55 protein-coding genes, 1 other RNA gene and 1 pseudogene (1 of these 57 cut by a window edge) are annotated in these 55,987 nt (G+C 63.7%); 33 read left to right on the top strand and 24 right to left on the bottom strand.

Annotated elements, in window-relative coordinates; all coding sequences use genetic code 11:
• Positions 1 to 1,295: pseudogene (locus tag GPA25_RS15040) on the top strand (hypothetical protein); the annotation flags it as partial.
• Between the two features lie 142 nt (positions 1,296 to 1,437).
• Positions 1,438 to 2,235, top strand: coding sequence for a symmetrical bis(5'-nucleosyl)-tetraphosphatase (locus tag GPA25_RS15045; protein ID WP_169261234.1), 798 nt, complete (start codon positions 1,438 to 1,440; stop codon positions 2,233 to 2,235).
• 53 nt (positions 2,236 to 2,288) lie between these two features.
• Here the strand turns inward: GPA25_RS15045 and GPA25_RS15050 are convergent, their stop codons facing one another.
• Both GPA25_RS15050 and GPA25_RS15055 read right to left on the bottom strand, forming a co-directional pair.
• Positions 2,289 to 3,005 (bottom strand): lysophospholipid acyltransferase family protein, encoded by a 717-nt coding sequence (locus GPA25_RS15050; protein ID WP_169261235.1) that lies wholly within the window; start codon positions 3,003 to 3,005, stop codon positions 2,289 to 2,291.
• A 95-nt stretch (positions 3,006 to 3,100) separates the two neighbouring features.
• Positions 3,101 to 3,859: a GNAT family N-acetyltransferase gene (locus GPA25_RS15055; RefSeq protein WP_169261236.1), complete on the bottom strand. Its 759-nt coding sequence runs from the start codon at positions 3,857 to 3,859 to the stop codon at positions 3,101 to 3,103.
• A gap of 124 nt (positions 3,860 to 3,983) precedes the next feature.
• Between GPA25_RS15055 and GPA25_RS15060 the strand changes: the two genes are divergently transcribed.
• Together GPA25_RS15060 and GPA25_RS15065 are read left to right on the top strand one after the other, a co-directional pair.
• Positions 3,984 to 4,394, top strand: a complete 411-nt coding sequence (locus GPA25_RS15060; RefSeq protein WP_169261237.1) for an HIT family protein — start codon at positions 3,984 to 3,986, stop codon at positions 4,392 to 4,394.
• A gap of 146 nt (positions 4,395 to 4,540) precedes the next feature.
• The gene (locus GPA25_RS15065; RefSeq protein WP_169261238.1) at positions 4,541 to 5,476 is read left to right on the top strand and encodes a carbohydrate kinase family protein; all 936 of its coding nucleotides are present in this window, start codon (positions 4,541 to 4,543) and stop codon (positions 5,474 to 5,476) included.
• Positions 5,477 to 5,616: 140 nt separating this feature from the next.
• Here the strand turns inward: GPA25_RS15065 and GPA25_RS15070 are convergent, their stop codons facing one another.
• Genes GPA25_RS15070 through GPA25_RS15105 form a run of 8 tightly spaced genes read right to left on the bottom strand, consistent with a single transcriptional unit; the run spans position 5,617 to position 11,742 of the window.
• Positions 5,617 to 6,009 carry a diacylglycerol kinase gene (locus tag GPA25_RS15070; RefSeq protein ID WP_169261239.1) on the bottom strand — a complete coding sequence of 131 codons (393 nt, stop codon included), beginning with the start codon at positions 6,007 to 6,009 and terminating at the stop codon, positions 5,617 to 5,619.
• Between the two features lie 23 nt (positions 6,010 to 6,032).
• A complete protein-coding gene (locus tag GPA25_RS15075) occupies positions 6,033 to 7,280 on the bottom strand; it encodes a DUF3426 domain-containing protein (protein WP_169261287.1) in 1,248 nt (415 codons plus the stop codon).
• Entirely contained in the window at positions 7,280 to 8,188 is a 909-nt protein-coding gene (gene prmA, locus GPA25_RS15080) for a 50S ribosomal protein L11 methyltransferase (RefSeq protein ID WP_169261240.1), read from the bottom strand. Before prmA ends, GPA25_RS15075 begins: the two co-directional genes overlap by 1 nt.
• Before the next feature lie 23 nt (positions 8,189 to 8,211).
• On the bottom strand, positions 8,212 to 9,573 hold the full coding sequence (gene accC / locus GPA25_RS15085) for an acetyl-CoA carboxylase biotin carboxylase subunit (protein WP_169261241.1): 1,362 nt from the start codon (positions 9,571 to 9,573) through the stop codon (positions 8,212 to 8,214).
• An 8-nt stretch (positions 9,574 to 9,581) separates the two neighbouring features.
• The gene (accB, locus tag GPA25_RS15090) at positions 9,582 to 10,022 is read right to left on the bottom strand and encodes an acetyl-CoA carboxylase biotin carboxyl carrier protein (protein ID WP_169261242.1); all 441 of its coding nucleotides are present in this window, start codon (positions 10,020 to 10,022) and stop codon (positions 9,582 to 9,584) included.
• Positions 10,023 to 10,075: 53 nt separating this feature from the next.
• Entirely contained in the window at positions 10,076 to 10,567 is a 492-nt protein-coding gene (gene aroQ, locus GPA25_RS15095; RefSeq protein ID WP_169261243.1) for a type II 3-dehydroquinate dehydratase, read from the bottom strand.
• Between the two features lie 57 nt (positions 10,568 to 10,624).
• Entirely contained in the window at positions 10,625 to 11,200 is a 576-nt protein-coding gene (locus GPA25_RS15100; protein ID WP_343034949.1) for a TlpA family protein disulfide reductase, read from the bottom strand.
• Positions 11,197 to 11,742 carry a hypothetical protein gene (locus tag GPA25_RS15105; protein ID WP_211163143.1) on the bottom strand — a complete coding sequence of 182 codons (546 nt, stop codon included), beginning with the start codon at positions 11,740 to 11,742 and terminating at the stop codon, positions 11,197 to 11,199. Before GPA25_RS15105 ends, GPA25_RS15100 begins: the two co-directional genes overlap by 4 nt.
• 165 nt (positions 11,743 to 11,907) lie before the next feature.
• Between GPA25_RS15105 and mpl the strand changes: the two genes are divergently transcribed.
• A complete protein-coding gene (gene mpl / locus GPA25_RS15110; protein ID WP_169261245.1) occupies positions 11,908 to 13,263 on the top strand; it encodes a UDP-N-acetylmuramate:L-alanyl-gamma-D-glutamyl-meso-diaminopimelate ligase in 1,356 nt (451 codons plus the stop codon).
• Between the two features lie 62 nt (positions 13,264 to 13,325).
• Here mpl and GPA25_RS15115 read toward each other — a convergent pair whose 3' ends face one another.
• From GPA25_RS15115 to GPA25_RS15125, 3 genes are all read right to left on the bottom strand, one after another.
• Positions 13,326 to 13,952: a BON domain-containing protein gene (locus GPA25_RS15115; protein WP_169261246.1), complete on the bottom strand. Its 627-nt coding sequence runs from the start codon at positions 13,950 to 13,952 to the stop codon at positions 13,326 to 13,328.
• A complete protein-coding gene (locus GPA25_RS15120; RefSeq protein ID WP_169261247.1) occupies positions 13,949 to 14,545 on the bottom strand; it encodes a phosphoheptose isomerase in 597 nt (198 codons plus the stop codon). The genes GPA25_RS15115 and GPA25_RS15120 overlap by 4 nt, the downstream gene beginning before the upstream one ends.
• Positions 14,546 to 14,704: 159 nt before the next feature.
• A complete protein-coding gene (locus tag GPA25_RS15125; protein WP_169261289.1) occupies positions 14,705 to 15,118 on the bottom strand; it encodes a YraN family protein in 414 nt (137 codons plus the stop codon).
• Between the two features lie 28 nt (positions 15,119 to 15,146).
• Between GPA25_RS15125 and rsmI the strand changes: the two genes are divergently transcribed.
• From rsmI to GPA25_RS15230, 21 genes are all read left to right on the top strand, one after another.
• A complete protein-coding gene (rsmI, locus tag GPA25_RS15130) occupies positions 15,147 to 15,977 on the top strand; it encodes a 16S rRNA (cytidine(1402)-2'-O)-methyltransferase (protein ID WP_246265737.1) in 831 nt (276 codons plus the stop codon).
• 42 nt (positions 15,978 to 16,019) lie between these two features.
• Complete coding sequence (gene pyrC, locus GPA25_RS15135; protein WP_169261249.1) at positions 16,020 to 17,054, top strand: dihydroorotase; 1,035 nt, start codon at positions 16,020 to 16,022, stop codon at positions 17,052 to 17,054.
• Positions 17,055 to 17,067: 13 nt separating this feature from the next.
• Positions 17,068 to 17,490: a hypothetical protein gene (locus GPA25_RS15140; protein WP_169261250.1), complete on the top strand. Its 423-nt coding sequence runs from the start codon at positions 17,068 to 17,070 to the stop codon at positions 17,488 to 17,490.
• Between the two features lie 24 nt (positions 17,491 to 17,514).
• Positions 17,515 to 17,946: RNase P RNA component class A (rnpB, locus tag GPA25_RS15145), an RNA gene on the top strand.
• Positions 17,947 to 18,242: 296 nt separating this feature from the next.
• Positions 18,243 to 18,686 (top strand): division/cell wall cluster transcriptional repressor MraZ, encoded by a 444-nt coding sequence (mraZ, locus tag GPA25_RS15150; protein WP_169261251.1) that lies wholly within the window; start codon positions 18,243 to 18,245, stop codon positions 18,684 to 18,686.
• Positions 18,683 to 19,621, top strand: a complete 939-nt coding sequence (gene rsmH, locus GPA25_RS15155) for a 16S rRNA (cytosine(1402)-N(4))-methyltransferase RsmH (protein ID WP_169261252.1) — start codon at positions 18,683 to 18,685, stop codon at positions 19,619 to 19,621. Before mraZ ends, rsmH begins: the two co-directional genes overlap by 4 nt.
• Positions 19,618 to 19,884 (top strand): cell division protein FtsL, encoded by a 267-nt coding sequence (ftsL, locus tag GPA25_RS15160; protein WP_169261253.1) that lies wholly within the window; start codon positions 19,618 to 19,620, stop codon positions 19,882 to 19,884. Before rsmH ends, ftsL begins: the two co-directional genes overlap by 4 nt.
• Positions 19,881 to 21,638 (top strand): penicillin-binding transpeptidase domain-containing protein, encoded by a 1,758-nt coding sequence (locus GPA25_RS15165; RefSeq protein ID WP_169261254.1) that lies wholly within the window; start codon positions 19,881 to 19,883, stop codon positions 21,636 to 21,638. Before ftsL ends, GPA25_RS15165 begins: the two co-directional genes overlap by 4 nt.
• 8 nt (positions 21,639 to 21,646) lie before the next feature.
• A complete protein-coding gene (locus tag GPA25_RS15170) occupies positions 21,647 to 23,146 on the top strand; it encodes a UDP-N-acetylmuramoyl-L-alanyl-D-glutamate--2,6-diaminopimelate ligase (protein ID WP_211163145.1) in 1,500 nt (499 codons plus the stop codon).
• Positions 23,140 to 24,540 (top strand): UDP-N-acetylmuramoyl-tripeptide--D-alanyl-D-alanine ligase, encoded by a 1,401-nt coding sequence (locus GPA25_RS15175; RefSeq protein WP_169261256.1) that lies wholly within the window; start codon positions 23,140 to 23,142, stop codon positions 24,538 to 24,540. The genes GPA25_RS15170 and GPA25_RS15175 overlap by 7 nt, the downstream gene beginning before the upstream one ends.
• 3 nt (positions 24,541 to 24,543) lie before the next feature.
• Positions 24,544 to 25,632 (top strand): phospho-N-acetylmuramoyl-pentapeptide-transferase, encoded by a 1,089-nt coding sequence (gene mraY, locus GPA25_RS15180; RefSeq protein ID WP_169261257.1) that lies wholly within the window; start codon positions 24,544 to 24,546, stop codon positions 25,630 to 25,632.
• Positions 25,629 to 27,029 carry a UDP-N-acetylmuramoyl-L-alanine--D-glutamate ligase gene (gene murD, locus GPA25_RS15185; protein WP_169261258.1) on the top strand — a complete coding sequence of 467 codons (1,401 nt, stop codon included), beginning with the start codon at positions 25,629 to 25,631 and terminating at the stop codon, positions 27,027 to 27,029. Before mraY ends, murD begins: the two co-directional genes overlap by 4 nt.
• Positions 27,026 to 28,252 carry a putative lipid II flippase FtsW gene (ftsW, locus tag GPA25_RS15190; RefSeq protein WP_169261259.1) on the top strand — a complete coding sequence of 409 codons (1,227 nt, stop codon included), beginning with the start codon at positions 27,026 to 27,028 and terminating at the stop codon, positions 28,250 to 28,252. The genes murD and ftsW overlap by 4 nt, the downstream gene beginning before the upstream one ends.
• A complete protein-coding gene (gene murG, locus GPA25_RS15195) occupies positions 28,249 to 29,319 on the top strand; it encodes an undecaprenyldiphospho-muramoylpentapeptide beta-N-acetylglucosaminyltransferase (RefSeq protein WP_169261260.1) in 1,071 nt (356 codons plus the stop codon). The genes ftsW and murG overlap by 4 nt, the downstream gene beginning before the upstream one ends.
• Positions 29,316 to 30,731: a UDP-N-acetylmuramate--L-alanine ligase gene (murC, locus tag GPA25_RS15200; RefSeq protein ID WP_169261261.1), complete on the top strand. Its 1,416-nt coding sequence runs from the start codon at positions 29,316 to 29,318 to the stop codon at positions 30,729 to 30,731. The genes murG and murC overlap by 4 nt, the downstream gene beginning before the upstream one ends.
• On the top strand, positions 30,728 to 31,675 hold the full coding sequence (locus GPA25_RS15205; protein WP_343034950.1) for a D-alanine--D-alanine ligase: 948 nt from the start codon (positions 30,728 to 30,730) through the stop codon (positions 31,673 to 31,675). Before murC ends, GPA25_RS15205 begins: the two co-directional genes overlap by 4 nt.
• Positions 31,668 to 32,504: a cell division protein FtsQ/DivIB gene (locus tag GPA25_RS15210; protein ID WP_246265739.1), complete on the top strand. Its 837-nt coding sequence runs from the start codon at positions 31,668 to 31,670 to the stop codon at positions 32,502 to 32,504. Before GPA25_RS15205 ends, GPA25_RS15210 begins: the two co-directional genes overlap by 8 nt.
• On the top strand, positions 32,501 to 33,730 hold the full coding sequence (gene ftsA / locus GPA25_RS15215; RefSeq protein WP_169261262.1) for a cell division protein FtsA: 1,230 nt from the start codon (positions 32,501 to 32,503) through the stop codon (positions 33,728 to 33,730). The genes GPA25_RS15210 and ftsA overlap by 4 nt, the downstream gene beginning before the upstream one ends.
• A 144-nt stretch (positions 33,731 to 33,874) precedes the next feature.
• Positions 33,875 to 35,011, top strand: a complete 1,137-nt coding sequence (gene ftsZ / locus GPA25_RS15220; protein ID WP_169261263.1) for a cell division protein FtsZ — start codon at positions 33,875 to 33,877, stop codon at positions 35,009 to 35,011.
• Between the two features lie 234 nt (positions 35,012 to 35,245).
• On the top strand, positions 35,246 to 36,166 hold the full coding sequence (gene lpxC, locus GPA25_RS15225) for a UDP-3-O-acyl-N-acetylglucosamine deacetylase (RefSeq protein ID WP_169261264.1): 921 nt from the start codon (positions 35,246 to 35,248) through the stop codon (positions 36,164 to 36,166).
• 12 nt (positions 36,167 to 36,178) lie between these two features.
• On the top strand, positions 36,179 to 36,367 hold the full coding sequence (locus GPA25_RS15230; RefSeq protein WP_169261265.1) for a hypothetical protein: 189 nt from the start codon (positions 36,179 to 36,181) through the stop codon (positions 36,365 to 36,367).
• Between the two features lie 5 nt (positions 36,368 to 36,372).
• On the opposite strand, the gene GPA25_RS15235 is transcribed toward GPA25_RS15230, so the two are convergent.
• The gene (locus GPA25_RS15235) at positions 36,373 to 36,903 is read right to left on the bottom strand and encodes a DciA family protein (protein ID WP_343034951.1); all 531 of its coding nucleotides are present in this window, start codon (positions 36,901 to 36,903) and stop codon (positions 36,373 to 36,375) included.
• Positions 36,904 to 36,996: 93 nt separating this feature from the next.
• Between GPA25_RS15235 and secA the strand changes: the two genes are divergently transcribed.
• The 3 genes from secA to argJ all read left to right on the top strand — a co-directional run bounded on the left by secA (position 36,997) and on the right by argJ (position 42,700).
• On the top strand, positions 36,997 to 39,726 hold the full coding sequence (secA, locus tag GPA25_RS15240) for a preprotein translocase subunit SecA (protein ID WP_169261266.1): 2,730 nt from the start codon (positions 36,997 to 36,999) through the stop codon (positions 39,724 to 39,726).
• A gap of 88 nt (positions 39,727 to 39,814) precedes the next feature.
• Entirely contained in the window at positions 39,815 to 41,368 is a 1,554-nt protein-coding gene (locus GPA25_RS15245; protein ID WP_169261267.1) for an HDOD domain-containing protein, read from the top strand.
• 93 nt (positions 41,369 to 41,461) lie between these two features.
• Entirely contained in the window at positions 41,462 to 42,700 is a 1,239-nt protein-coding gene (gene argJ, locus GPA25_RS15250) for a bifunctional glutamate N-acetyltransferase/amino-acid acetyltransferase ArgJ (protein ID WP_169261268.1), read from the top strand.
• Between the two features lie 99 nt (positions 42,701 to 42,799).
• Here the strand turns inward: argJ and GPA25_RS15255 are convergent, their stop codons facing one another.
• The 3 genes from GPA25_RS15255 to GPA25_RS15265 form a co-directional block, all read right to left on the bottom strand.
• Complete coding sequence (locus GPA25_RS15255) at positions 42,800 to 43,552, bottom strand: amino acid ABC transporter ATP-binding protein (protein WP_169261293.1); 753 nt, start codon at positions 43,550 to 43,552, stop codon at positions 42,800 to 42,802.
• 4 nt (positions 43,553 to 43,556) lie between these two features.
• Positions 43,557 to 44,210: an amino acid ABC transporter permease gene (locus tag GPA25_RS15260; protein WP_169261269.1), complete on the bottom strand. Its 654-nt coding sequence runs from the start codon at positions 44,208 to 44,210 to the stop codon at positions 43,557 to 43,559.
• 111 nt (positions 44,211 to 44,321) lie between these two features.
• The gene (locus tag GPA25_RS15265; protein ID WP_343034952.1) at positions 44,322 to 45,011 is read right to left on the bottom strand and encodes an amino acid ABC transporter substrate-binding protein; all 690 of its coding nucleotides are present in this window, start codon (positions 45,009 to 45,011) and stop codon (positions 44,322 to 44,324) included.
• Positions 45,012 to 45,321: 310 nt separating this feature from the next.
• Here GPA25_RS15265 and GPA25_RS15270 point away from each other — a divergent pair, with 310 nt between their 5' ends.
• Complete coding sequence (locus GPA25_RS15270) at positions 45,322 to 46,170, top strand: SIR2 family NAD-dependent protein deacylase (protein WP_425486397.1); 849 nt, start codon at positions 45,322 to 45,324, stop codon at positions 46,168 to 46,170.
• 143 nt (positions 46,171 to 46,313) lie between these two features.
• Here GPA25_RS15270 and GPA25_RS15275 read toward each other — a convergent pair whose 3' ends face one another.
• Positions 46,314 to 46,931: a response regulator transcription factor gene (locus tag GPA25_RS15275; RefSeq protein WP_169261271.1), complete on the bottom strand. Its 618-nt coding sequence runs from the start codon at positions 46,929 to 46,931 to the stop codon at positions 46,314 to 46,316.
• Between the two features lie 171 nt (positions 46,932 to 47,102).
• Here GPA25_RS15275 and GPA25_RS15280 point away from each other — a divergent pair, with 171 nt between their 5' ends.
• Entirely contained in the window at positions 47,103 to 48,698 is a 1,596-nt protein-coding gene (locus GPA25_RS15280) for a PAS domain-containing sensor histidine kinase (protein ID WP_169261272.1), read from the top strand.
• A gap of 31 nt (positions 48,699 to 48,729) precedes the next feature.
• Here the strand turns inward: GPA25_RS15280 and apaG are convergent, their stop codons facing one another.
• Positions 48,730 to 49,113 carry a Co2+/Mg2+ efflux protein ApaG gene (gene apaG, locus GPA25_RS15285; RefSeq protein ID WP_169261273.1) on the bottom strand — a complete coding sequence of 128 codons (384 nt, stop codon included), beginning with the start codon at positions 49,111 to 49,113 and terminating at the stop codon, positions 48,730 to 48,732.
• A gap of 137 nt (positions 49,114 to 49,250) precedes the next feature.
• Here apaG and purB point away from each other — a divergent pair, with 137 nt between their 5' ends.
• Positions 49,251 to 50,618: an adenylosuccinate lyase gene (purB, locus tag GPA25_RS15290; protein ID WP_169261274.1), complete on the top strand. Its 1,368-nt coding sequence runs from the start codon at positions 49,251 to 49,253 to the stop codon at positions 50,616 to 50,618.
• A gap of 91 nt (positions 50,619 to 50,709) precedes the next feature.
• Positions 50,710 to 51,027, top strand: coding sequence for a DUF2322 family protein (locus GPA25_RS15295; RefSeq protein ID WP_169261275.1), 318 nt, complete (start codon positions 50,710 to 50,712; stop codon positions 51,025 to 51,027).
• A 131-nt stretch (positions 51,028 to 51,158) separates the two neighbouring features.
• On the opposite strand, the gene GPA25_RS15300 is transcribed toward GPA25_RS15295, so the two are convergent.
• From GPA25_RS15300 to tgt, 5 genes are all read right to left on the bottom strand, one after another.
• Positions 51,159 to 51,779 (bottom strand): MarC family protein, encoded by a 621-nt coding sequence (locus GPA25_RS15300; RefSeq protein ID WP_169261276.1) that lies wholly within the window; start codon positions 51,777 to 51,779, stop codon positions 51,159 to 51,161.
• Between the two features lie 13 nt (positions 51,780 to 51,792).
• The gene (gene secF, locus GPA25_RS15305; protein WP_169261277.1) at positions 51,793 to 52,725 is read right to left on the bottom strand and encodes a protein translocase subunit SecF; all 933 of its coding nucleotides are present in this window, start codon (positions 52,723 to 52,725) and stop codon (positions 51,793 to 51,795) included.
• A gap of 67 nt (positions 52,726 to 52,792) precedes the next feature.
• Entirely contained in the window at positions 52,793 to 54,652 is a 1,860-nt protein-coding gene (gene secD / locus GPA25_RS15310; protein ID WP_169261278.1) for a protein translocase subunit SecD, read from the bottom strand.
• An 85-nt stretch (positions 54,653 to 54,737) separates the two neighbouring features.
• Complete coding sequence (yajC, locus tag GPA25_RS15315) at positions 54,738 to 55,064, bottom strand: preprotein translocase subunit YajC (RefSeq protein ID WP_169261279.1); 327 nt, start codon at positions 55,062 to 55,064, stop codon at positions 54,738 to 54,740.
• Between the two features lie 80 nt (positions 55,065 to 55,144).
• A protein-coding gene (tgt, locus tag GPA25_RS15320) for a tRNA guanosine(34) transglycosylase Tgt (protein WP_169261280.1) crosses the window boundary here: on the bottom strand, positions 55,145 to 55,987 show its 3' portion. Its footprint extends 282 nt past the window's final position; only the last 843 of its 1,125 coding nucleotides appear in the window; the start codon falls outside the window, past its right edge — the gene reads right to left on this strand; the stop codon is at positions 55,145 to 55,147.

Here is a 55,987-nt window from a genome sequence, read left to right on the forward strand (position 1 = left end):
AGATCACGGCGGGTTCGGATTTTGATCGCTCGAGTCTGACGGGGCTGGGTCTGAGCGGCACGGGCGACACCCTCTTCCTCAAACTGGGCGATCCGTCCAATCAATTGACGCTCAAGGGCGTGTGGCAACTCCGCGGAGGACTATCGACAGAGGCGGGAAGCTACTTCGCCTTTGAAAGCGAAGGGAGCGTTTTGCTGTTTCAGGGGGCCGCCAACAGGGTGAAGCTGGCCAATGGGAGTGCGTCATTCACCGGCGTCGGGACGGATGACACCGTGACCCTGACTGCACCGACGCTCAATGATCTGGCGGGGGTGGTGGCAGACGGTGGTGCGGGGTCGGATGTACTGACGTTTGATGGTTCGAATGCGTACACGACGGAGCAGCTTCGATTGTCCGGGGGCGAGGGGGCGGACACGATTCTGGCGGCGACGCGGGATGGTCAGTACGCCGGGGCATTGCGGGTCGAGGGTGGGGGCGGCGACGACCTGATCGAGGTGGGGCATGTCGAGGGTTCGCGCAGCGCGGATTCGGGGCTGTTCGGCGGGGATGGCTCGGACCGGATCGTGGTTCGGGCGACGCTGGCGGATGTGGGGGTCTTCGGCAACGGCGCGTTCGGGATTGATGGTGGGGTGGGAGACGACATCATCGAGTTGGCGGGGCGGCAGTTCAATCTGCGTGGTGATGCGATCAATACGGTCGATGGGGGATCGGGTTTCGACACGCTCGTGTGGAATGCGCGCTATGACTTGAATCGTTCGACGAACCAGACGGGGGTTGATGCGACGAATCCGGCGTATGCGCAGGAAATCGGCGTGCGCAGCATCGAGATGCTCGACGTGGCGGCCAGCGGGGTGGTTGGGCGCACGATTGCCTTATCCGCGAGTGATGTTCGGGAGATCACGGCGGGTTCGGATTTTGATCGCTCGAGTCTGACGGGGCTGGGTCTGAGCGGCACGGGCGACACCCTCTTCCTCAAACTGGGCGATCCGTCCAATCAATTGACGCTCAAGGGCGTGTGGCAGTATCTAGGTTCGATCGAGACTTTCGATGAAAGCTACTTGGCGTACATTCAGGATGGAGAAGTGTTGCTGGTGGAAGGAGGGAGCTTGGCCTGGAATGCAAGCGGGAGCGATAGTTCGACTCCGCTAGCCATGACTGATATTACTGAAACTGCAGATCAATCTGGGTCAGACGCACTTCTGTTCGAAAATGATTCAGAAACGACACTCCTGAGTCTCTCATCGCAGCCGCCCGATCTATACGTATCGGACTCGTTGCGTCTTGCAGATATGTGAGATCGGATAGACGATTCATAATCCGCCGATCCAAGATAGTTGTCGCACCCAGCGGGGGCATCCTAGGCGACAAAAATTATCTATTTCCGATTTTCTTTCGCATCGACGTGCATATTGGCGGCGATGCGCTACGTAGTGACTAATGGCGATATACGCGATAGGTGACATCCAGGGCTGTTACTCCGTGCTGCTGCGGCTGCTGGAGCGGATTGCGTTCGACCCGGCGGTCGACCGGCTGTGGGCGGTCGGCGACTTGGTGAATCGCGGGCCGGAGTCGGTGCAGACGCTGCGGTTTCTGCGTGATCTGGGTGATGCTGCGACGGTGGTGCTCGGCAATCACGATCTTTACCTATTGATGGTTGCGGCGGGGCATAAGCGTCTGGATGATGACGACACGCTGTTCCAGGTGCTCGAGGCGCCGGACCGTGATGTCTTGCTCGCCTGGGTGGCCAGTCGTCCGCTGATGCATGTCGAAGGGGATTACGCGATGCTGCATGCGGGTCTGCTGCCTCGCTGGACGATTGGCAAGGCGCAGGAACTGGCGAACGAAGTGAGCGCGGCGCTGAACGGCCCGGACTCGAAAAAGCTGCTGCTGCATCTCGGTGGCAATCAACCCGAGAGCTGGTCGGAAAACCTGACTGGCTGGGATCGGTATCGAGTTGTCGTCAATGCATTGACCCGCATGCGGTTCTGCACCGCCGATGGCCGCATGGCGCTGCGAGCCAAGGGACCGCCGGCGCAGGCCCCGGCGGATACGATGCCGTGGTTCATGGTGCCGGACCGTTTCAACCGTACCCACACGATTGTTTGCGGCCACTGGTCCGCGCTGGGCTTCTATCGCATGCCGGGCTTGATCGCGCTTGACTCGGGTTGCGTGTGGGGCGGAAAGCTCACCGCGGTGCGGCTGGAGGATGGCGAGGTGTTCCAGGTTCAGGCCTAGGCCGGGTTGGAAAGTCGCCAGAAAAAGCGCCCGACTGATCTGTAGGCGCGGCGTCAGCCGCAAACGGGGACTTCGTTGGTTCTCTCGTTGTCCGGGCGTTCCCGGTCGTCGATGCTCTGGATGATCCACACGCGTGCGGCCTCCGCCAGTTCGCGCCGACGCGTGTCGCGCGTATCCAGCGGAGTGTTCGCATGGAGGCGCGCGACGAGTCGCGGTTCCGCGACAATGTGCGCGAGGCACTGCCCCAGGCTGATGTCCCCGTCGTAGGCGGGGGCGCGGCTGCGTGCTCCGTCCGGGGTGTGGTAGGAGATCGCGACCGGCTGGACCGGGTGGCCGGATTCAATCGCGGGCTGCAGCAGCGCGGCGTGAAAATGCAGGACGTGGCTGCCGTCGGAGGTCGTGCCTTCCGGGAAGATCGCGACGGTTCCGCCGGCGTCGAGCAGCGTGCCGATTTCCGCATTGATGATCTTCGCATGTCCGCGGCTGCCACGACGCAGGAACACGGTTTCGTTCTTCTCTGCGAGCCAGCCGGCGAGCGGCCAGTTGCGGACTTCGGCTTTCGACACGAAGGCGGATGGGGCAAGCGCATTGACGACGAAAATGTCGAGCCAGGAGATGTGATTGGCGACAATCATGCAGCCTGGCTGGAGGGGCTCTCCGGTAGCGTGAAGTTCGATTCCGAGCAGTGCGAGCAGCTGACGCGACCAGCGTTGGCGCAGTTTGCGGCGCGTGCCCTGCTGAATGAGCGGATGGGCCAGGGCGATGAGCATGGCCTGCGCGATGTGCAGGGCGAGGCGCAGGTAACGCCAGCAGCGGACGATCCGTCCGGTCTGCGGGCTGGTTTGGGAGATGGGGGCTGCCGGTTTCAGTCTTTGCGTCCCATGAAATGTCTGGCGTAGCGGCCGTCGACCTGGTTCATCTGGAGCAGGATCGGCAGATCCGCGGTATTGAAGTCCGGATCCCAGGCCGGTTCTCCGCAGATCCACGCGCCGGCGCGCAGGTAGCCCTTGATCAGCGGTGGCGCCTCGCCCGGCAGGTCGTTGCGCAGGCGCTCAAGCGGCAGCGGGCAGCGCGGAAACACGCGGTATTCGAGCGGCGAGGCGTGGACATCCTTGAGACGATTGTACAGGCTCGCGGCGCCATGTCCGCCATCGGCCATGCTGACCGAGGCGCAGCCGATCAGGTAGTCGTAGGCGTTCTCCTGCATGTAACGGGCGAGGCCCGACCACAGCAGCGCGATGACGGCACCACTGCGGTAGTCGGCGTCGATGCACGATCGGCCAATTTCGACGATGCGGCTGCGCAGGTGGTGCAGACGCGTCAGATCGAACTCGTTCTCGGAATAGTAACCACCGACCTTGCGCGCCGCGGAGGGCGAAAGGATGCGATAGGTGCCGACGATGCGCCCCTCGGCCTCGTCGCGCACGATCAGGTGTTCGCAAAACGGGTCGTAGATGTCGCGGTCCACACCGGGGCTGCGGCTCGGCAGGCGCGCGCCCAATTCTTCGGCAAACACGCGGTAGCGCAGTTTCTGTGCTTCGAGGATTTCGCTTTCACAGGTGGCTAGCCCGACGTGCAGGCTGTGTCCTTTGCGCGGGGCGGTTTGCGGCTGTTTCTGGAGCATGGTGCGCGTCCTCTTCTGGTGTTGTTCGCGCCATTCTCGAAACAGTGCGTTGCGACGGCATGACGCCGCCGTTACGATGCCGTGACGGGGGTGAGAACAAGCCCCGCATGCTCAAGGAGAGGATATGGATAACTGTGTTTTTTGCCGCATCGTGAATGGTGAGCTGCCCGCCTCGAAGGTGTACGAGGATGCGTCGACAGTGGTTTTCATGGATCTGCAGTCGGTGAACCCCGGCCACATGCTGGTGGTCGTCAAGCCGCATTGCGCCAACATTTATGAACTCGACGACGATCTTGCCGGTGCGGTATTCCGTACTGCGGCCCGCATGGCGCGCGCAGTCAAGGCGGTTTACGGCTGTGAAGGCGTGACGCTCTTCCAGGCGAACGAGAAGGCGGGCGCCCAGACGGTGTTCCACTTCCACATCCATGTTTTGCCGCGCTGGGAAGGCGACGGCCTTGAACTGGCATGGCCGGCAAAAAATCCATCGCGCGAGGCACTGGAAGCGATGGCGGAGAAACTGCGCGCGGCCTTGTAGCGCCGGCACACCTCTTGTAGGAGCGGCTTCAGCCGCGAACACCTTTGCCACGGCCCGTTCGCGGCTGAAGCCGCTCCTGCGGTATGGGGCGGCGTTGCGGCCCCGCAGCCTATAATGACGGGCTATTTCTTCGACAAGGGCTCCTCATGTCCATCCTCGTCTGCGGCTCTGTCGCCTACGACACGATCATGGTATTTCATGATCATTTCAAGCGTCACATCCTCCCCGAGCAGATCCACATCCTGAACGTGTCCTTCCTCGTTCCCGACATGCGGCGCGAGTATGGCGGCTGCGCCGGGAACATTGCATACAACCTCAAGCTGCTCGGCGCCGATCCCCTGATCATGGCGACGGTGGGCGATGACGCGGAGCCGTATCGCCAGCGCCTGCACAAACTCGGTCTGCGGCAGGATCACGTGCGCCATGTCCCCGATACCTTCACCGCGCAGGCCTTCATAACCACCGATCTGGACGACAACCAGATCACCGCCTTCCATCCCGGAGCGATGAGTCATTCCCACCTCAACCGGGTGCAGGATGCATCGGGCGTCAGGCTGGGCATCGTCTCGCCCGATGGCCGCGAGGGCATGCTCGATCACGTCGCGCAGTTTGCCGAAGCGGGCGTCCCGTTCGTGTTCGATCCGGGGCAGGGGATGCCGCTGTTCTCGGGTGAGGAGCTGCTGCACTGCCTGAAACTGGCCAGTTATTGCACGGTCAATGACTACGAGGCGAAGTTGTTGTGCGAAAGGACCGGCCGCTCGCTGGCGCAACTGGCGGACGAGGTCGATGCGTTGGTCGTCACGCTCGGACCGGAGGGTTCGTTGATATACGCGGATGGTGGGTGCATCGAGATCCCGTGCGTTAAGGCGGATGAGCTTGTCGATCCGACGGGGTGCGGGGATGCGCACCGGGCGGGGCTGCTTTTCGGCATTGCCAATGGTTACGACTGGACGCGTACCGGACGCCTGGCTTCGCTGATGGGATCGATCAAGATTGCGAGCCGCGGTGGACAGAATCACGCGCCCGGACGCGAGGAAATCGGGGCCCGCTTTGTGGCGGCATTTGGAGAAGCGTTATGGTGAATCGTGCAGGAACCCGCAGGCCGGCCGGTGCGGTGGCCGCGGCGTGTATAGCACGGAGCTAGGGCGGCGGCTCGGCGGATGGGATGCGGGGCTGTCGTTTGACGGCAGCCCCGGCGTGAGAGACGACGCCTGTCCGGCGATCAGCCGAAGAGCACCAGCCCCCACACCATCGCAAGGTTGATCAGTGCGAGCAGAACTGCCGCACTGCCAATGTCCTTGGCCCGTTTCGCCAGCAGATGATGTTCGAGCGACACGCGATCGACGGTCGCTTCGATGGCGGAGTTGATCAATTCCACGATCAGGACCAATAACACGCTACCGATCAGCATTGCCTTCCCGATTGCGCTCGTGGGCATGAACAGCGCCACGGGGATCAGGATGGCGGCAAGGATGCATTCCTGACGAAAGGCGTCCTCGTGCTTGAGCGCTGCGCGCAGGCCTTCAAGCGAGTAGCGCAGCGCATTCAGAACGCGCATCAGCCCTGTTTTGCCCTTGAACGGGCTTTCGTGAGTTTCGTGGGTGGGGCGTTCCATGGCCTTTGGTGCGACGTGATTGTTCAGGGATAGAAGACGTAGATGCGGTAACCGGCTGCGTCGAGACCGGGGGCCTCGAAAGGCAGTGTGACCGCGATGTCGCGTCCCGCATCGAAGCCGCCCTCGATGTCGGCGCCGGGCGTCCAGTCCTGCGGCGTCAGCACGCGCCGCGCCAAGGGGCGATCGCGTGCGTCGGTGAGGGTAAGCTCCAGGTGCGGGTAGGCTTGCGGATGCGGGGCACGATTGCGGATCGTGGCGTTGAGCAGGAAGCGCCCGGGCTTGCCGGGTTCGGCCTGCAGATCGGAGGCCTCGACACTGATTGCACCGGCAACGCGCGGCAGGGCGACGCTACAGTTCAAGGCCTGGCATGCGGCGACCAGCGCTGGACGCAATGCCGGCCAGTCGCGGGCGATCTCCGCGCGGAACAGGTAAATAGACTGGGCGGCCAGCGTACCCGCGAGAACACCGATTCCCAGGCCCGACAGCCAGCGCCGCCCGGGAGGAGCGGCGGCGGGGCCGTACGTCTCGTCCAGATGCGAAAAATCCGGTTCTGCGGCTTGCCGCGTACCGGATTCCGCCTCCTTCTCGTTTTCGATTTCGCTGGCGGGCGGGATGAACGCTGCGTCACCCGACGAGACCGGCGCGCTCGCAACGCCTGGTGCCTGCGGGAAGGGCAACTCCGTTTCCGGCTCGGCCGAAAGCCCGGCTTCCGGTTCCGCCGAAGATGTCGCGTTGATCTGATCTCGGGTCGGGGATGCAACGAAGGGTTCAGTGCCATCGCTGCCGATGTGGCTCCACGGTTCGATCTCTACGAATGGTGTCGCCGCTGCGTCCGGCGTCTGGTCGTGTGGTGCCGAGGATTCGAACGTGAACGAGGGCGCTTCGTAAGTGTCCGGTTCGACACGTGTGCTGGCCGCCTGTCCTGCGGGATTGCGCGGCGCGACGAGCGCGTCCGGAATCTCGAAGTCGAGCTGATCCGAAAAGCTGTCCTCGGTCTTGTCCTCGAGCACGAAGAAGCTGTCGAGCCGATCGGGGGCCTCTGCGCTCGCGGTGGGTGGGACAGGTTGTGCCGTCGGCGACACTTGTACTTGTGCGGGCGTCGCGGGAATGGCTGACGGCGCGGCTCGCGTGGGAGGGGGCTCCTCCTGCAGATGTTCCAGCGCGTTGAAGGCGTTAAGGCAGTTGCCGCAACGGACCTGCCCCAGGTGCGCACGCAACTGCTCGGGGCGTACCCGGAATACCGTGTGGCAAGCCGGGCAGCGGGCGAACATCAGGCGACGCCGACTTGATCCGCCAAGCGGATGCCTTCGAGTCGCGCCCAGCCTTCGTGGATGGCGCCGACGCGCAGCGACACATACGGGGCATAGGCGGCGATTACCTGTTCCGTCTGGGTTTCGAGCACCCCGGAAAGCGCGATGCGCCCTCCCGGCGCTACCCGCGCCGTAAGCAAGGGGGCCAGTACGCACAGCGGATTGGTCAGAATATTGGCGACCACGACGTCGAAACGCGCTTCGAGGGGCTTGCCCGAATGCTGCAGGCGGACCGTCACGGCATTGCGCTCGGCGTTGTCGCGGGCGGCCTCGAGCGCCTTGTCGTCGATGTCCACGCCGAGCACGTCGCCCGCGCCCAGGCGCGCGGCGGCGATGCCGAGAATGCCGGAGCCGCAGCCGTAGTCGAGCACCGTCGCGCCGGGCGTTACCGCATCACACAGCCACTGCAGACACAGCCGTGTAGTGGGGTGCGAGCCGGTGCCGAAGGCCATGCCGGGGTCGAGTTCGATGTTGATTGCCGACGGATCGGGTGCGGTGTGCCATGAGGGCACGATCCACAGCCGGTCGGTGATGTGGATCGGGTCGAACTGGCTTTGCGTGAGCTGTACCCAGTTCTGTTCCGCAACTTCTTCCAACGTGAAGGGTGGAACGCCGTCGAAGCCTGCGTCGGCCGCTGCGCGGGCGAGCGCGACGGCGAGATCCGCATTGGCGTCGAAGAGCGCGATGACGCGGCTGTGATCCCACAGCCCGACCGGATGATGGCCGGGTTCGCCGAACTGCGGTTTCTCGGCGTCGGTGCCGGCATCGGCATCCTCGATGCTGATCGACAGCGCACCGGCGTCCATCAGCGCGTCCGATAGTGCTTCAGCCTTCTTTGCTTCCGCCTGCAGCGTTACCGAGATCCACATGATCAGCGTGTTCCGGGCGGGCGTCAGGTTTTCTTGACTTCGTTGCGGTCGGCCAGCTTGTGCTCCAGGTAATGGATGCTGGTGCCGCCCTCGACGAAACGCGCGTCGAGCATCAGTTCCTGATGCAGCGCCACGTTGGTCTTGATGCCCTCGACCGCCATCTCCGACAGCGCGATGCGCATGCGGCGGATCGCCTGTTCGCGGGTGTCGCCATAGGCGATCAGCTTGCCGATCATCGAATCGTAATGCGACGGGATCGTGTAGCCGTTGTAGACGTGCGAATCGACACGGATGCCGGGGCCGCCGGGCATGTGCCAGTTGGTGATCTTGCCCGGGCAGGGCGTGAACTTGAACGGATCCTCGGCATTGATGCGGCATTCGATCGCATGACCGCGGAATTCGATGTCGCGCTGGCGGAACCACAGCTTTTCACCCGCCGCGATGCGGATCTGCGCCTGCACGATGTCGATGCCGGTGATGAGTTCGGTGACCGGGTGTTCGACCTGCACGCGGGTGTTCATCTCGATGAAGTAGAACTCGCCGTTTTCGTACAGGAACTCGAAAGTGCCGGCGCCGCGGTAGCCGATCGTGCGGCAGGCTTCCGCGCAGCGTTCGCCGACTTTGGCGATGGCCTTGCGGTCGATGCCGGGGGCGGGCGCCTCCTCGATCACCTTCTGGTGGCGGCGCTGCATCGAGCAGTCGCGCTCGCCGAGGTAGACGGCGTTGCCATGTTCGTCGGCCAGCACCTGAATCTCGACATGGCGCGGGTTCTCGAGGAACTTTTCCATGTATACGACGGGGTTGCCGAACGCGGCTTGGGCTTCCGCGCGGGTTGTCGCGACGGCGTTGAGCAGCGCCGCCTCGGTATGCACCACGCGCATTCCGCGCCCGCCGCCACCGCCCGCCGCCTTGATGATGATCGGGTAGCCGACGGCACGCGCGATCTTGACGATCTCCTTCGGGTCTTCCGGCAGGGCACCTTCAGAACCGGGTACGCAGGGGACGGACGCAGCCTTCATCGCATCCTTGGCGCAGACCTTGTCTCCCATCAGACGGATGGTGTCGGCGCGCGGTCCGATGAAGACAAACCCGGACTGTTCGACCCGCTCGGCGAAGTCGGCGTTTTCCGACAGGAAGCCGTAGCCGGGGTGGATGGCCTCGGCGTCGGTCACTTCAGCGGCCGAAATGATTGCCGGGACGTTCAGGTAGCTCAGTGCCGACGGAGCCGGGCCGATGCACACCGATTCATCGGCGAGCTTGACGTACTTCGCCTCGGTATCGGCAACGGAGTGGACGGCCACCGTGCGGATGCCCAGCTCGCGGCATGCGCGCAGCACGCGGAGGGCGATTTCCCCGCGGTTTGCGATCAGGATCTTTTCAAACATGGGGCGGCTTAGGCGATGATGAACAGCGGCTGGCCGTACTCGACCGGCTGACCGTTCTCGACCAGGATCGCCTTGATCGTGCCGGTGAACTCCGACTCGATCTCGTTCATCAGTTTCATCGCTTCGATAATGCACAGGCGGTCGCCCGCGGTGATGCTCTGGCCGACGTCGACCAGCGGCTTCGCGCCCGGGGCGGATGCGCGGTAGAACGTGCCGACCATCGGGGACTTCACCACTTGGCCGTCCGGCAGTGCGTCGGCGGCAGGTGCCACGACGACGGCTGCCGGGGCGGGCGCGGCGGCCGGCGCATGAGTGACGTAGGCGGGGGCAGTCGGTGCAGCGACGTGCTTGGCGATACGTACCTTTTCTTCGCCTTCGGTCACTTCCAGTTCGGAAATACCCGATTCCTGGACGAGGTCGATCAGTTTCTTCAGCTTGCGCAGATCCATGTTGTTCTCCGGGCATGACGGCGCCTCATGAGGGCCGTCAGGGGGTGTTGTTGTCAGGTATTTCGCAGTTGCGTCAGGGCGAATTCGAGTGCGGCCATGTAGCCGTAGGCGCCCAGCCCGCAGATCACGCCGGTGGCGCGATCGGAAAAATAGGAGTGATGCCGGAATGCTTCCCTGGCGTGAACGTTCGACAGGTGCACTTCCACGTAGGGAATCTCGACCGCGGCCAGCGCATCGCGCAGCGCGACGCTGGTATGCGTGTAGCCTGCCGGGTTGATGATGATGTAGTCCGCACCTTCGACGGCGGCGGCTTGAACCCGGTCGATCAATTGGCCTTCGTGATTGCTCTGGAAGGACTCGACGACAACTCCATCGGCGCGCGCGCGCGCTTCCATTGCGGAATGGATGTCTGCGAGCGTGGTGCGACCGTAAACGTCCGGTTCGCGAGTGCCGAGAAGATTCAGGTTCGGGCCGTGCAGGACCAGGATACGGGTCTGCGGAGGAGGCGTCGACTCGGATGTTTTGCTGCGTTTTGAGCGCGTCATGTCGGCAAGTTTGCCGTAATTCGCTGCATTTTGTCCAGTGGCGCGACTGGGGGCGGCTCAGGGCTCGGCAAGGAGTGCGCGGATTTTGCCCTCTAGTTCGACTTCGTTCAAGGTACCGAGCTTGATTAATTGAAGTCCGCCACGCCGATCGAAAATGGCGGTAAAGGGCAGCGCCTGCGCAGTGTTTCCCAGCGGGGTGGTGAGTTCCAGCGTTTGTAGCGGCGCGATCAGCAGCGGGTAGGGCACCTTCAGCTCATCGGCGAATTTGCGCACATTATCCGGTTTGTCGATGCTTATGCCGACAAATTGCACCGCGGCCCCCGAAAAGCGCTCGCTGACCCGGGCGAAATCCGGAATTTCCCGCAGACAGGGGGGGCACCAGGTCGCCCAGAAGTTCACGACCAGAACCTTGCCGCGCCACTGTTCGAGTGCCTGGAGCCCGCCGTTGCTGTCCGGCAGGGTTAGTGCAAGGATCGGGGCTCCCGCGTTACGTGCCGCATAAGGCTGTCCACTAGTGCTCGAACTGGCGTTGCGCTGCGCAAGATAGCCCGCGGAGGCGGCAAGCGCGGCGACGGCGACGATCAGGGTATTGCGGATCCACGGGCGCATGCGGTGGCTGGCGGCGGCGCTCAACGGATCACCTGCTTCGCATCCGCTTCACTGTCGGCAAGCAGCGCCTCGACGGCGGCCAGGCGCGCGCGCTCGCCATGGCGGCGCCCGGCACGTTCTGCGCGGGTGTGATAGAGCGATAGGCGTATCGGCACCTGCCCCCAGTCAAAGCTCAGGATCGCTTCCGGTGCATTCGGGGCGGGGCGGCGCGGTTCGCGATGTTCGTAGGCGATGCCGTGATTGAGGAAGAAGATCTCGACTTCCTTGGCACTTTCCGGGAATAGTTCGATATCGACCTCGGTATACCGTCCCGCAGTGCCGTCTAACGCTCCGCCCGTCAGGTAAGGTCGGAACTCTTCCAGCAGGCGCATCACCTCGACTGCGGCACGGCGCATTTCGAGCAGGCGCTCGGGCTGTTCTTCGTCCTGGTAGAGCGCCTGCCAGGCGCGCAGTTCGGCCTCGATCTCGGCGTTGTTGGGGAGCGCGTCGGAGTCCGATGCGCCCAGTTGACGCGCCGCCTTGCGCTTGGCAAAGCCGAAATCGCTGATGCCGTCCTCGGCCATCATGCGGGCCGCCGCTACGGCAATTTCACGCCGCAGGTTTCCGGATCTGGAGGGAGGCACGCGGAAAGTCATGGTCGCGAGTCCGGCTGACGGTCGATGTAGAATGCCGCCCATTCTACACGGACCGATTGCAGGCACATTGCAACGGTCCGGCATCCCGGAGTTTTCATGCACATCCACATACTTGGAATTTGCGGCACCTTCATGGGGGGCGTTGCGCTGCTCGCGCGCTCGGCCGGCCATAAGGTGACCGGCTGCGACGCCAATGTCTATCCGCCGATGAGTACGCAATTGGAGGCTCAGGGCATCGTCCTGACCGAGGGCTACGACGCGGCCCAGATCGATCTCGCGCCGGATGTGTTCGTGGTCGGCAATGCGATTTCGCGCGGCAACCCCTTGCTGGAAGTGATTCTGGAGCGGGGGCTGCCCTATATGTCCGGGCCGCAATGGCTCGCTGAGCATGTGCTGCAGGGGCGCTGGGTGCTCGCCGTGGCGGGAACGCACGGCAAGACCACGACGACGTCGATGCTGGCGTGGATTCTGGAAGATGCGGGCTTGACCCCGGGCTTTCTGGTCGGCGGCGTGCCCGGCAACTTCGGCGTGTCGGCGCGGCTGACCGACTCGCCGTTCTTCGTCATCGAGGCGGATGAGTACGACACCGCATTCTGTGACAAGCGCTCGAAGTTCGTTCATTACCGGCCGCGCACTGCGATCCTGAACAACCTCGAATTCGATCATGCGGACATCTTTGCCGATCTGGCGGCGATCGAGACGCAATTCCACCATCTGGTACGTACGATTCCCGCATCCGGGCGCATCGTCGCCAATGCCTCCGAGGACAGCCTGAAGCGCGTGCTGGCGCGCGGCTGCTGGTCGGAACTTGAATGGTTCGGCGATGTTGCGGATTGGTCCGTTGGATCGGGCGCGGATGAGGCGGAGGCGGTATTCCGGTTGCGCGGCGAGGAGCTCGGGCGCGTGAGGATGCCGATGTCCGGCAGTCACAACCGCAACAACGCCCTGGCCGCGATCGCTGCGGCGCGCCACGTGGGGGTAACGCCGGCGCAGTCGATTGCGAGCCTCGCGCGCTTCGAGGGCATCAAGCGTCGCATGGAAGTGCGCGGCATGGTCGATGGCGTCACGGTCTATGACGACTTCGCGCATCACCCCACGGCGATTGCGCTGACGGTCGAGGGGCTGCGGCGGCGCGAATCGACCGGACGCATTCTGGCGGTGCTTGAACCGCGTTCGAATACGATGAAGCTAGGCGTGATGAAGGATCGCCTGCCGCAAAGCCTGGCCTTGGCCGATCAGGTTTTCTGCTACGCAAGCGGTCTGGGGTGGGATGCTGCCGGCGCCCTCGCGCCGCTCGGCGAGCGCGCTGCGACCTACGAAGAGCTCGATGGCCTGGTCGCGGCCGTGGTGGCCGCAGCGCGGCCCGGCGATCACGTGCTGGTGATGAGCAACGGCGGTTTTGGCGGAGTGCACGAGAAACTGCTGGCGGCGCTGCGTCGGCGTGCTGCATGACGTGATGCCGCAGGGCTGACGCCCCGCGCACGCGGCGCCGCTGCGCCGCGTTGCGCTCAGGTCTACTTGCCTTCGAGTTGCCGTGCCTGCTGGTCGGTGATGTATTCGAAAACCCGGACCACCTTGCGTACGCCGTCGGTACGGCGGGCCACTTCGGTGGCGGCGTCGGCTTCGCGGCGCGTCACGAGGCCCAGCAGATACACCGTTCCGGCCTCGGTCACGACCTTGATGTGATTGGCACTGAACTGGGCCCCATCGACAAAGCGTGCCTTGACCTTGGACGTGATGATTGAATCATTGCCGCGCGAGGTCAGTGACGCGGTGCCGGCGACCTGGATTTCGTTCGTGATGCCCTTGACGTTGGCGATGCCGCTCGCCACACGTTCGGCTTCGGCGCGATGCGCTTCGCTGGGGGCTTCGCCGGTCAGCAGTACGTTGCGGTTGTATGCCGTCACATTGACATGCACGGCATCGCCGAGGCGGTCGCGCAGTGCGCTTGCGGTGCGCCATTCGATGCCTTCGTCTTCGACGTAAGCGCCGGAGGTGCGACGGTCCGCGACCATCGCCGCGCCGGCCCCGACGCCGCCCGCTACCAGCGGGAAGCAGCCCTGGAGCAGTGGCAGGGTCGCCGCGGCGCCCAAGGCGAGGATGAAGGTTCGGCGGCTGCCTTGAGGGGTCTTGTTGGTCATTGGTCCTCAACTCCGAGTAACAGACAATCAATGCCGTCGCACAGACAGTGCAGGACGAGCAGATGAACTTCCTGGATACGCGCGGTGCGATCGGCGGGTACACACAAGTGGACGTCGCCGTCGCGCAGCTGTTCCCCGATGCTGCCGCCGCCCTTGCCGGTGAGGGCAATGACGCGCATTTCGCGCTCGTGGGCAGCCTCAATGGCCGCGATCACGTTGGGCGAATTGCCGCTCGTCGAGATCGCCAGCAGGACGTCACCGGGCTGACCCAGTGCCCGCACCTGTTTCGAGAAAACCTGGGTGTAGTCGTAATCGTTGGCGATCGAAGTCAGCGTCGAGGTGTCGGTGGTCAGCGCGACGGCCGCCAGCGGCGGGCGCTCCATTTCGAAGCGGTTCACCAGCTCGGCAGTAAAGTGCTGAGCGTCGGCTGCCGAGCCGCCGTTGCCGCAGGAAAGAATCTTGCCGTTATTGAGCAGGCTGCCGGTCATGATCTCCACTGCGCCCGCGATCGGGGCGGCCAGCGCTTCCAGTGAATCGAGCTTGGTGCGCGCGCTGTCTTCGAATTGTCGGGAGATGCGGTGAATCAGGTCCATGGTGTGCGCTCTGGTCGCTTCGTTCGGGGGGAAAAGTCTAGCACGCGGGCGGCAGACTCACCGGTCGCTTGCGAAGCGCCGGACGGCGGGCAGTCTTGCAGGCGCGCAGTTTGCCCGCCTGCCGATGCACGGCGTACCGCGTTTTACAGTCATTTACGATCAGCCAAGGTCGAATGCGCCCTTTAGCCACTCGATGCTTGCCTCGTCCAGGGCGCTCATCAATACCGCGTCGAAGCGGCACGGGCGGTCGGCATGGCGGCGACCGGCGCCCGCCAGCCACCAGCGTGCGGCCAGCACGATGCGCTGTCGCTTCGTCGCGGTGATGCTTGCGGCGGCGCCACCGAAGCGCGGGTTGCTGCGTAGCCGGACCTCGACGAACACGACGGTGCCGCGATCGAGACAGATCAAATCCACCTCGCCACCCCGGCAGCGCATGTTGCGTCCGAGTACGATCAGCCCCCCTCGTGTGAGAAAACGCTCGGCCAGCGCTTCGGCGGCATTGCCGCGCCCTTGCGTCGCGCCTGCCGCGCGGCCGACAATGCCTTCCCCTCTTTCGCGTTTGCCCAATTCCATGGCCATCAGCCCTTCGCCCCTGTCCAGTATGCCGTCATTGTATGTGGTGGCGACGCCCCTCGGGAACTTGCAGGACATCAGCCTGCGGGCCCAGGCGCTGCTGGCTGCGGTCGATGCGATTGCCGCTGAGGATACGCGCCACAGTCAGCGTTTGCTCGATGCGGTCGGGATCAAGGCGAAGTTGCTGGCGCTTCACGAACACAACGAACAGGTCGCGGTCGGGCAGGTGATCCGCATGCTCGAGGCCGGGCAGCACGTCGCGCTGATCAGTGATGCCGGCACGCCCGCGATCTCCGATCCGGGCGCAAGGGCGGTCGCTCGCGTGCGTGAAGCCGGCTTCCCGGTGGTGCCGATACCGGGTGCGTGCGCGGCGATCGCCGCACTGTCGGCGTCCGGGTTCGTCGAAAACGGTTTCCACTTCGTCGGTTTTCTCGCGACGCGTCAGACGGCCCGCCGGGCGGAGATCGAGGCGCTGCGTGCGCTCGCCGTACCGCTGGTGTTCTACGAGTCGCCGCACCGCATCGCCGAGTGCGTCGCAGATCTGGCGGCTGTGCTGGAGCCGGCGCGCGACATCGTTATCGCGCGCGAACTGACCAAGCTGTACGAGCAGATCGTGCGCATGCCGCTCGGCGAGGCGGTCGCCTGGCTCGCCGAAGACCCGAACCGGTCACGCGGGGAGTTCGTCGTGATCGTGTCGGGGGCCCCCGCAACGGAGGGTCTGGGTGTCGAAGCCGAGAGGGTGTTGGCGCTGCTTCTGGCTGACCTGCCGGTGAAGTCGGCTGCGCGACTCGCTGCGGAAATCACCGGCGCGTCACGGAATGCGCTGTATGCGCGCGCGCTGGAACTGAAGGCAGGTTGAAAGCGTGCATATAATTGCGCCATTCCCTGATCTAGAACCGTCATGCAAACCATATCCCTGATTCGCCCCGACGACTGGCATCTGCATGTGCGCGACGGCGCCGCGCTGGCGACCGTCGTGCCGCATACCGCACAACGTTTTGGCCGCGCGCTGATCATGCCGAATCTGCGCCCGCCGGTGACAACGACCGCCCAGGCACTGGAATATCGCGACCGCATCCGTGCCGCCGTGCCCACCGGGTTGAGCTTCGAGCCCTTGATGAGCCTGTATCTCACCGACAACACCGAACCCGACGAAATCGATCGCGCCCGGGCAAGCGGCGCGGTGATTGCTGTGAAGCTCTATCCGGCCGGCGCGACGACCAATTCGGATGCCGGTGTCACCGCTGTCGAGAAGGTGTATCCGGTGCTCGAACGTATGCAGCAGCTCGGCATGGTGCTGTGCGTGCATGGCGAGGTGACGAACGCCGACGTCGATGTGTTCGATCGCGAGCAGGTCTTCATCGACCGCGTGCTGGCGCCGCTGGCCCGGCGTTTTCCGGCACTGCGCATCGTGTTCGAGCACATTACGACGGCCGAAGCGGCGCAGTTTGTGCGCGCTTCCGGTGCCAATGTCGCGGCGACCGTTACCGCTCACCATCTATTGCTCAATCGCAATGCGATTTTCGCGGGCGGAATCCGTCCGCACCATTACTGCCTGCCGGTGCTCAAGCGCGAAACCCATCGTCGTGCGCTGGTGGAGGCTGCCACCTCCGGCAGTCCGAAATTCTTTCTCGGCACGGATTCGGCGCCGCATTCGCGCGCCGCGAAGGAGGCCGCCTGCGGCTGTGCCGGCTGCTATACCGCGCATGCGGGGATCGAACTCTATGCCGAAGTCTTCGAACAGGCAGGCGTGCTCGATCGTCTCGAGGCCTTCGCAAGTCTCAATGGTCCCGCCTTCTATGGTCTTCCTCCCAACGCGGAGCGCATTACGCTGGCGAAGGATGCCTGGGAGGTGCCTGCGGCGTACGACTATCTCGTTGGCGATCCCCTGGTGCCCCTGCGCGCGGGCGAATTGCTCGCCTGGCGTCTGCTCTGAACGGAGATTCGACATGCTGCCGATTGCTCGGGAAAAGCTTTTTGCAGCGCTGGCGCTGCTGCCGCTGCTGGCCGCGTGTGAGAACAGCGCGACTGCTTACATGATCGAGGGTAGTCAGCACGCCCTGATCCTGGTGCGTGAAAAACCGTATTTCTGGGATAGTACCGTCAATCAGGCGGTCATCGCCTCACGTCTGCCACATTGCCAGGCGCGTGTCGCCATCCATCCGGATCGTACCGAACTGACGCCGATGGAGATCTTTGAGGCCGGCGACCGCTTATGGGCACTGCATCAGGGGGGGCGCTGGTACCTGGCCGGCACGGCCAAGTGTCAGGTGCAGGATTGGGACAATGTTGGCGGGATGCCGCCGGGCCCTTCTCTGGGTGCATTCCGGCTCAAGGACGGCGTCGCGACCTTTATTCCGGCGGCGCAGTGATTGCCCGCGTATAATCGGTGGCGGGAAGTTCGCCAGGCAGTCGCTGCGTACCTCGTGTGCGTGGAGGAAAGTCCGGGCCCCGCAGAGCAGGATGCCGGCTAACGGCCGGGCGCCGCGAGGCGACGGAAAGTGCAACAGAGAGCAAACCGCCGATGGCTCGGACGTCGCTGCCGCAAGGTGGCAAAGTCCATATCGAAGAATGAGAGTTCTTCGATGGAGATCAGGTAAGGGTGAAATGGTGGGGTAAGAGCCCACCGCAGGACTGGCAACAGGACTGGCACGGTAAACCCCATCCGGGGCAAGGCCAAATAGGGGAGCAATGGCGTGGCTCGCGCTGCTCCCGGGTAGGCTGCTAGAGCGCCGTGGTAACACGGCCCCCAGAGGAATGACTGCCCGGCGCTTGCGGCGTAAGCCGCAGTCGCTCGACAAAACCCGGCTTATCGGCGAACTTCCCATTCGCTAACTACCTCGCTTCGCCACTTCTCCACACGTTTTTCCCACTGCTCCCCACAGTGGGCGCCCGCGATCGTCACATCTCCTGAAGTTTCTCATGAAGTTGCGCTATCTGCCTTGATTTTTCAGGCTTTATCGCAGTGTCTTTGTGTTCCATAAGTCATTGTGCTGCAACGGAAAAGTCCGTGGTTTCAGCTTGACCGTGATTTCCCTTTGCTCTAAAGTGGGGATCAGTGGCGAAAAGTGGGTTGAAGTGTCATTTCTTTGGTAACTTCGACCGAGAAAATCCAGGGGGGTTAATGTTCCAAGGAGCGGTTGCGCTCAGTCTTGATGCCAAGGGTCGCCTTGCGATTCCTGCGCGGCATCGTGACGCCCTCGTTCCCGACGGGGCGCCCTTGGTCGTTACCGCACATCCCCATCAGTGCCTGCTCGTCTATCCGAAGTCGGCATGGGATCCCATTCGCGAAAAAGTCTCGTCCTTGCCAGGACTCGATCAGCAGACGGCGGCACTGAAGCGGCTGTTCGTCGGCTATGCACAAGAGGAAGAGCTGGATGCGGCCGGGCGAGTGCTCATCGCGCCCTCGTCGCGTCAGTGGGCGGGCCTCGACAAGCAGGTCTGGCTGGTAGGGCAGGGAACGCATTTCGAGCTGTGGTCGGATGCTGGCTGGCAAAAGCAGCAGGAAGCCATGCTGGCGTTGGCGAGCGCCGCGCTGCCTGCTGCGTTTGAGAGTCTGGCTCTGTGAGCGGCGCGCCGACGCATGTAACCGTGCTGCTCTCCGAGGCGGTCGAGGCGCTGGCAATCCGGCCCGACGGAGTTTATGTCGACGGCACCTTCGGTCGCGGTGGCCACAGCCGCGCGATTCTCTCGGCATTGGGCGCGGAAGGGCGTCTGATTGCGTTCGATCGCGATCCCCAGGCGATCGAGGCCGGGCGTTTGCTCGCAGATCCGCGCCTCACGCTTGTGCACGCGCCGTTCAGCGCGCTGGCCGTGGAGTTGGAGCGCCTGGGCGTTGCGTGCGTCGATGGTGTGCTGCTCGATCTGGGCGTGTCTTCGCCACAGCTCGACGAGCCGCTGCGGGGCATGAGTTTTCGTTTTGATGCGCCGCTCGACATGCGGATGGATACGAGCCGCGGGCAAACCGTGGCGGAATGGCTGGCAGAGGCATCTGTCGCGCAAATCACGGAGGTGCTCAGGGATTATGGGGAAGAACGGTTTGCTTATGCGATTGCAAAGGCGATTGCAGCTGCTCGGGCAGGGGGGGCTGTTGCAACCACTCGACAGCTTGCCGAGATCGTGGAAAAAGCGGTCCGGACACGCGAGCCGGGGCAGCACCCGGCGACGCGTAGTTTCCAGGCTCTACGGATTTTCATCAATCAAGAGCTCGAAGAGCTGTCGTTAGTCCTGCCGGCCGCGATGGCGCACCTGAAGCCGGGTGGGCGTCTGGTGGTCATCAGCTTTCATTCGCTCGAGGACCGTATCGTCAAGCGTTTCATGCGTGACGAGTCGAGACCGCCGCAGTTGCCGGCGCGTCTGCCCGTGCGCGCAGCCGATTTGCCGAAGCCGCGCCTGTCGCTGGTGGGCAAGGCCGCGCGCCCCGGTTCGGACGAGGTTGCGGCCAATCCCCGAGCACGCAGTGCAGTGATGCGCGTGGCCGAGCGTACGGAGGTCGCCGCGTGATTCGTGCGGATGCCTTCCTCGTGGCCGTTGCCGTGGCGAGTGCGCTGGGTGTGGTCGCCTCGCAGCATCAGGCACGCAAGCTCTTTTCCGAGCTCGAGCGCGAGCAGACCCGTGCGCACGGGCTGGAGGTCGAGTGGGATCAGTTGCAGCTTGAGCAGAGTACTTGGGCTGCGCACGCAAGGGTCGAGAAGATCGCCCGCGAGAAGGTCGGCATGCGCCCGCCTGTGCCCGGGCAGGTGATCTCGCTGGAGGGGCTGAAGTGAAAAAGCAGCGCCCCGTGACCTTCAACCACAACCCCCTGCTCAAGAATGGTTTGCCGGCCTGGCGTCCGCGCGTGGTGATGTTGGGGCTGATGGCGTGCTCGCTCGCGCTGGTCGGACGGGCAACCTATCTGCAGGGCGTTAACAACGAATTCCTGCAGGCCAAGGGTGAGTCCCGCTATGCGCGCGTGCTGGAGGTGCCGGCAACCCGCGGCCGTGTCACCGATCGTCATGGCGACATGCTGGCGGTGAGCACGCCGGTGCGTTCGATCTGGGCGATTCCAACGGACGTCAGCTTGTCGCCGGCCGATACCCGCAAGCTCGCGGGTCTGCTGGAAATGGATGTGCAGGAGCTGAACCGCCGCATCGCGGCCGGGCGCGATTTTGTCTATCTGAAACGCCAGGTGTCGCCCGAGATTGCGCAGCAGATCGCCGATCTGAAGCTTGCCGGCGTTCATCAACAGCAGGAATACCGCCGCTATTACCCCGGCGGCGAAGTGATGGCGCATGTCCTCGGCTTCACTGGCGTCGACGATAAGGGGCAGGAAGGGGTCGAACTCGCGTTCGAAGGTTCGCTGGCGGGCAAGCCGGGATCGCGACGGGTGATTCGCGATCGACGCGGTCAGATCGTCGAGGATGTGGAGTCGATCCGTCCGCCACGCGACGGGCAGGATCTGGCGCTGTCGGTCGACGCGAAGATCCAGTATCTTGCCTATTCGGCATTGCGTCAGGCGATGCAGACCCACAAGGCCAAGGCCGGTGCGGCCGTGGTGCTCGACGCGCGTACCGGCGAGGTGCTGGCGCTGGTCAACGCCCCGACCTACAACCCGAACAATCGATCCAACCTCAGCGGTGCGCAACTCCGCAACCGCGTGCTCACCGACGTGTACGAGCCGGGTTCGATCATGAAACCCTTCGTGGTCGGCCTGGCGCTCGATCGCGGCAAGGTGCTGCCGACCACCGTCATCGATACGTCGCCCGGGCGGATGACGATTGGCAGGGCAACGATTTCCGATTCGCACCGCAATGGCGCTCTGACCGTTGCCCAGGTCATTCAGAAATCCTCCAACATCGGTACCGTGAAGGTGGCGATGCAGTTTTCCCCGGAGGAAATGTGGCGCCTCTACGACGACTTGGGCTTCGGCAAGCCACTCAATCTCGGTTTTCCCGGCGAGGCCGGTGGCCGGCTGCGCCCCGCGCGAACCTGGAAACCCATCGAGCAGGCAACGATGTCCTACGGTCACGGCGTTTCGGTGAGCCTGATCCAGATGGCGCACGCCTACCTGGCCTTCGCACGCAATGGCGAACTGCTGCCGCTGTCGCTGACCCGTCTTGATACCCCGCCCGTCAGTGGCAAGCGCATCTTCTCGCCCGAAACGGCGCGCGAAATGCGCGGCATGCTGGAACTGGCCACCGGCCCGGGTGGTACCGCGCCGCGCGCGCAGATCGCGGGCTATCGCGTGGCAGGCAAGACCGGGACCGCGATCAAGCTCGAAGGCGCGCACTACACCAACAAATATGTTTCATCCTTTGTCGGCTTGGCCCCGGCTTCCGATCCGCGCCTTATCGTTGCCGTGATGATCGACGAACCTTCTGCAGGACAGTATTACGGCGGCGCAGTCGCCGCCCCTGTGTTTGCCCAGATTACCGAAGGCGCGCTGCGGGCGCTGGGCGTGGCGCCGGATGCGCCGCTCGTGCCGCTGCAACTTGCGCAGAAGCCGGGGCAGCCCGTTCCTCCCGTGCGGGAGAGCATGTGAGCGCCCAAATGGCTAGTTCCGTCATCGAGCGACTGCATGTCGCGGGGGTGCACCCGACAGGCATCACCGCCGACTCGCGTCACGTCCAGCCCGGACATGCGTTTGCTGCGTGGCCGGGGTTTGCGACCGATGGCCGTCGATACATCGGCGCGGCGGTCGAGCGCGGCGCTGCCGCGGTGCTATGGGATGATCGTGACGGCTTCCGTGTGGAGGCCCTGCCGGTGCCCGCGATAGCGGTCGCGGATCTGCGCAGTCTTGGTGGTCATCTCGCACACCAGATCCACGGTTGCCCGTCGGAGAAATTATGGGTTGCGGGGGTGACCGGGACGAACGGCAAGACTACCGTGACGCAGTGGCTATCGCGCGCCCTCGAGTCGTTCGATGCGCGCTGCGGTGTGATCGGCACGCTCGGCAACGGCTTTCCGGGGCAGCTGGCGGACACCGTCAATACGACGCCGGATGCGCTCGAATTGCACCGCATTCTCGCCGGCTTCGTCGCGGAAGGCGGTCGTGCCGCAGCGATGGAGGTGTCTTCGATCGGCCTCGATCAGGAGCGGGTCAATGGCGTCGCGTTCGATGTGGCGGTGTTTACCAATCTGACGCGCGACCACCTCGATTACCACGGCAGCATGGACGCCTATGCGGTCGCGAAAGCGCGCCTGTTCGATCTGCCGGGCATCCGTGCAGCGGTGATCAATTTCGACGACAGCTTCGGACTGAGCCAGGCCCGTCGTCTGGTGGCACAGGGCATGCCGGTAATCGGGTACACCCGTGTCGCAACAAACATGGGGGCGGTTCCCGGTGCGCGCGTGCTGCTGGCGGAGGATCTGCAGAGCTCGCCGTCAGGCTTGCGCTTTTCGCTCGCGTGGGATGGTGGTCACAGTGATTTGCAGGTGCGCATGGTCGCGCCGTTCAACGTTTCCAATCTGATGGCCGTAGCCGGTGCGCTGCTGACGCGCGGCTTGCCGCTGGACGACATCTTGCGCGTCATTGAACGGCTGACTCCGCCCGAGGGGCGGATGCAGCTGGTTGGTGGTGTGGGCGAGCCGCTCGTGGTCGTTGATTACGCGCATTCGCCGGATGCGCTGGCCAAAGCGTTGGAATCGGTGCGGGGCACGGTCGCGACGCGCGGTGGCCGCCTGATCTGTGTTTTCGGATGCGGTGGCGACCGCGATGCGGGCAAACGCCCGATGATGGGCGATGTCGCGCGCCAGCTGGCCGACCGCGTAATCGTCACCAGTGATAATCCTCGCAGTGAAGATCCGATGAAGATCATCGAAGCGATCGTGCAGGGCGCCGGGCCGCAGGCCGAGTGCGTCGTCGATCGCGCTCAGGCCATCCGTGTTGCGATCGGCGAGGCGGGCGCGGACGACGTGATCGTGCTTGCCGGCAAGGGGCATGAACCGTATCAGGAGGTGCTGGGCGTGCGCCTGCCGTTCTCCGATGTCGAGCAGGCCCGTACGGCCCTGATGGAATGGAATCGAGCCAGGGGGGCGGGCGTATGCTGACACTGCAGGAAATCGCTCAGGCCTTGGGATGGCACATGACGTGCGTGGGGGAATTCACCGCCGTTGGCACCGATAGCCGCCACATCCGTGCCGGCCAGCTGTTTGTCGCCCTGCGTGGCGACAATTTCGACGGCCATGAATTCGTAGCGCAGGCAGCGGCCGCGGGCGCTGCCGCGGCACTGGTGGATGTTGCCTGGGCCGGTGCCCATGGGGACGCGGCGCTGCCTTTGCTGGTAGTTCAGGACACCCGCCTGGCTTTGGGCAAGCTCGCGGCATACTGGCGTAGCCGTTTCTCCATCCCGCTGATCGGCGTTACGGGCAGCAACGGCAAGACCACCGTGAAGGAAATGTGCGCATCCATCATGCGTGCCCAGGCTCGGCGTGACGGCCACGGTGCGGACGTGGTGCTGGCGACCGTCGGCAACCTCAACAACGACATTGGCCTGCCGCTGACCCTGCTCGAACTGCGAGACACGCACCGTGCCGCGATCATCGAGATGGGCATGAATCATCCTGGCGAGATTGCCAATCTCACGGATATCGCACGCCCGACCGTGGCCATTGTGACCAACGCGCAGCGCGCGCACCTGCAGGGCATGGGGTCGCTGGTCGAGATCGCCCAGGAAAAGGGCGCGATATATGCTGGTCTCGGTGACAGTGGCGTTGCCATCATCAATGCCGACGATCCGCATGCGGGGTACTGGCGCGAACTCAATGCCGGGCGTCCGGCGCTGAGCTTCGGTGTCGATCAGCCCGCCGATGTGTCGGTGCGCTGCTCGCTGCACGGACTCGGTTCGCATCTTCAGCTTGCCGCTGCGGCTGGCGCGCTGGACTTCGACCTCCCCGTGCCCGGCGAGCACAACGCGCGCAACGCAGCCGGCGCCGCGGCAGCATGTCTGGCCGCGGGCGCGAGTCTGGCCGCAGTCGCCGAAGGGCTGTCCGGTTTCAGTGGCGCGGCAGGGCGTCTGCAGCGGCGGGCGGGCATCGGTGGCGCAGTGATCGTCGACGACACCTATAACGCCAACCCGGACTCGGTGCGCGCCGCGATCGACGTGCTGGCGGCAACTGCCGAACACACGATGCTGGTGTTGGGCGACATGGGAGAGGTCGGCGCGACCAGCGCCCAGCTGCACGACGAGATTGGTGGTTATGCTAAGAGCAAGGGGGTTGATGAGCTGTTTGCACTGGGCGAGATGAGCGCGGTGGCGGCACACAACTTCGGCGACGGTGGTCGGCATTTCGATTCAGTCGAGGCATTGGTTGCGGCAATTTCGCCGCGACTCGATGCCGGCACCGTGGTGCTCGTGAAAGGCTCGCGATTCATGCGGATGGAACGGGTGGCGAATGCCCTTGCGGCGGTGCACAATAGCGCCCCCTCTCAGGAGTCACACTAGTCCATGCTGCTCGAACTCGCCCTTTGGCTGGGTCAGGATATCCGTACTTTCAATGTGTTCGGCTATATCACGCTGCGCACAGTTCTGGCGGCGCTGACCGCATTGCTGATCTCTTTCGTGTTCGGCCCTTCGCTGATTCGCTGGCTTGCCGCGAAGAAAATCGGCCAGGCGGTGCGCGATGATGGTCCAAAGTCGCACCTCACCAAGGCAGGCACCCCGACCATGGGTGGTGCGCTGATCCTGATCGCGATCGCGGTGACGACCCTGTTCTGGGGCGACCTGCGCAATCACTACGTCTGGGTGACGCTGCTCGTAACCCTCGGTTTCGGCGCAGTTGGCTGGGTGGATGACTGGCGCAAGGTGGTGCATCGCGATCCCAAGGGCTTGCCCAGCCGCTGGAAATACTTGTGGACTTCGCTGATTGCTCTGGTTGCGGCGATATTCCTTGGTGTGACCGCCAGCGATCCGGCGCAGACCGAACTGATCGTGCCCTTCTTCAAGGCGGTGTCGTATCCGCTGGGTGTCTTCGGCTTCATTGCTCTGTCGTACTTCGTGATCAATGGCACCAGCCACGCGGTTAACCTGACCGATGGCCTGGATGGCCTGGCGATCATGCCTACCGTCATGGTTGCCGGTGCGCTCGCAATCTTCGCCTATGTCGCGGGGCATGCCGGTTTCTCGAAGTACCTTGGCGTGCCCTATATCGCGGGCGCCGGCGAACTCGCCGTGTTCTGTGGCGCACTGGCCGGCGCCGGACTCGGATTCCTGTGGTTCAACGCCTATCCGGCGGAAGTCTTCATGGGGGACGTGGGGGCGCTGGCGCTGGGTGCGGCGCTCGGAACCGTCGCCGTCGTGGTGCGTCAGGAAATCGTGCTGTTCATCATGGGCGGACTGTTCGTCGCCGAAACCCTGTCGGTGATGGTGCAGGTGCTGTACTTCAAGTACAGCGGCGGCAAGCGCATCTTCCGCATGGCGCCGCTGCATCACCACTACGAACTGGGTGGATGGAAGGAAACCCAGGTCGTCGTCCGCTTCTGGATCATCACCATCATGCTGGTGCTGTTCGGCCTGTCGACGCTCAAACTCCGATGAATGCTCGACCCGACAACTTCGTGCTGGTGCTCGGGCTCGGTGAATCGGGCCTCGCGATGACGCAGTGGTGTGCGCGCCAGGGCGCGCGCGTGCGCGTCGCCGACAGCCGCGGTGAGCCGCCGGGGCTGACCCAGTTGAAGACCACGGTGCCTGCAGCCGAGATTGTGCTGGGCGATTTTTCCGACGACCTGCTGGATGGCATCGACCGCATCGCCCTCAGTCCGGGTATCGACTCGCGTGTGCCCCTGCTGGCCGAAGCGAGGCAGCGTGGCATTCAGGTCGCGGGCGAGATGACGCTGTTCGCCGAAGCACTCGAACGGCTGGGTGTTCGCGCACGCACGCGTCTGCTTGCCATCACCGGAACGAACGGCAAGACCACGACCACTGCGCTGACGGCGGCACTGTGCCGGGCTGCCGGTCTCGATGCCGTGTCTGCCGGCAATATCAGCCCGGCCGCGCTGACGGTGCTGATGGAACGGCTCGACCGCGGCGAAGCGCTGCCTGAATGCTGGGTGCTGGAACTGTCGAGCTTCCAGCTCGAAACGACCGAAGGGCTGAACGTCGATGCCGCGACGGTGCTCAATATCACCGACGATCACCTCGACCGTCACGGCGACCTCTCCGCCTACGCCGCCGTGAAGGCGCGCATCTTTGCTGGTGATGGTGTGCAGGTGCTCAACCGCCAGGACGCGCGAGTGCAGGCGATGGCCGCGCCGGGGCGCCGCGTGGTGTCGTTCGGCACCGATGCGCCGGGGCTGCCGGACGATTACGGGATCGCTGTCGATGCGGCGGGGGAAGCCTGGCTGGCATGCGGTAACGAGCATCTGCTGCGCGTCGGCGAACTGAACATCGCGGGCGCCCACAACGCGGCCAATGCGCTCGCTGCGCTGGCGCTGGGGCGGGCCATCGGCTTGCCCATGGCCGCGATGCTGGCCGGCTTGAAGGACTTCCGCGGCCTGCCGCACCGTGTCGAGCCGGTCGCCAGGCGCGGCGATGACGTGGTGTTCTACGATGATTCGAAAGGTACCAATGTTGGCGCAACGCTCGCTGCCCTCGAAGGTTTGGGCCGGCGGGTCATATTGATTGCCGGTGGCGACGGCAAGGGGCAGGATTTTTCGCCCCTGCGGGACGCCGTCGCACGCCATGCCCGTGCGGTCCTGCTGATTGGTCGCGATGCCGCCCTGATCGATGCGGCGCTCAGCGGCGCAGGCGTTCCGACGGAACGCGCCGCCGACCTCGATGTTGCCGTCGCTCGTGCCGCCGATTTCGCGCAGCCGGGCGATGCCGTGCTGCTGTCGCCGGCCTGTGCCAGCCTCGACATGTTTCGCAATTACGCCCACCGCGCCGAAGTGTTCATCGCTGCGGTGCGTCGTCTGCCGGGGGTGAGCGCGGCATGAAATTCGTCAGCGCCCTGTCCGGAATGTTTGGTGCTCGCGGCGGTGTCGGCGCAGATACGAGTCGTGCCGTCAATCGGCTGATGCGTCCCGCGGAGTCCGCGCGCGATCTTGATCCCTTGTTGATCTGGTCGGCGGCGGGGCTCTTGCTGATCGGGTTGGTGATGGTCTATTCGTCGTCGATCGCGATTGCCGAGGGGAGCCGCTTTACAGGCTATCAGCAGCACTTCTTCGTCCTCCGCCATGCGCTGTTCCTGTCCATCGGCGTGGCGGGCGGTCTGATGGCCTTCCAGATCTCGATGCGACAGTGGCAGCAGTTCGCACCCTTGCTCTTCATGGCGGGGTTGGTGCTGCTGGTCGTGGTGCTGATCCCCGGGGTCGGACGCGAGGTCAACGGTGCGCAACGCTGGTTGCCGCTGGGACCGATCAATCTGCAGCCGTCTGAGCTGATGAAGCTGTTTGCCGCGCTGTATGCGGCCGACTACACCGTGCGCAAGCTTCCCGACATGGGCAGCTTCCGGCGTGGCTTCCTGCCGATGGCGGCAACCATTGTGCTGGTCGGCTTCCTGCTGCTGCGCGAGCCTGATTTCGGCGCCTTCGTCGTCATCACTGCGATCGCGTTCGGCGTCCTGTTCCTCGGCGGCATCAACGTGCGCGCTTTCGTGCTGCTTGCGCTCGTGGCACTTGTCGGCCTGGCTTTGCTGGTGTGGCTGTCGCCGTACCGGCGCGACCGTCTGTTCGGCTTCATGGACCCGTGGCAGGACGCCTTCGGCAAGGGCTACCAGCTCTCGCACGCGCTGATTGCCTTCGGCCGCGGCGAATGGTTCGGTGTCGGGCTTGGCGCGAGCGTCGAGAAGCTGTTCTATCTGCCGGAGGCCCATACCGATTTCCTGCTCGCCGTGATCGCCGAGGAGCTTGGCCTGGTCGGCGTGCTGACGATCGTCGTGCTGTTCGCGATCCTCGTGCATCGCGCCATGCTGATCGGGCGCGAGGCAATCAAGCTGGAGCGATATTTTTCCGGCCTCGTGGCGATGGGCATCGGCCTGTGGATCGGCGTGCAGTCGTTCATCAATATGGGCGTCAATATGGGCCTGCTGCCCACCAAGGGCCTGACGCTGCCGCTGATGAGCTTCGGCGGATCGGGGATCGTCGCCAACTGCCTCGCGATCGCCATAGTTCTCCGGATTGACTGGGAGAACAGGCAAGTCATGCGGGGGCGCTCATGAAGACCTTGCTCGTCATGGCAGGCGGTACTGGTGGCCACATCTTCCCGGGCATTGCAGTCGCGGAACAATTGCGCAGCCAGGGCTGGCGCATCGTCTGGATGGGGAGTCCGGACGGGATGGAGGCGCGCATCGTGCCCGAAAAGGGTTACGAAACCGCGTGGGTGCGCTTTTCGGCCCTGCGCGGCAAGGGCTTGCTGCGCAAGCTGCTGCTGCCGCTCAACCTGCTGCGCGGTTTCTGGCAGGCGCTGGGCGAACTGCGTCGTATCCGCCCGGATGTCGTACTCGGCATGGGCGGCTACGTGACCTTTCCCGGCGGAATGATGGCCGCGCTGCTTGGGCGTCCCCTGGTGCTGCACGAGCAGAACTCGGTCGCCGGGCTCGCGAATCGTGTGCTTGCCGGCGTTGCCGATCGCGTCCTGTCCGGATTTCCGAAAACCCTGAAGAAAGCGGGCTGGGTCGGCAACCCGGTGCGCGCCGACATCGCTGCAGTGGCGCCGCCTGCCGAACGTTTCGCCGGGCGTGGTGGCCCGCTGAAAGTGCTGGTGGTCGGCGGCAGTCTCGGCGCGGCAGTGCTGAATGAAACTGTACCGGTGGCACTCGCGCGCATGCGTCCGGATGTGCGTCCTGTCGTCACGCATCAAGCCGGCGCGACGCAGATCGACGCATTGCGTGCCGCATACGCCGGCGCAGGGGTCGAGGGCCAGTTGCTGCCCTTCATCGACGACATGGCGGCGAAATATGCCGAGGCCGACCTGGTGATCTGCCGGGCCGGGGCGCTCACCGTGGCCGAACTTGCCGCGGTCGGCGCCGCAAGCCTGCTGGTGCCTTACCCCCACGCGGTGGACGATCACCAGACCGGCAACGCCCGTTTTCTCGCCGATCAGGGCGCGGCTTACCTGCTGCCACAGGGCGAACTCGATGCCGAACGGCTGGCGGGCATCCTCGCCAGTCTGGATCGCGCACGTCTGCTTGAAATGGCCTGCAAGGCACGTGCGTTGGCGAAGCCGCGTGCGGCCGAGGCGGTCGCGCAGGTCTGTGAGGCGCTCGCGGCCGGGAGGAAGGAATGAAACACAAAGTCAAACGCATTCACTTTGTCGGTATCGGCGGCGCCGGCATGAGCGGCATCGCCGAGGTGCTGGTGAACCTCGGGTTCACCGTAAGCGGCTCCGACCTGGGCGAAAACGCAGCGACCCGGCGTCTGCATGCGCTGGGTGCGCGCGTGGTATCCGGCCATGCCGCCGAAAACGTTGCCGACGCTGACGCGGTGGTGATTTCGACCGCGGTGCGCAACGACAACCCGGAAGTGGTTGCCGCGCGTGCGCGCCATGTGCCGGTGGTGCCGCGCGCGCAAATGCTGGCCGAATTGATGCGCCTCAAGCAGGGCATCGCGATCGCCGGCACGCACGGCAAGACCACGACGACCTCGCTGGTGGCCAGCATTCTCGCCGAAGGTGGCATGGACCCGACTTTCGTCATCGGCGGCAAGCTCAACGCCGCCGGTGCCAATGCGCGGCTTGGGAAGGGCGATTTCCTGGTCGCCGAAGCGGACGAGTCCGATGCGTCTTTTCTGCTGCTGACGCCGGTGATTTCGGTGGTGACGAACATCGACGCCGATCACATGGACACCTACGGGCACGATTTCGCGCGACTCAAGCAGGCCTTCATCGATTTCCTGCAGCATCTGCCGTTCTACGGCGTGGCGGTGTTGTGCGAGGACGATCCCCACGTGCGCTCGATCATGCCGCTGGTGTCGAAACAGATCGTGCGCTATGGCTTCTCCGAGACAGCCAACATCCGCGCCGAAAACATCCGTGCCGAAGGCGGCCGGATGCTGTTCGATGCGGTGCGCGTCAACGGTACGATCAGCCGCCTGCCGATCGAACTGAATCTGCCCGGTCTGCACAACGTGCTCAACGCGCTGGCGGCGATCGCCGTGGCGACCGAGGTGCAGGTGCCGGATGCCTCGATCATCAAGGCGCTGGCGGATTTCAAGGGCGTAGGCCGGCGCTTCCAGCGCTACGGCGAAGTGGCGCTGCGCAATGACGATGGCAGTGAGCGCGGCAGCTTCACGCTGATCGACGACTACGGTCACCACCCGGTCGAGATGGCGGCGACACTCGCCGCGGCACGCGGGGCCTTTCCCGGTCGGCGCCTGGTACTGGCCTTCCAGCCGCATCGCTATACGCGCACTCGCGACTGCTTCGAGGACTTCGTCAAGGTGCTATCGACCGTCGATGCGCTGCTGCTCGCGGAAGTCTACGCGGCAGGCGAGCAACCGGTCGTCGCAGCCGACGGTCGCTCACTGGCGCGGGCGATTCGTGTCGCAGGCAAGGTCGAACCGATCTTCGTCGAGGACATCGGCGAGATGCCGGCGACGATCCTGTCGGCTGTGCGTGATGGCGACGTGGTAATCACGATGGGTGCCGGCTCGATTGGCGGCGTGCCCGGGAAACTGGCAAACAACGAGGAACTGGTGTGACAAGCACGGGCGACGCGAGCGGCAAGATCGCGAACGGAAAATTCGGCAAGGTTGCGGTGCTGCTCGGCGGTACGTCCGCGGAGCGTGATGTGTCGCTGATGTCCGGCAACGCGGTGCTGGCAGCCCTGTGCGCGGCCGGCGTGGATGCACACGGCTTCGATCCGGCCGAACTCGATCTGCACATTCTCAAGGAACAGGGCTACGACCGTGCGTTCATCGCGCTGCATGGCCGAGGTGGCGAGGACGGCACCGTGCAGGGCATGCTGGAACTACTCAAGATTCCATACACCGGCAGTGGCGTGATGGCGTCCGCTCTGTCGATGGACAAGTGGCGGACCAAGATGGTGTGGGCCGCTTGCGGCCTGCCGACGCCGCGCTACGCGATCCTGAATGCCGACACCGACTGGGATGCCGTGGTCGCGGATCTCGGCCTGCCGATCTTCGTCAAGCCGGTGCACGAAGGCTCCAGCATGGGCGCCACCAAGGTCACCCAGGCCACTCAGCTGAAGGCCGCATGGGAACTCGCCGTGCGTTTCGACGACCTGGTGATCGCCGAGGAATTCATCACCGGGGCGGAACTGACCGCGCCGTTTCTGCGTGACCGTGCACTGCCGCTGATCCGCATCGAAGCGCCCGGCGGTAACTACGACTACCAGAACAAGTATTTCACCGACGATACCCGTTATCTGTGCCCGAGCGGCCTGCCCGCGGAGCAGGAGGCAGCGCTGCAGGCGCTGGTTATGAAGAGCGCACAGGTGCTCGGTTGCCGTGGCTGGGGGCGTGCCGACCTGATCCTCTCCGCCGATGGTCGCCCGTATTTGCTCGAGATGAACACTTCGCCGGGCATGACCGGTCACTCGCTGGTGCCGATGTCGGCAAAGGTTGCGGGCATGGGATTCACCGAGCTGTGCCTGGCGATTCTTGAGGACGCGCGCCTTGGCTGATTTTCGCTCCCTTTCCCCGATCGCCCAGGGCGTGTCCGGCGCAGGCCGGAACCCCGCTCGCGCGCGCGAAAGGGAAGGGGTGTGGCATCGCCCGGGGGTGTTGAATCTGATTTCCGATGTGCTGATGCTGTTTGCCGCTGTCGCGCTCGGATATGCGTTGGTGGTGTGGTTCCTGTCGCGGCCGCTGTTCCCGCTGCGCGAGGTCGTCGTGTTGACGCCGCCGGCGCAGGTCACTACGGCGCAGCTCGAATACGTTGCGCGCAGGGCCATTCGCGGTAATTTCTTCTCGGTGGATCTCGAAGCCGTGCGCGAGATGTTCGAGAAGCTCCCGTGGGTGCGGCGCGCCGAGGTGCGGCGGCGCTGGCCCGACGTGCTCGAACTGCGCCTCGAGGAACATCAGGCCGTTGCCTACTGGACCGTCTCCGACAGCGGTGAAACCCATCTCGTCAATCACCAGGGCGAAGTGTTTGTGGCCGCGAGCAACGCCGAAATGCCTTCGTTCTCAGGTCCGCAGGGATCGGCGGCGTATCTGCAGGCGAAGCATCGAGAATTCGACGCCGTGCTTGAGCCCTTGGGGCGCAAGCTAGTGAGCCTTGTGCTGTCGGCACGCGAAGCGTGGCAGCTCAAACTCGACGACGGCATGGTGATCGTACTGGGCCGCGATCAGGAGAAGGCGCCGATCAGCGAGCGGCTGGTGCGCTTCGTCCGTGCCTGGCCGCAGGCGAGCGAAAGGATTGGAGTACAGGTGGCGGTAGCGGACCTCCGCTATCCGAGCGGATTCGCCCTCACCCCCGTGGGGGACGTCAAAGCAGCGAAAGGCAAGCAATGAGCAAGGAATACAAGGACCTGATCGTCGGGCTCGACATCGGCACAGCAAAGGTCACCTGCATGGTGGCCGAGGCGCGCCCCGACGGGCGACTGAACGTCGTTGGTGTCGGCACGCAACCCACCAGCGGTCTCAAGCGCGGTGTGGTGGTGAATATCGAGGCCACGGTGGATGCGATTTCGCGCGTGATCCAGGAAGTCGAGTTGATGGCCGACTGCAAGATCCGCGACGTCTACACCGGGATCGCCGGCAGCCACATCAAAAGCTTCAACTCCAACGGCATGGTCGCGATCAAGGACAAGGAAGTCACGCCGATGGACGTCGAGCGTGTCATCGAGGTGGCGCGCGCAATGCCTATCCCGGCCGAACAGCAGATCCTGCACATCCTGACCCAGGAATTCATCATCGACGGGCAGGGCGGCGTGCGAGAGCCGATCGGCATGAGCGGCGTGAAGCTCGAGGTCAAGGTGCATATCGTCACCGGCGCGGTGTCGGCGGCGCAGAACGTCATCAAGTGCGTGCGCCGCTGCGGCCTCGAAGTGATGGACCTGATCCTGCAACCGCTGGCCTCGAGCTATGCGGTGCTGACCGAGGACGAGAAGGATCTGGGCGTGTGTCTCGTCGATATCGGCGGCGGCACCACCGACATTGCGGTGTTCACCCACGGTGCGATCCGTCATACCGCGGTGCTGCCGGTAGCCGGCGACCAGATCACCAACGACATCGCGATGGCGCTGCGCACCCCGACCTCCGAAGCGGAGGAAATCAAGATTCGTCACGGGGTCGCGATGCACACCCTGGCCGATCCCGACGAAATGATCGAGGTTCCCGGCGTCGGCGATCGCCCGCCGCGCCCGCTGTCGCGCCAGCGTCTCGCCGACGTGATCGAGCCGCGCGTGTCGGAGCTGTTCGAACTGGTGCAGGCCGAACTGCGCCGCAGCGGTTACGAGGAATTGCTGTCGTCCGGCATCGTCCTCACCGGCGGATCCTCGGTGATGCTCGGAATGGTCGAACTCGGCGAAGAAGTGTTCCACATGCCGGTGCGGGTTGGTGCGCCGCAGTACGCCGGTGGGCTGGCGGATGTGGTGTGCCATCCGCGTTATGCGACAGCGATGGGATTGGTGATGGAAGGTTTTGCACAGCGTCGCCGGGGCATCCTGGCGCGCGAAACACGCAGCGTGCGTCAGGTCTTCGGGCGCATGAAAGCGTGGTTTGAAAAGAATTTTTGACCGGATGGCGCGGTTGTTCAGCCAAATTGAATGAGTGGTTGTGCTGAATCCCTTATTTAGTTGTAGACTTCAAAGTTATTACTAAATATAGGCTTGGCGGCTGCTTGGTGCATGGTATGGGTTGTTTCCCAGGAGGCGAGGCAAATGTTTGAAATCGTTGAGAAGGAGCAGACTGGCACGATCATCAAGGTGGTCGGTGTCGGTGGGGCTGGCGGCAATGCCGTCGATCACATGATCCGTGAAGGGGTGCAGGGCGTACAGTTCATCGTCGCCAACACCGACGCGCAGGCGCTCAGTCGCTGCCTCGCGCCGAACAAGATCCAGCTCGGCAGCTCGGGGCTGGGCGCGGGCTCCAAGCCCGAAGCGGGCCGTGCCGCGGCGCAGGATTCGCGCGAAGCGATCGCAGCAATGCTCGACGGCGCCCACATGTGCTTCATCACCGGCGGCATGGGGGGCGGCACCGGCACTGGCGCGGCTCCGGTGGTGGCCGAGATCGCCAAGGAAATGGGCATTCTGACGGTTGCCGTGGTGACCAAGCCGTTCGACTTCGAAAACCGCCTGCGCGTGGCCGAGAGCGGCGTCGAGGAACTGACCCGTTACGTCGATTCGCTGATCATCGTCCTCAACGACAAGCTGCTTGAAGTGTACGGCGACGACGCCGGCTTCGAGGAATGTTTCCGCTCCGCCGACAACGTGCTGCGCAGTGCCGTTGGCGGTATCGCCGAGATCATCAACGTGCCGGGCCTGGTCAACGTCGACTTCCAGGACGTGCGCACCGCGATGGGCGAGATGGGACGCGCGATGATGGGGTCGGCCGAGGCCTCGGGCATGGACCGCGCCCGCATCGCTGCCGAGCAGGCCGCGGTGAGCCCGCTGCTGGAAGGCACCGAACTGTCCGGCGCACGCTGCGTGCTGATCAACATCACCGCCAGTCGTTCGCTGAAGATGTCCGAAGTGCGCGACGCCGTGAAGACCGTGCAGGCTTTCGCCGCGCCCGAAGCCTTCGTCAAGTACGGCACCGTGTTCGACGAATCGATGGAGGACCGCGTGCGCGTCACCGTCGTCGCCACCGGACTGGGTGTGCCGCGTTCCGCGCGCCAGCCGGTGATGCAGGTCGTTCAGGGGACCGGCACCTATGGCCCGTCCATGGGTATCGACATGAACAACCTGGATGTGCCCGCAGTGATGCGCAGCGGTCGCCGCACCGCCGTCGAAGCGATGAGTGCCAACGGCATGGGTACCTACGACATCCCGGCCTTCCTGCGAAAACAGGCCGACTGAGCGTAAATCTCCTCGCCCCAAAACGGGCGCCCGATGCAGACCGTCGCCTCCGGTCGGCATCGGGCGCCCGTCATTTTTTTGCCCAGCCGAACGGCCTTCCTCAATGCCGTCACGATTCGTTCAGCGCCCGGCGCACGGGTGACAATTGTCTGTTGCATGTTGCGCTGCAACCCCAGGTGCTCCGGTGCGTCCCGGGTGCGTGTTAAACTGTTGCCCTGAAACGGGAAGTTAACAATGATCAGGCAGCGTACCCTCAAATCGATCGTCAAGGCCACGGGCGTGGGTCTGCACGGCGGACGCAAGGTCCAGCTCGTGCTGCGTCCGGCTGCGCCGGATACGGGCATCGTGTTTCACCGCGTCGATCTCGACCCGCCGGTCGATCTGCCGTCCGATCCCTATTCCGTGTGCGACACGCGCATGTGTTCGGGCTTGGAACGGGGTGGTGCCAAGGTGGGTACGGTCGAGCACCTGATGTCTGCGCTCGCCGGGCTGGGGATCGACAATCTGCACGTCGACGTCGATGCACCGGAGATTCCGATCCTTGACGGCAGCTCGGGGCCCTTCGTGTTCCTGCTGCAGTCGGCCGGCATCGAGGAGCAGAAGGCGCCGAAGCGCTTTCTGCGGGTCAAGAAGGCGGTCGAATACCGTGAGGACGACAAGTGGGTGCGGCTGGAGCCCTATGACGGTTTTCGCCTGAGTTTTTCGATCGTGTTCAATCACCCGGCGATCGACAAGACCTCGACCAGTGTCACCGTGGATTTTGCCGAGCAGTCCTACGTGCGGGACGTGGCTCGTGCGCGCACCTTCGGCTTCATGCAGGATGTCGAGTTCATGCGCGCCAACGGCCTCGCGCTGGGCGGCAGCCTCGATAACGCCATCGTGATGGACGAGTATCGCGTCCTCAACACCGAAGGGCTGCGTTATGTGGATGAGTTCGTCAAGCACAAGGTGCTCGACGCGATCGGCGATCTCTATCTATGCGGTCATCCACTGCTTGCCAGCTATAGCGCGCACAAGGCCGGCCATGCCCTCAACAACCAGGTACTGCGCGTGCTGCTCGAAGACCAGTCGGCATGGGAAATCGTGACGTTCGAGCAATCAGCCGAGACCCCGGCGGCGGTGAGCCACCAGTTCGATCTGGTCGCTGCGACCTGAGCGATACCGGTCATGGTGGTGATCCGCCTGTTCGCAATTCTGGCGCTGATCGGCGTCGGTGGATCGCTCGTCGCGTGGATGCTGACCGGCAATCCGCGGTATCGCCGCTGGGCATGGAATTTCTTCCGCTCCGGGCTCGTGATCGTCTTTGTCTTTCTCGCGCTGTTCGCCCTCGAGCGCGTGTTTGTCCCGTTCGCATAGGGCGTTCAACTGCGACGGCTGCGTTGGACGAGTCGCTCGAGTGACTCACGCAGTGGCGATCCCTCCGGTAGCGTCGAACTGAATTCCGTCAGGCTCTGGCTGCCCGCCTCGGACAAGGTACGCTGAGTCGGCGCAGGCGCGGCTTCGTGTTCCTCAATGACTTTCACCTTGACCTGAATCGTCTTGATCAGCAGCCCTGCTGCGGCGAACTGCTGGACCAGACTGGGCGCAATCTGCTTCAGGCGGGCGGCCACCGCGCCGCCGTGCGCCAGTAGCACCAGCGTGTCGCCCTTGAAATTGGCAACCGAACAGGCCGCTGTCAGCGCAGGGGGCAGGTGCTGTTCGAGCAGGTTCTGCAGCCGCATCAGGCGTCCGGCGTGGTCCTTCAGCCGCGCGAGCGCATCGCCGGTGCCGAGGTAACGCTGAATAAGCTGGGTCATCGTCTTGCCTGATTCGGGTTGCAGTGTCTGATGGTAGGTGTCGTCGGGTGGCGCGGCAAGCCCTTGCCGATTGCGTGCGGTCTTTTTGTCGTCCACATCTCGCCCATCTCCATGCAGCATCCGGTTCGGGTGCTTGCGGCCAGCATGCTAAACTCCTGCCTTTGCCGAATCGACCGACCAAACACCCTCATGATTTCCGGCCTGCTCAAGAAAATTTTCGGTAGTCGCAACGACCGCCTGATCCGCCAATACTCCCAGACCATTCGCGCGATCAATGCGCTGGAGCCGGAAATTTCCGTGCTTTCAGACGAGGGACTGCGCGGCAAGACCGTCGAATTCAAGGAGCGCGCCGCGGGCGGCGAGTCTCTCGATAGCCTCCTCCCGGAAGCGTTCGCCGTGGTGCGCGAAGCGGCCAAGCGCGTGCACAACATGCGCCATTTCGATGTGCAGCTGATCGGCGGCATGGTGCTGCACAATGGCAAGATCTCGGAGATGCGCACTGGCGAAGGCAAGACGCTGGTGGCGACGCTGCCGGCCTATCTGAATGCGCTGACGGGCAAGGGCGTGCACGTCATCACGGTGAACGATTACCTCGCCAGCCGCGACGCGGACTGGATGGGGCGCATCTATGGCTTCCTCGGGCTGACCACCGGCTGCAACCTGTCGCGCATGGCGCACGACGAGAAGCAGGCAGCCTACGGGGCGGACATCACCTACGGCACCAATAATGAATTCGGCTTCGACTATCTGCGCGACAACATGGTGTATTCGCTCGGCGAGCGGGTTCAGCGTGGCTTGAACTTCGCCATCGTCGATGAGGTCGATTCGATCCTGATCGACGAGGCGCGTACCCCGCTGATCATCTCCGGCCAGGCCGAAGACCATACCGAGCTGTATCTGAAGCTCAACCAGGTCGCGCCGATGCTGACGCAACAGGAAGGCGAAGGGGACGACGTCACCAAGCCGGGTGATTTCACGCTGGATCTCAAGGCGCGCCAGGTGCTGCTCACCGAGCAGGGGCACGAGAACGCCGAGCAGATCCTCACCCGCATGGGGCTGCTGGCCGAAGGGACCAGCCTGTACGATCCGGGCAACATCCTGCTCGTACATCACCTGTATGCGGCGCTGCGCGCACATGCACTGTATTTCAAGGATCAGCAATACGTCGTACAGAACAACGAGGTGGTGATCGTCGACGAATTCACCGGCCGCCTGATGGCCGGGCGGCGCTGGTCGGATGGCCTGCACCAGGCGGTCGAAGCCAAGGAGGGCGTGCGCATCCAAGCGGAGAACCAGACGCTGGCGTCGATCACCTTCCAGAATTACTTCCGCATGTACGGCAAGCTCGCCGGCATGACCGGCACCGCGGACACCGAGGCCTTCGAGTTCCACTCGATCTACGGCCTGGAAACGGTGGTGGTGCCGACCAACCGGCCGATGTTGCGCAAGGACGAGAACGACAAGGTCTACCGCACGGCGAAGGAAAAGTGGGATGCGGTGACCGCCGACATCCGTGCGTGCGTCGAGCGCGGCCAACCGGTTCTGGTCGGCACGACCTCGATCGAGATCAACGAATTCCTGTCGGCCGAACTGAACCGCGTCAAGCTGCCGCACCAGGTGCTGAACGCCAAGCAACACGAGCACGAAGCGGAGATCGTAGCCCAGGCCGGCCGTCCGGGCGTGATCACGATCGCCACCAACATGGCGGGTCGTGGTACCGACATCGTGCTCGGTGGCAGCATCGAAAGGCAGGTCGCGGCGATTCGCGACGACGAGACGCTCACTGCCGGACAGCGGGATGAGCGCATCACCGCGATGCGCGACGAGTGGAAGACGGTGCATGAGCGGGTCCTGGCCTCGGGCGGCCTGCACATCATCGGCACCGAGCGTCACGAATCGCGCCGCATCGACAACCAGCTGCGCGGACGCGCCGGGCGGCAGGGCGATCCGGGCAGTTCGCGCTTTTATCTGTCGCTCGAAGATCCGCTGATGAAAATCTTCGCCGGCGAGCGCCTGAACGCGATCATGGTGCGCCTGAAAATGCCCGAGGGCGAGGCGATCGAGCACTCGATGGTGACGCGTTCGCTCGAATCGGCGCAGCGCAAGGTCGAGCAACGCAACTTCGACATCCGCAAGCAGTTGCTCGAATACGACGACGTTGCAAACGACCAGCGCAAGGTGATCTACCAGCAGCGCAACGAGCTGCTGGAGAGCGAGGATATTTCCGAGACCATCCATGCCATGCGCCAGGGGGTGCTGCACGATGCGTTCCGCTTGTACGTGCCCGTCGACAGTGTCGAGGAGCAGTGGGATATCCCCAGCCTCGAAACTGCGCTTGCGGCGGAGTTCCAGTTGCGCCTGCCGGTCGGTGAATGGATCAGGGCCGAGGCGAACCTCGACGACGAAGCGATCCTCAAGCGCATCCTGACGGCCGCCGACGAGGCATACGCGGCCAAGACCGCACAGGTGGATGGCGACGCGTGGCACAAATTCGAGCGCGACGTGATGTTGCAGAGCCTCGATACGCATTGGCGCGAACATCTGGCGGCGCTGGACCATCTGCGCCAGGGAATCCACCTGCGTGGTTACGCACAGAAGAATCCCAAGCAGGAGTACAAGCGCGAAGCGTTCGAGTTGTTCGAAGCCCTGCTCGACACGGTGCGCAGCGACGTATCCAAGCTGCTGATGACGGTCCAGGTTCGCACCGAAGCGCAGCTTGAGGCAGCTGAAGTGCCGCCGGAGCTGGACAACATTCAGTACCACCATGCCGATTACGACGAGGCGCTGGGTGCGGCAGCCGCGGCGGAGCAGGATGGCGGTGTGGCCGTTGCGAATGTCGGACCGAAGGTGGGGCGCAACGATCCATGCCCCTGCGGTTCCGGCAAGAAGTACAAGCACTGCCATGGCAGACTGAGTTAAGGCGCAATGCGCAGCGAAAAACTCCGCCAGCAAGATGCGAACGGCCCCTTGTGGGCCGTTTGCGGGTCTGCATCAAGGGATTCGGGATATGGCGAAACCCATTGATCCGGCCGCGCGGCGCGCGCCAGCGGGGTCGGCACTGTTCCCGGAGCTGGAGCTCGGCGTGCCGGGCGAAGCGCCTGCTCCCGGTACGCGTGAGCCGCGGGCGCTGGGCGAGTGGGTCGCGCATATTCGCGATCAGGAAATGCCCGCATTGGGCGCCACGGTTGCGCTGATTCACTCCGTCACCGAAGATGACAAGGCGTCTACCGGTCGTCTGGCGCAGGCGATCCTGCAAGACGCGGCGATGACCGCGAAGGTGCTCAAGCTTGCCAACAGCGCGCTGTATAACCCGGCACGACACGGTATCAGCACCATCAGCCGCGCGATCGTGGTGCTGGGCTTCAATGCGGTGGCGGAAATTGCCGTCGCAATCCGGGTGATCGATGCATTGCTCGCGGGTGGCGTGCGTCAGCGCGTGGTGACTGAAATGGCGCGAGGTTTCCACGCTGCGGTGCAGGCACGCTCGCTGTCGGTGATGCGACACGATGGACGCAGCGAAGAAGTGTTCATCGCTGCGCTGCTGTCACGCGTCGGCGAAATGGCGTTCTGGTGCTTTGGCGGCACGCAGGCTCAGCGTCTCGATGCGGAACTGAATGCCGGCGGGCAGACTGCCGAAGAAGCACAGATGAGTGTGCTGGGCTTCCGCTTGCGGCAATTGTCGCTGGGCCTCGCACGCGAGTGGAAGCTTGGCCCATTGCTTCAGTCGGTGCTCGAGGGCAGCAGTCGCGTGGCGCCGACCGAGCAGGCGATCCTGTATGGCCAGCGACTTGCTGCAGAAGCCGAAAATGGCTGGGATGCCCCCGGTACCTGCAAGTTGATCGGCGAACTGGCTACCTTTGTCGGGGTGTCACCGGAAGCGCTGCGTGAGGATCTGGCCGCCAACAGTGTCGAAGCTGCACGTATTGCCGGCTATTTCGGTGGCGCGGAAGCCGGGCGTCAAATTCCGCTGGCCGGGCCGGCAGCCGAGTTGGACGTCGAGGAGGTGGAGCCCGTCCTCGTGGAGGACTTGCTCGAGCCGGACCCGCAACTGCAGCTCAAGATCCTGCGTGAAATTTCCGGGCGCATCGCAGCCGGGGCCAATCTCAATGAAATCCTGCAACTGGTGCTCGAAGGCATCTACCGTGGCGTCGGTTTCGACCGGGTGCTGTTCGGGTTGCTGTCGCAGAACCGCCTGCAACTGATCGGCAAGACTGCGCTGGGGACGGGCGCCGAGGCGCTACGCCAGCGCTTCATCTTTTCGCTCGATCAGACTCCCGGTGATCTGTTCAACGAGTTTTTCCGCCATCCGCGCGCGCTGCGTTTCGAGCCGGGGCGCAATCCACCCGGGTTGCGCATCGATCGTCTGCAATTGGTTACCAACGCGAGCCTTGCGTGCGTTGCCCCCATCCTGGTGCAGGGGCGGCCGATCGGCCTTTTCTATGCGGATCGGCTCAACCCCGCGCGTGGCATCGATGACGAGACTTTCGAGGCTTTCCAGTTGTTTGCCCAGCAGGTATCGCTGGCGGTGACCGCCGCTTCGTCATCCCGCCGCAGTCAGTGAGCCGGGGCGCTTGCGCGCACTCGAATCGAATACCCCGCTCAACGAACCCTAGATGGCCCGCGTGGCCCTTACCCTGTCTAATGGAGAACTGCCATGTCCGTTAATCTCTCCACCCCGCAGCCCTCGGCGCTGAATCCGGTTCCCGGCGTGCGCCTGGGCGTTGCCGAAGCGGCAATCCGCAAACTCAACCGGCGCGACCTCACGCTGATCGAAGTGGCGCCGGGCAGCCGCGTGTCAGGAGTATTCACGCTCAATCGCTTCTGCGCGGCACCGGTGCAAGTGTGCAAACAGCATTTGCCGGGCGGCGATATCCGCGCGCTGGTGATCAACACCGGCGTTGCGAATGCCGGCACGGGGCAGGACGGGCTCGAAAACGCCAATACGACGTGCGCTGCAGTGGCGCGTCTGCTGGGTATTGACCCCGCGCAAGTCCTGCCGTTCTCGACCGGGGTGATCCTCGAGCCGCTGCCGGTCGAGCGCCTCGTTGCCGGTTTGCCGGCCGCCCACGCGAATCTGCGTGCCGATGGCTGGTTCGACGCGGCTCACGCGATCATGACGACCGATACGCTGGCGAAGGCGGTGTCGCGCCAGGTCGAGATTGGCGGACGCATGATTACGCTGACCGGCATCAGCAAGGGGGCCGGCATGATCAAGCCGAACATGGCGACGATGCTCGGTTTCCTCGCGTGCGATGCCGCGATTGTCCAGCCGCTGCTCGATTCGCTGGCGAAGGAGGCCGCAGACCTGTCATTCAACAGCATCACCATCGACGGCGACACTTCGACCAACGACTCCTTTATTGTCATCGCGACGGGCCAGGCCGGCAACGCCGAGATCAATGATCCGCAAAGTGCCGATTACCGGACGCTGCGCGATGCAGTGGTCGACGTTTCGATCCGCCTGGCGCAGGCCATTGTGCGTGATGGCGAGGGGGCGACGAAGTTCATGACCATCGCCGTCGAGGGGGGGGCGGATCGCAGCGAGTGCCGCAAGGTTGGCTACGCAATCGGTCAGTCGCCGCTGGTGAAGACGGCATTTTTCGCGTCGGACCCCAACCTCGGCCGCATCCTGGCCGCGATCGGTTACGCCGGCATCGACGACCTCGATGTCGGCCGCCTGCGCGTGTGGCTGGGCAGCGCGAGCGAGGAGGTGATGGTCGCCGAGCATGGCGGTCGTGCCGCGAGCTACAGCGAGGAGGATGGGGCACGGGTGATGCAGGAAGCGGAAATCACCGTGCGCGTCGACCTCGGCCGCGGCGAGGCGCAGGCCACGGTGTGGACCTGCGATTTTTCCTACGACTATGTGAAAATCAACGCCGACTACCGCAGCTAAGCGACCGGAGTCATCCGATGTCGTTCTGAATGACCCGGTAAATCAATGATTTACTGGGTTTTTTTGTGCCTGTAGGGGGCTGTTCGGCGTCCGCGCCGCTTACAACACGTTCTCCAGAAACGCGCGAGTCCTCGGGTGCTCAGGGGTGGCAAAGAATTCCGCAGCCGGGCGTGCCTCGATGATTTCACCGTGGTCCATGAAGACCACGCGGCTCGCCACCTCGCGTGCGAAGGCCATCTCGTGCGTCACGACCAGCATCGTCATGTGCTCGTCCGCGAGTTGACGCATGGTGCGCAGCACTTCTCCGGTGAGTTCGGGGTCAAGTGCCGAGGTGGGTTCGTCGAACAACATGATGTCCGGCTCCATCGCCAGTGCCCGGGCGATCGCGACACGCTGCTTCTGCCCGCCGGACAGCCGTGACGGGTAACTGTCACGTTTCTCCAGCAGTCCGACCTTGCGAAGCAGTTCTTCCGCTTTCGGAATGATCGCCTCGCGCCGCATGCCTTTGACGGTGATGGGCGCTTCGATGATGTTCTGCAACACCGTCAGGTGCGGAAACAGGTTGAATTGCTGGAATACCATGCCCATTTTGCGGCAGATGCGGCGCACCTCGGCGTCGGGTACGTAGTGGCAGGCACCTTCGGCGCTGGTGGTTACCATCGTCTCGCCTTCGATGTCGATGCGGCCCTGATCGATGGTTTCCAGGTGATTGAGGCAACGCAGGAAGGTGCTCTTACCCGAGCCCGAGGGGCCGATGACGGCGATCACCTCGCCCTTGCGCATCTGCAGGGATACGCCCTTGAGCACCGCCACCGCACCGAAGCGCTTGTGGATGTTTTCGGCGTGGATCATCGGATCATTCATCGTAGACGGCATACCGTTTCTCCAGACGCTGGAAGCCCCAGGTCAGTATCAAGGTCATGGCCAGGTAGAAGGCGGCGGCGACTACGAAAGGCGTGATGGTGAAGTCGCGCTGGACGATGCTGCGTGCGGCGCGCAACAGGTCGTTGAGAGCGAGCACATAGATCAGGGAGGTGTCCTTGACCAGCGTGATGGTTTCGTTGCTCGTTGGCGGCAGGATGCGTTTGATGACCTGCGGTAGCACGATGCGGCGCATGGTTTGCGCGTAGGAGAGGCCGAGTACTCTGGCGCCTTCGTACTGTCCGCGGTCGATGGACTGAATGCCGGCGCGGAAGATTTCAGCAAAATAGGCCGCGTAGTTGAGTGCGAAGGCCACCACTGCCGCAGGGAAATCCGGCAGCTTGATACCGATGATCGGCACGAAGGGCAGGGCGAAATAGATGAACAGCAGCTGCAGCATCAGCGGTGTGCCGCGCATCAGCCAGATGTAGCCATTGACCAGGCCGGCGATCACGCGGAAACGCGAAATGCGCAGCAAGGCAAGGCACAGCCCGAGCGGAACGGATAGCGCGATGGTCACGAAGAACATCTTCAGCGTGACCGTCGTTCCCTCCAGTAGTGGGCCGAGAATGTCGATTACATAATTCATGCGACCTGCCTCACAACCGGCGGCGGCTAGCTGCCGGCCGATCCGGCTGGAACAAGATGTTCAGTGAAAGCGCCGGCGACGCGTCGCCCGGCGGGTGACGGGGGGCAGGTCTTACTTGACGATATCCTTGCCGAACCACTGTGTGGAGATGCGGGCGGCGGTGCCGTCCTGCTTCATCTCGTCCATGGCTTTTTGCAGCCTGGCGAGAAGTTCGGTGTCGTCCTTGCGCGTGCCGACACCGTATTCTTCGGTGCCGAAATTTTCGTCCAGCACAAGGTACTCGCCGGGCTTCTTGGCCGTGTAGTAGCGACCGACCACCTCATCGACCACCAGGGCGTCGAGCCGGCCCGTTGTCAGGTCCATCAGCGCGGTGACGTTGTCAGCGAACTTCTTCAGTTCCTTGATCGACTTTGCCGCCGCATCCTTTTGCACGGCATCAACGGCACTGCTGCCGTCCTGCACGCCAACGACCTTGCCGGCGAGATCGGCCTTGGTCTTGATCGGCGAGCTGGCGACGACCACGACGATCTGGCGATTTTCCATGTAGGGCGCGGTGAAGCCGATGTTCTGCTTGCGCTCTTCGGTAATCGTCAGGCCGTTCCACAGCGCATCCACGCGCTTGCCGTTCAGTTCGGCTTCCTTGGCGCTCCAGTCGATCGGCTTGAATTCCACTTCGGCGCCCAGACGCTTGGCGGCTTCCCTGGCGAGGTCGATATCGAACCCGACGAGCTGGTTCTGCGCGTCGCGGAAACCCATCTGCGGGAAGTTGTCGTCCAGGCCAACGACGATCTTGCTCGCCACCCCGACGGGTGCGGGTGTGGCTTCGGGTTTGGCAGGCTGGGCGCTGTCGTTCTTTCCGCAACCCGACAGCAGTGCGCCCGCCGTCAAGGACATCATCAGTATCGTCGTCAGTTTTTTCATGTCAGTAGTCGCCGGTATATGGCTAAATGGATCGAAAACCGCATTCCAGAACCTGTTTGGTCGTGGATGCAGCAACGCGGGCGTGATTGTCACCTCGAACATCCTGGCGGGCAACCCGAAGTGCGTTGCGTGTTCCGACTCCAGCGCGGTGCGGGTTGCGAAGCTTGGCAGAGGAAATATCGTGAGTCAGATCCCGGGCAGTCTCGATTCATCCGAACAGTTCGCGCGCTGCGCCAGGCTCATTGGCGCCGCGGACGGGTTGCTGATCACCGCTGGCGCGGGGCTGGGCGTGGATTCCGGACTGCCCGACTTTCGCGGCAGTGAAGGCATGTGGCGAGCGTATCCGGCGCTCGGGCAGGCGCGCATGCACTTCCAGGACATTGCGAACCCGTCCGCATTTGTGCGCAATCCCCGCCTGGCCTGGGGCTTTTACGGCCACAGGCTGAAGATGTACCGCGAAACCGAACCCGGGCCGGCATTTCGGGTATTGCAGGAAATCGCACGCCACCTGCCCGAAGCTGCGTTCGTCTTCACCAGCAATGTCGACGGTCACTTCCAGAAGGCAGGTTTCGACCCGCTGCGGGTGTGCGAGTGCCACGGGTCGATTCATTACCTGCAATGCGCCGACGGCTGCATGAATGACGTCTGGTCTGCGGATAAATTTTCGCCTGAGATCGACGAGGACTCTTGCCTGCTCATCGGTGATTTGCCGGGCTGTCCGTGGTGCAAGCGGCTGGCGCGACCGAACATTCTGATGTTTGGTGACTGGGGGTGGATCGACGCACGTACGCGTGAGCAACGTTCACGGCTGGACGTTTGGCGTGCCAAGGTGGATCGCCTGCTCGTGCTCGAGATCGGGGCCGGAACCGGCGTTCCGACAGTGCGGTTGTTCGGCGAGTCCCAGGGGTGTCCGATCATCCGTATCAATACTAGCGAGGCGAAAACCGCTGCCGATTTCGGGATATCCCTGCGGATGTCCGCGACCGAAGCGATGCACGGCATTGCTGCGGCGCTGCGGGATACGGGTTTTCTGGAGTGATCGTAGCGGCTCGCGACTGTCCTGCGGTTTCTCGCGCGAGCGTCGATTGTCCGAGCTGAATGGCGCAGCAAAGGTGCTGCCCCAAACGGCGTATTTGGCGGCGTACGGGAATCGCAGCGATGTGTGTTCCTGCTGCCGAGTCTTCAGGGGCCTGTGTTGTGCGCGAGGGCAACCGCCACCAGTTCGGCTACCGAGCGGGTGCCGGACTTCTGCATGATGTTCGCGCGATGAGTTTCGACCGTACGTTCGCTGATCCCGAGCTCGCTCGCGATGGTCTTATTGCGTCTTCCCGCGACAATGCCGTCGAGCACCTCGCGCTCGCGGGGCGTCAGTGTACGCAGCCATGCCGCATTAGCCGCGCACCCGCCCGCGGCTCGCCCCGAGAACGTCCTCAGTGCATCCTGGGCGCGCTCGATGAGATGCTGGATATCGAACGGTTTTTCGAGAAAATCGAAGGCGCCGAGCCGCATCGCGCTCACCGCAGTCGGCACGTCGGCAAACCCCGTAAGGAAGATTACCGGCACCTGCGGGTGTGCCGCGCGCAACCAATCGTGGACTTCGCATCCAGTAACTCGCGGCATGCACAGATCCAGCAGTACACACGTCGCCCCGACGGGCCGCCACGTTTGCATGAAGCGTTCCCCGCATGGAAACGCGTCGGCATTCACGCCCACACTGGTAAACACTTCAACTAGAAAACGGCGTACCTGCTCGTCGTCGTCAACAATACAAACCGATCCACTCGGGGTTGTTGTATGCATGCGTGATCAGTTCGGTAAATTATAAGAAATTGTAACGGCTATCCATGGAGATGCGCGGACGCTTCGGCTCCCCGGCATGGTAAATCGCACACGCGCGATTACTCTGATATCGAAGTGGCTGGAGATGCTATGCAAAACATATAATCACGAAAATGCTCCAATGCGACCAAGATGACTACTGAGCTGCAGTTCCTGCGCGAGGCACGAGACCGGGGTGACCTGGGGCCGTTGTTCGACGCGATGCTCGAAGGGATGGTTGTGCGTGACGGCGAGGGATGCATCCTGGCGTCGAATCGTGCGGCGAAGAAGATTCTTGGTCTGTCGGCCGCGGAGCTCAAGGGCCGCAGTCTCACAAGCCTGCCATTCGAATATGTGCGCGAGGACGGCTCCCCGCTCCCCGTCGAGGAACATCCGGCTCTGTTTACGCTGCGTACGGGGGAGCCGCAAACGGCCGTGGTGATGGGCATTTTGCACCCGGGGCGCGAGACCGTGTGGATCCAGGCCAATAGTCAGCCGCTGCTGGACGGCACGGGAAAGGTCGCTGCCGTGGTAACCAGCTTTGCCGACATCACGCCGATCAAGCGGGCAGAAGAGGCGTTGCGTGCGAGTGAGGCGCGCAACCGCACGCTGGCGGAAGCGATTGCCCAGTCGGGCTGCTCGGTCATCATCACCGACCGCAGGGGGCGCATCGAATATGTAAATCCGGCCTGCTGCAAGGCCTATGGCTATTCCGAAGCCGAACTGCTTGGTGCCAATCCGAGCATCTTCAAGTCCGGCGAGACGACGCCGGAAGAATACGCGACGTTGTGGCGAACGATCCTATCCGGGCAGACCTGGCGTGGCGAGCTATCGAATCGTAGTCGGGACGGACGGCTGATCCGCGAGGCGGTGGCGGTGTCGCCGGTGCGCGACGAGCACGGCGAAGTGCGCCACTTCGTGGCGCTCAAGGAAGACATCACGCAGTTGCGCGAGGAGGAGCGGCGCCGTCATGCATTGTTCGAGCGCGTTGCGCGGCTGGAACGCATGGAACTCGTCGCAACCCTCGCCGGCGGGATCGCACATGATTTCAATAATGTGCTGGTGGCGGTCCTGGGATATTCCGAGCTCGCGGAAGGCTTGCTCAAGCAGGACGGACGCCTGCCGCGCGTGATCCACTACATCGAGGAAATCCGCATCGCCGGTGCGCGGGCACGTGAACTCATCCAGCAACTACTCAACTTCAGCCGAGGCGGTGCCGTGCAGCCGCGTCTCACGCGGCTCGACGACATCGGGCGCGAGGCGGTGGGGCTGTTGCGCGCGACACTGCCGGATACGGTTGCGGTGGTGGCCGACATCGATGCCTCGTTGCCGCCCTTGTCGATCGACCCCGCGCATGTGCATCAGATCATGCTGAATCTGTTGATCAATGCGCGCGACGCGGTCAATGGCAAGGGCACGATCAGTTTGTCGGCGCGCCGTGTGTTCTTCGATCGGACGCAGTCATGCGCTTCATGTCGCCGCGATTTCTCCGGTGAGTATGTCGCCATCACCGTTCGCGACGATGGTGCCGGCATCGCGCCGGAGCACCGCGAACGCTTGTTTGAGCCATTCTTCACGACGAAGGACGTGGGGCGTGGTACCGGCATGGGCCTCGCGGTGGTCCACGGCATGGCCCATCTTTACGACGGTCACGTTCATCTGGAGTCAGCGACGGGCAAGGGAACAGCGGTGCAGGTGCTGTTGCCCGCCGACCTGATGCAGGGCAAGGTCCTGGCACCTGTCCCGTGACAGGCACGCGTGCCGAGCCAGCAAGAACCGCTCAGTGCAACACGCGCGGCATTGCGAGCACGAAGGGCGGGATCTCGGCGTCGAAACGCTGACCGTCCTCGGCGACCATCTGGTAACTGCCCTGCATGGTACCCACCGGCGTTTCGAGCACCGAACCGCTCGAGTAAGTGAACTGCTGGCCCGGCGCCAGCAGCGGTTGCTCGCCGATCACACCAAGGCCACGGACTTCCTGAACCTTGCCGGCACCGTCGGTGATGATCCAGTGACGGCTGATGAGTTGTGCCGTCGCGCTGCCGGTGTTGGTTAGGGTGATGTGGTACGCGAAGACGTAGCGATCTTCGTCCGGATCCGATTGCCCGGGGACGAATTCGGCGACGGCCTCGACTTTGATACGGTATTTCTCCGATTCGCTCATTGCCTGGTCTCTCTGTTGCGGGGCTTGCGGCATGCCTCTACGAACGCGGCAGGAAGGGGCGCTGCGGTGAACCGTTGGCAAACGCTCGATGGCGGCCCCAAGAAGGTAAAATAACACTTTTGTCCGGAAATTCCCTTATGTCCGTTTCGCCCCTGACCGCTCTTTCTCCGCTCGACGGCCGTTACCATGAAAAGGTGGCGGGACTGCGCGAGCATTTTTCCGAGCATGGCCTGATCCGCAACCGTGTCCGCGTCGAAATTGCCTGGCTCAAGGCGCTTGCCGCCGAGCCCCGGCTGGCCGAGATCGCACCGTTTTCGGCGGCGACCGTGGCCGAGTTGGATCAGGTGGTGGCGAACTTTTCGCCGGCCGACAGTGCCGCGGTGAAAGCCATCGAGGCGACCACCAATCACGACGTCAAAGCGATGGAGTACTGGCTCAAGGAGCGTCTTGGTCACAACGCCGAAGTGACCAAGGTGTCGGAGTTCATCCACTTCGCGTGCACCTCGGAAGACATCAACAACACCTCGCACGCGCTGATGCTGCGCGAAGGACGCGATGCGGTGTTGCTGCCCGCGCTGGACAAGGTGATTGCACGTTTCCGCGCGCTTGCGCACCAGCTGGCCGATCTGCCGATGCTGTCGCGTACCCACGGCCAGCCGGCGAGCCCGACGACGCTCGGCAAGGAGATGGCCAACATCGCTGCGCGGCTGATCCGCGCACGCGCTGCGATTGCTGCGGTGTCGCTGACGGCCAAGTTCAACGGTGCAGTCGGCAACTACAACGCGCACCTGTCGGCGTGGGACGATTTCGACTGGGAAGGTTTCAACGGCAGCTTCATCGAATCGCTGGGGCTGGAGTTCAACCATTACACGATCCAGATCGAGCCGCACGATGCCATGGCCGAGCTGTTCGACGCGATGGCGCGCACCAACACCATCCTGATCGACGCCTGCCGCGACCTTTGGATGTACATCTCGTTCGGCTACTTCAAGCAGAAGCTGAAGGAGGGCGAGGTCGGTTCGTCGACGATGCCGCACAAGGTCAATCCGATCGACTTCGAGAACGCCGAAGGCAACCTCGGCATCGCCAACGGCGTATTGCGCCACTTCTCCGAGAAGCTGCCGGTGTCGCGCATGCAGCGTGACCTGACCGATTCGACGGTGCTGCGAAATATGGGCGTGGGCTTTGGTCACATGGTGCTGGCGCTGGATTCCTGCCTGCGGGGCCTCAACAAGCTCGAGTCCGATCCCGCGCGCCTGGCGGCCGATCTCGACGGTGCCTGGGAAGTGCTCGCGGAGCCGGTGCAGACGGTGATGCGCCGTTTCGGCATCGAGAACCCGTACGAGCAGCTCAAGGCGATGACGCGCGGCAAGGGCATCACGCGCGAGGCGCTGCAGGAATTCATCCGCAGCCTGGCGATTCCCGAAGCCGATCGCCTGCGCCTGCTCGACATGACGCCGGCCAGCTATACCGGCAAGGCCGCAGAACTGGCCAAGCGTATCTGAAGGCAGGGCGTCCCCGCCCGCGCGTTAGTCTGATTCAATCCAGACGCCACCTTCGGGTGGCGTTTGCATTCATTCGATGGAAGGAGTGGCAATGGCGTTTGCCGACAATCTCAAGCAGCTGCCCAAAGTGTCGCATCTGGCTGCGCTGAACCTGCTCGATGCGGGCGATGCCGTGGTGGCGACGATCGAGAACAAGCCCGGTCAGGCCGGTTCGCTGGCAGTGTATAACCACATCGCCCAGCTGTATGGCGCGATCAATGCCGAAGCGGCGAAGAAGGGGCTGGAGTTGTATGCGGAACATACCGACGATGCGCGCGCGAATCCGGGCAAGCATCCGAACATCGACCGCCTGATCGGCCTGATCGAACGCGGTCAGGTGCTGCGCGTGAAGCAGGTGTTCGCGCTCTGAGGTTCCTGGCAGGGCGATCGTAGGAGCGGCTTCAGCCGCGAACATAAGGTACTAAAAGAGCCTGAGGGTTCGCGGCTGAAGCCGCTCTACGGAAAACATGTTTTGCAGGCGTCGATGCCCGAATATTGCGTTCAAGCTCCGCCGAGTTTGAAGAAGTCGCGGATGCCGAGCATGCCGATCTGGAAGCCGATGGCGACCAGGATCAGGCCCATGAAGCGCGTGAAGATGCGCTCGACGCGCGGTGTGGCGAGGCGTTGCCGCACCAACGCGAGGCGTAGCGTGAGCCACAGGACCAGCGCACAGGCGATCGAGGCGAGCAGCGCGATCACCGGAAGGTAGAGGCGCGACGGGTAGGTGACCGATAGCGTGATCGCGGTGGTGATCGCGCCAGGGCCGGCCACCAGCGGCATCGCGAAGGGTACGAAGATGCGGTCGCGCGGGTCTTCCGGCGACGCTTCATCCTGCTGGATACCGCTGGGGCTGCCGCGCAGCATTTCGAGGCCGACGAGGATAATGACCAGGCCGCCCGCGGTGCGGAAGGCGTCCAGCGAGATGCCGAAGAGTTCCAGGATATGCCGCCCGCCGAGGGCCGAACCGGCGAGGATCGCGAACACCGCGAAGCCGGCATGACTTGCGGCGCGCCGCTTGGCGTTGGCGGGCATGCCAACGACGATGCCGAGGAAGAGCGGGGCGGCGACGATCGGGTTGGTGATCGCCAGGAGGCTGACGAAGGCTTGCAGGAACTCGTTCATCGCCGCCCAGCCGTCAGACGACCGCCTCTTCCTTTTCCTTTTTCGGCTTGATGAACTGCTCGCGCGATACGCCGAGCCACATCACCAGCGGACTGGCAACCAGCACCGACGAATAGATGCCGAACAGGATGCCGATGGTCAGTGCCATCGCGAAGTAGTGCAGGGTTTCGCCGCCGAACAGCAGCATCGCGAGCACCATCATCTGGGTGCTGCCGTGGGTGATCACGGTGCGTGAAATGGTCGAGGTGATCGCGTGATCGAGCACTTCGGGCGTCGTCATGTTGCGTTTTTTCTTGAAGGTCTCGCGCACGCGGTCGAAGACCACCACCGATTCATTGACCGAGTAACCCAGCACCGCCAGCACCGCAGCCAGTACCGCCAGCGAGAACTCCCACTGGAAGAACGCGAAGAAGCCCAGGATGATGACGACGTCGTGAAGGTTGGCGATGATCGCGGAGACGGCGAAACGCCATTCGAAGCGCATCGCCAGATAGAGGACGATACCGAAAATCACCAGCAGCAGTGCCATCGATCCGTCGGCGGCGAGTTCCTTGCCGACCTGCGGGCCGACGAACTCGACCCGCCGCAGTTCCGGTGCGGCGCCACCGACCGATTGCAGGGTGCTCATCGCACGTTCCGACATCCGTGTTGCGTCGAGATCGTCGCGGTTGGGCAAGCGAATCAGCACATCGCGCGCGCTGCCGAAGTTCTGCACCTGGGCGTCAGGGTAGCCATTGGCGGCGAACGCGTTACGGATCGGTTCAAGCTGCGGTGCTTCCGTATAACTCACTTCGATCAGCGTGCCGCCGGTGAATTCCACCGACAGATGCAGGCCGCGCGTCGCAAGGAAGAACACCGCCAGCAAGAACGTGATCAACGAAATGATGTTGAACGTCAGTGCATGACGCATGAACGGGATGTCTTTCTTGATGCGGAAAAATTCCATTTTTCAGCCTTTTCTTGTCGCGTCGGGGGGCGCCATGCGGCACCCCTTTGTCTTTACGTGCGCAGGTTCAGTTACCCGGTTTCCAGATCTGGCCGATCGACAGCGACTCGACCTTGCGGCGGCGTCCGTAGATCAGGTTTACCAGCATCCGCGAGATCAGGATGGCGCTGAACATCGAAGTGAGAATGCCGAGGCAGTGCACCACGGCGAAGCCGCGCACCGGGCCCGACCCGAAGACCAGCAGCGCGATACCGGCGATCAGCGTGGTGATGTTGGAGTCGAGAATGGTGTCGAAGGCACGTTCGTAGCCGGCGTGGATCGCCGCCTGCGGCGAGACGCCGTTGCGCAGCTCCTCGCGGATGCGTTCGTTGATCAGCACGTTGGCATCGATCGCCATACCGAGGGTCAGCGCCATCGCCGCAATGCCCGGCAGCGTCAGCGTCGCCTGCAGCAGCGACAGCAGCGCGACCAGCAGCAGCAGGTTGGCGGCGAGTGCGATCACCGACACGATGCCGAAGAGCGCGTAGTAAATGCTCATGAACACGGCAATCGCGACGAAGCCCCACAGGGTCGACTGGAAGCCTTTCGCGATGTTGTCGGCGCCTAGGCTTGGGCCGACGGTGCGCTCCTCGATGATTTCCATCGGCGCGGCGAGACTGCCGGCGCGCAGCAGCAGTGCGACGTCGTTGGCTTCGGTGGTGGTCATGCGGCCGGAAATCTGCACGCGACCGCCGCCGATTTCGCTGCGGATCACCGGGGCCGTGACGACTTCGCCCTTGCCCTTTTCGATCAGCAGGATCGCCATGCGCTTGCCGACATTCTCGCGCGTGATGTCGCGGAAGATGCGGCTGCCGGCGGCGTCCAGCGTCAAATGCACGGCCGCCTCGTTGGTCTGACCGTCGAAGCCGGGCTGGGCGTCGGTGAGACGGTCGCCCGTCAGTACCACCTGGTTGCGCACCAGCACCGGCGAGCCGCCGCGTTCATTATAGAGTTCGGTGCCGAAGGGCACGCTGCCGGCCAGTGCCGATTCGAGAGCGCCCGGGGTCTCGTCGACCAGACGCACTTCGAGGGTGGCGGTGCGACCGAGGATGTCCTTGGCCTTGGCGACGTCCTGCACGCCGGGCAGCTGCACGACGATGCGGTCGAGGCCTTGCTGCTGGATCACCGGTTCGGCGACGCCGAGTTCGTTGATGCGGTTGTGCAGCGTGGTGATGTTCTGCTTGATCGCGAAGTCGCGGATGTTCTTCTGCGCGATCTGGCCCAGCGTGGCGACGAGTTTCAGGTCGTCGCTGCCATCGTCACGGTCGGCCAGTTGCAGATCGGAGGTGCTGCCCTGGATCGCCTTGCGCGCGGCGTCGCGCTGGGCAGCATCGCGGAAGCGCAGTTGCACGTTGTTGCCTTCGCGGGTGATGCCCGCGTGGCGCACGTTCTTGTCGCGCATCAGGGTGCGCATGTCGGCTGCGATGGCATCGAGCCGCTTGGTGATTGCACCGGGCATATCGACTTCGAGCAGGAAGTGTACCCCGCCGCGCAGGTCCAGGCCGAGGTACATCGGCAGCGCATGGATCGCGGTCAGCCAGTTTGGCGAGGCCGACAGCAGGTTGAGAGCGACGACGTAGGACGGGTCGCGCGGGTCGGGGTTGAGGCGCTTCTCGATCGCATCCTTGGCGCGTAGTTGCGCGTCACTGGTGGCGACGCGTACGCGGATGCTGTTGGCGTCCGTGAACAGGCCGGTGTGCTGGATCTGTGCGTCGCTCAGCGCTTGCTCGATGGTGCCGCTCAGCGCAGCGTCGAGCTTGAGGGTGGCTTTGCCGCTGGAAACCTGAACTGCGGGCACTTCACCGTAGAAGTTGGGAAGGGTGTAGATCAGGCCGAAGAACAGGACCAGACCAATAAGGATGTTCTTCCAGAGCGGATAGCGGTTCATGACTTGGGTCGACAGAAGTGGGGAGCGGGAAGGGGTGTTGCAGGTGCGCGGCGCGGACAAATTCCGTGCGCCGCGCAAGCCGACCTCACAGGGTCTTCAGCGTGCCCTTCGGCAGCACGGTAGCAACCGCCTGGTTCTGCACAACGATGTTGACGTTGTCAGCGATTTCGACGTGCAGGAAGTTATCGCCAACCTGGGTCACGCGACCGGCGATGCCGCCCTGGGTGACGATCTCGTCGCCCTTCGCAAGCGCGGAGACCATGGCCTTGTGTTCCTTTGCACGCTTCATTTGCGGGCGGATCATCAGGAACCACAGGACGATGAACATCAGGATCAGCGGCAGCATGCCCATCAGGCCACCAGTGGGATCGCTGGCAGCGGCTGCCTGGGCGTAGGCGTTGGAAATAAACACTTGTTGTAACTCCGAGTGGTTGCTTAAAACGTTTGATTATAGCAGTAGCACAAATCGCGCTCGTGACACTGCGTCCGGGCTCAAGCGGTGCCGGTGGTGCGCTCATTGCGAAAACGCGTGACATAGTCGGCGAACTCGCCGGCGGCTATCGCGGCACGTAGCTCTGCCGTGAGCGTCTGGTAGTAGCGCAAGTTGTGGATGGTGTTGAGCATGCTGCCGAGGATTTCGCCGGCACGGTGCAGGTGGTGAAGGTAGGAACGGCTGAAGTTGCGGCAGGTGTAGCAGTCGCACGAGGGGTCGAGTGGCCGCGTGTCCTGCTTGTGCGTGGCGTTCTTGATCTTGATGTTGCCGTAGCGCGTGAACAGCCAGCCGTTGCGTGCGTTGCGGGTCGGCATCACGCAGTCGAACATGTCGATGCCGGCGGCGACCCCGGCAACGATGTCTTCCGGCGTGCCTACGCCCATCAGGTAGCGGGGCTTATTGGCGGGCAAGCGTGGGGCGGTATGGGCGAGGATGCGCTTCATGTCTTCCTTCGGCTCGCCGACCGACAGACCGCCGATGGCGTAGCCGTGAAAGCCGATGTCTTCGAGCGCCGCCAGCGATTCGTCGCGCAGGTCTTCGTACATGCCGCCCTGCACGATGCCGAACAGCGCATTGCGCTTCTCCTGGCCGTCGGTGAGTCGGTCAAACTCGTCGCGCGAACGCCTCGCCCAGCGCTGCGACAGGCGCATCGATTTGGCTGCCTCGTCGCGCGTGGCCGGATAGGGCGTGCATTCGTCGAAGATCATCACGATGTCGGAATTCAGCGTGTGCTGGATCTGCATCGAGATCTCGGGGGTCAGGAAGAGTTTCGCGCCGTCGATCGGCGACGCGAACCGAACGCCTTCCTCGCTGATCTTGCGCAGGGCGCCAAGGCTGAATAC

Source organism: Aromatoleum diolicum, from assembly GCF_012910955.1.
Taxonomy (GTDB): Bacteria; Pseudomonadota; Gammaproteobacteria; order Burkholderiales; family Rhodocyclaceae; genus Aromatoleum; species Aromatoleum diolicum.

Bases quoted from the DNA above. Each gene is read 5' to 3' on its own strand.
- GPA25_RS15045 (WP_169261234.1), top strand. From the start codon at position 1,438: ATGGCGATATACGCGATAGGTGACATCCAGGGCTGTTACTCCGTGCTG.
- GPA25_RS15050 (WP_169261235.1), bottom strand. From the start codon at position 3,005: ATGCTCATCGCCCTGGCCCATCCGCTCATTCAGCAGGGCACGCGCCGC.
- GPA25_RS15055 (WP_169261236.1), bottom strand. From the start codon at position 3,859: ATGCTCCAGAAACAGCCGCAAACCGCCCCGCGCAAAGGACACAGCCTG.
- GPA25_RS15060 (WP_169261237.1), top strand. From the start codon at position 3,984: ATGGATAACTGTGTTTTTTGCCGCATCGTGAATGGTGAGCTGCCCGCC.
- GPA25_RS15065 (WP_169261238.1), top strand. From the start codon at position 4,541: ATGTCCATCCTCGTCTGCGGCTCTGTCGCCTACGACACGATCATGGTA.
- GPA25_RS15070 (WP_169261239.1), bottom strand. From the start codon at position 6,009: ATGGAACGCCCCACCCACGAAACTCACGAAAGCCCGTTCAAGGGCAAA.
- GPA25_RS15075 (WP_169261287.1), bottom strand. From the start codon at position 7,280: ATGTTCGCCCGCTGCCCGGCTTGCCACACGGTATTCCGGGTACGCCCC.
- prmA (WP_169261240.1), bottom strand. From the start codon at position 8,188: ATGTGGATCTCGGTAACGCTGCAGGCGGAAGCAAAGAAGGCTGAAGCA.
- accC (WP_169261241.1), bottom strand. From the start codon at position 9,573: ATGTTTGAAAAGATCCTGATCGCAAACCGCGGGGAAATCGCCCTCCGC.
- accB (WP_169261242.1), bottom strand. From the start codon at position 10,022: ATGGATCTGCGCAAGCTGAAGAAACTGATCGACCTCGTCCAGGAATCG.
- aroQ (WP_169261243.1), bottom strand. From the start codon at position 10,567: ATGACGCGCTCAAAACGCAGCAAAACATCCGAGTCGACGCCTCCTCCG.
- GPA25_RS15105 (WP_211163143.1), bottom strand. From the start codon at position 11,742: ATGATGGCCGAGGACGGCATCAGCGATTTCGGCTTTGCCAAGCGCAAG.
- mpl (WP_169261245.1), top strand. From the start codon at position 11,908: ATGCACATCCACATACTTGGAATTTGCGGCACCTTCATGGGGGGCGTT.
- GPA25_RS15115 (WP_169261246.1), bottom strand. From the start codon at position 13,952: ATGACCAACAAGACCCCTCAAGGCAGCCGCCGAACCTTCATCCTCGCC.
- GPA25_RS15120 (WP_169261247.1), bottom strand. From the start codon at position 14,545: ATGGACCTGATTCACCGCATCTCCCGACAATTCGAAGACAGCGCGCGC.
- GPA25_RS15125 (WP_169261289.1), bottom strand. From the start codon at position 15,118: ATGGAATTGGGCAAACGCGAAAGAGGGGAAGGCATTGTCGGCCGCGCG.
- rsmI (WP_246265737.1), top strand. From the start codon at position 15,147: ATGCCGTCATTGTATGTGGTGGCGACGCCCCTCGGGAACTTGCAGGAC.
- pyrC (WP_169261249.1), top strand. From the start codon at position 16,020: ATGCAAACCATATCCCTGATTCGCCCCGACGACTGGCATCTGCATGTG.
- GPA25_RS15140 (WP_169261250.1), top strand. From the start codon at position 17,068: ATGCTGCCGATTGCTCGGGAAAAGCTTTTTGCAGCGCTGGCGCTGCTG.
- mraZ (WP_169261251.1), top strand. From the start codon at position 18,243: ATGTTCCAAGGAGCGGTTGCGCTCAGTCTTGATGCCAAGGGTCGCCTT.
- GPA25_RS15170 (WP_211163145.1), top strand. From the start codon at position 21,647: ATGGCTAGTTCCGTCATCGAGCGACTGCATGTCGCGGGGGTGCACCCG.
- GPA25_RS15175 (WP_169261256.1), top strand. From the start codon at position 23,140: ATGCTGACACTGCAGGAAATCGCTCAGGCCTTGGGATGGCACATGACG.
- mraY (WP_169261257.1), top strand. From the start codon at position 24,544: ATGCTGCTCGAACTCGCCCTTTGGCTGGGTCAGGATATCCGTACTTTC.
- murD (WP_169261258.1), top strand. From the start codon at position 25,629: ATGAATGCTCGACCCGACAACTTCGTGCTGGTGCTCGGGCTCGGTGAA.
- ftsW (WP_169261259.1), top strand. From the start codon at position 27,026: ATGAAATTCGTCAGCGCCCTGTCCGGAATGTTTGGTGCTCGCGGCGGT.
- murG (WP_169261260.1), top strand. From the start codon at position 28,249: ATGAAGACCTTGCTCGTCATGGCAGGCGGTACTGGTGGCCACATCTTC.
- murC (WP_169261261.1), top strand. From the start codon at position 29,316: ATGAAACACAAAGTCAAACGCATTCACTTTGTCGGTATCGGCGGCGCC.
- ftsA (WP_169261262.1), top strand. From the start codon at position 32,501: ATGAGCAAGGAATACAAGGACCTGATCGTCGGGCTCGACATCGGCACA.
- ftsZ (WP_169261263.1), top strand. From the start codon at position 33,875: ATGTTTGAAATCGTTGAGAAGGAGCAGACTGGCACGATCATCAAGGTG.
- lpxC (WP_169261264.1), top strand. From the start codon at position 35,246: ATGATCAGGCAGCGTACCCTCAAATCGATCGTCAAGGCCACGGGCGTG.
- GPA25_RS15230 (WP_169261265.1), top strand. From the start codon at position 36,179: ATGGTGGTGATCCGCCTGTTCGCAATTCTGGCGCTGATCGGCGTCGGT.
- secA (WP_169261266.1), top strand. From the start codon at position 36,997: ATGATTTCCGGCCTGCTCAAGAAAATTTTCGGTAGTCGCAACGACCGC.
- GPA25_RS15245 (WP_169261267.1), top strand. From the start codon at position 39,815: ATGGCGAAACCCATTGATCCGGCCGCGCGGCGCGCGCCAGCGGGGTCG.
- argJ (WP_169261268.1), top strand. From the start codon at position 41,462: ATGTCCGTTAATCTCTCCACCCCGCAGCCCTCGGCGCTGAATCCGGTT.
- GPA25_RS15255 (WP_169261293.1), bottom strand. From the start codon at position 43,552: ATGATCCACGCCGAAAACATCCACAAGCGCTTCGGTGCGGTGGCGGTG.
- GPA25_RS15260 (WP_169261269.1), bottom strand. From the start codon at position 44,210: ATGAATTATGTAATCGACATTCTCGGCCCACTACTGGAGGGAACGACG.
- GPA25_RS15275 (WP_169261271.1), bottom strand. From the start codon at position 46,931: ATGCATACAACAACCCCGAGTGGATCGGTTTGTATTGTTGACGACGAC.
- GPA25_RS15280 (WP_169261272.1), top strand. From the start codon at position 47,103: ATGACTACTGAGCTGCAGTTCCTGCGCGAGGCACGAGACCGGGGTGAC.
- apaG (WP_169261273.1), bottom strand. From the start codon at position 49,113: ATGAGCGAATCGGAGAAATACCGTATCAAAGTCGAGGCCGTCGCCGAA.
- purB (WP_169261274.1), top strand. From the start codon at position 49,251: ATGTCCGTTTCGCCCCTGACCGCTCTTTCTCCGCTCGACGGCCGTTAC.
- GPA25_RS15295 (WP_169261275.1), top strand. From the start codon at position 50,710: ATGGCGTTTGCCGACAATCTCAAGCAGCTGCCCAAAGTGTCGCATCTG.
- GPA25_RS15300 (WP_169261276.1), bottom strand. From the start codon at position 51,779: ATGAACGAGTTCCTGCAAGCCTTCGTCAGCCTCCTGGCGATCACCAAC.
- secF (WP_169261277.1), bottom strand. From the start codon at position 52,725: ATGGAATTTTTCCGCATCAAGAAAGACATCCCGTTCATGCGTCATGCA.
- secD (WP_169261278.1), bottom strand. From the start codon at position 54,652: ATGAACCGCTATCCGCTCTGGAAGAACATCCTTATTGGTCTGGTCCTG.